Source organism: Marinococcus sp. LNHM5E3-2.1 (assembly GCF_056034365.1).
Window position 1 is genome coordinate 1 of the sequence record NZ_JBQLIB010000009.1, and the last position, 55140, is coordinate 55140.

At 49.8% G+C, this 55140-nt stretch carries 65 protein-coding genes and 3 riboswitches (1 of these 68 only partly in view); of the genes, 45 read left to right on the forward strand and 20 right to left on the reverse strand.

Features of this window, described 5'->3' with window-relative positions:
• Positions 1-160: 160 nt before the first annotated feature.
• The 6 genes from htpX to modB all read left to right on the forward strand — a co-directional run bounded on the left by htpX (position 161) and on the right by modB (position 5372).
• Positions 161-1060, forward strand: coding sequence for a protease HtpX (gene htpX / locus ACTRXH_RS10900; protein WP_091612608.1), 900 nt, complete (start codon positions 161-163; stop codon positions 1058-1060).
• Positions 1061-1245: 185 nt separating this feature from the next.
• A complete protein-coding gene (locus ACTRXH_RS10905) occupies positions 1246-1809 on the forward strand; it encodes a copper resistance CopC family protein (RefSeq protein ID WP_474261506.1) in 564 nt (187 codons plus the stop codon).
• 60 nt (positions 1810-1869) lie between these two features.
• Positions 1870-2856 carry an EamA family transporter RarD gene (gene rarD / locus ACTRXH_RS10910; protein WP_474261505.1) on the forward strand — a complete coding sequence of 329 codons (987 nt, stop codon included), beginning with the start codon at positions 1870-1872 and terminating at the stop codon, positions 2854-2856.
• A gap of 17 nt (positions 2857-2873) precedes the next feature.
• Entirely contained in the window at positions 2874-3893 is a 1020-nt protein-coding gene (locus ACTRXH_RS10915) for a ThiF family adenylyltransferase (protein ID WP_474261504.1), read from the forward strand.
• Between the two features lie 37 nt (positions 3894-3930).
• On the forward strand, positions 3931-4704 hold the full coding sequence (gene modA, locus ACTRXH_RS10920; protein ID WP_474261503.1) for a molybdate ABC transporter substrate-binding protein: 774 nt from the start codon (positions 3931-3933) through the stop codon (positions 4702-4704).
• Positions 4705-4718: 14 nt separating this feature from the next.
• Entirely contained in the window at positions 4719-5372 is a 654-nt protein-coding gene (gene modB, locus ACTRXH_RS10925) for a molybdate ABC transporter permease subunit (protein WP_474261502.1), read from the forward strand.
• 3 nt (positions 5373-5375) lie between these two features.
• On the opposite strand, the gene moaC is transcribed toward modB, so the two are convergent.
• Positions 5376-5864, reverse strand: a complete 489-nt coding sequence (gene moaC / locus ACTRXH_RS10930; protein WP_474261501.1) for a cyclic pyranopterin monophosphate synthase MoaC — start codon at positions 5862-5864, stop codon at positions 5376-5378.
• A gap of 80 nt (positions 5865-5944) precedes the next feature.
• Between moaC and ACTRXH_RS10935 the strand changes: the two genes are divergently transcribed.
• The 12 genes from ACTRXH_RS10935 to qoxD all read left to right on the forward strand — a co-directional run bounded on the left by ACTRXH_RS10935 (position 5945) and on the right by qoxD (position 15611).
• On the forward strand, positions 5945-7213 hold the full coding sequence (locus ACTRXH_RS10935) for a molybdopterin molybdotransferase MoeA (protein ID WP_474282140.1): 1269 nt from the start codon (positions 5945-5947) through the stop codon (positions 7211-7213).
• Positions 7210-7695: a molybdopterin-guanine dinucleotide biosynthesis protein B gene (mobB, locus tag ACTRXH_RS10940; RefSeq protein WP_474261499.1), complete on the forward strand. Its 486-nt coding sequence runs from the start codon at positions 7210-7212 to the stop codon at positions 7693-7695. The genes ACTRXH_RS10935 and mobB overlap by 4 nt, the downstream gene beginning before the upstream one ends.
• Positions 7692-8156: a molybdenum cofactor biosynthesis protein MoaE gene (locus tag ACTRXH_RS10945; protein WP_474261498.1), complete on the forward strand. Its 465-nt coding sequence runs from the start codon at positions 7692-7694 to the stop codon at positions 8154-8156. Before mobB ends, ACTRXH_RS10945 begins: the two co-directional genes overlap by 4 nt.
• Positions 8153-8386, forward strand: coding sequence for a MoaD/ThiS family protein (locus ACTRXH_RS10950; RefSeq protein ID WP_474261497.1), 234 nt, complete (start codon positions 8153-8155; stop codon positions 8384-8386). The genes ACTRXH_RS10945 and ACTRXH_RS10950 overlap by 4 nt, the downstream gene beginning before the upstream one ends.
• Before the next feature lie 4 nt (positions 8387-8390).
• Positions 8391-8978 (forward strand): molybdenum cofactor guanylyltransferase, encoded by a 588-nt coding sequence (locus ACTRXH_RS10955; RefSeq protein ID WP_474261496.1) that lies wholly within the window; start codon positions 8391-8393, stop codon positions 8976-8978.
• Between the two features lie 16 nt (positions 8979-8994).
• Positions 8995-10005 (forward strand): GTP 3',8-cyclase MoaA, encoded by a 1011-nt coding sequence (gene moaA, locus ACTRXH_RS10960; RefSeq protein WP_474261495.1) that lies wholly within the window; start codon positions 8995-8997, stop codon positions 10003-10005.
• A 67-nt stretch (positions 10006-10072) separates the two neighbouring features.
• Positions 10073-10591: a MogA/MoaB family molybdenum cofactor biosynthesis protein gene (locus tag ACTRXH_RS10965; protein WP_474261494.1), complete on the forward strand. Its 519-nt coding sequence runs from the start codon at positions 10073-10075 to the stop codon at positions 10589-10591.
• Between the two features lie 29 nt (positions 10592-10620).
• A complete protein-coding gene (locus ACTRXH_RS10970; protein ID WP_474261493.1) occupies positions 10621-11337 on the forward strand; it encodes an SAM-dependent methyltransferase in 717 nt (238 codons plus the stop codon).
• A 372-nt stretch (positions 11338-11709) separates the two neighbouring features.
• The gene (gene qoxA, locus ACTRXH_RS10975; RefSeq protein ID WP_474261492.1) at positions 11710-12648 is read left to right on the forward strand and encodes a cytochrome aa3 quinol oxidase subunit II; all 939 of its coding nucleotides are present in this window, start codon (positions 11710-11712) and stop codon (positions 12646-12648) included.
• A 42-nt stretch (positions 12649-12690) separates the two neighbouring features.
• Positions 12691-14640 carry a cytochrome aa3 quinol oxidase subunit I gene (qoxB, locus tag ACTRXH_RS10980; protein ID WP_474261491.1) on the forward strand — a complete coding sequence of 650 codons (1950 nt, stop codon included), beginning with the start codon at positions 12691-12693 and terminating at the stop codon, positions 14638-14640.
• Complete coding sequence (gene qoxC / locus ACTRXH_RS10985; protein WP_474261490.1) at positions 14637-15245, forward strand: cytochrome aa3 quinol oxidase subunit III; 609 nt, start codon at positions 14637-14639, stop codon at positions 15243-15245. Before qoxB ends, qoxC begins: the two co-directional genes overlap by 4 nt.
• Positions 15246-15611 (forward strand): cytochrome aa3 quinol oxidase subunit IV, encoded by a 366-nt coding sequence (gene qoxD / locus ACTRXH_RS10990; protein WP_474261489.1) that lies wholly within the window; start codon positions 15246-15248, stop codon positions 15609-15611.
• 67 nt (positions 15612-15678) lie between these two features.
• On the opposite strand, the gene ACTRXH_RS10995 is transcribed toward qoxD, so the two are convergent.
• The gene (locus ACTRXH_RS10995; RefSeq protein WP_474261488.1) at positions 15679-16479 is read right to left on the reverse strand and encodes an SDR family NAD(P)-dependent oxidoreductase; all 801 of its coding nucleotides are present in this window, start codon (positions 16477-16479) and stop codon (positions 15679-15681) included.
• A 143-nt stretch (positions 16480-16622) separates the two neighbouring features.
• Here ACTRXH_RS10995 and ACTRXH_RS11000 point away from each other — a divergent pair, with 143 nt between their 5' ends.
• Entirely contained in the window at positions 16623-17234 is a 612-nt protein-coding gene (locus tag ACTRXH_RS11000) for a flavodoxin family protein (protein WP_474261487.1), read from the forward strand.
• A 57-nt stretch (positions 17235-17291) separates the two neighbouring features.
• On the opposite strand, the gene rpsN is transcribed toward ACTRXH_RS11000, so the two are convergent.
• Entirely contained in the window at positions 17292-17561 is a 270-nt protein-coding gene (gene rpsN, locus ACTRXH_RS11005) for a 30S ribosomal protein S14 (RefSeq protein WP_022792513.1), read from the reverse strand.
• Positions 17562-17738: 177 nt separating this feature from the next.
• Between rpsN and ACTRXH_RS11010 the strand changes: the two genes are divergently transcribed.
• Positions 17739-18014, forward strand: a complete 276-nt coding sequence (locus ACTRXH_RS11010) for a GNAT family N-acetyltransferase (RefSeq protein WP_022792514.1) — start codon at positions 17739-17741, stop codon at positions 18012-18014.
• A gap of 50 nt (positions 18015-18064) precedes the next feature.
• Here ACTRXH_RS11010 and ACTRXH_RS11015 read toward each other — a convergent pair whose 3' ends face one another.
• The 3 genes from ACTRXH_RS11015 to ACTRXH_RS11025 are packed head-to-tail and all read right to left on the reverse strand — an operon-like array spanning position 18065 to position 20096.
• Positions 18065-18673 carry an alpha/beta hydrolase gene (locus ACTRXH_RS11015; protein ID WP_474261486.1) on the reverse strand — a complete coding sequence of 203 codons (609 nt, stop codon included), beginning with the start codon at positions 18671-18673 and terminating at the stop codon, positions 18065-18067.
• Between the two features lie 26 nt (positions 18674-18699).
• On the reverse strand, positions 18700-19665 hold the full coding sequence (locus ACTRXH_RS11020) for a ring-cleaving dioxygenase (RefSeq protein WP_474261485.1): 966 nt from the start codon (positions 19663-19665) through the stop codon (positions 18700-18702).
• Positions 19656-20096 carry a MarR family winged helix-turn-helix transcriptional regulator gene (locus ACTRXH_RS11025; RefSeq protein ID WP_474261484.1) on the reverse strand — a complete coding sequence of 147 codons (441 nt, stop codon included), beginning with the start codon at positions 20094-20096 and terminating at the stop codon, positions 19656-19658. Before ACTRXH_RS11025 ends, ACTRXH_RS11020 begins: the two co-directional genes overlap by 10 nt.
• 136 nt (positions 20097-20232) lie before the next feature.
• Here ACTRXH_RS11025 and ACTRXH_RS11030 point away from each other — a divergent pair, with 136 nt between their 5' ends.
• Together ACTRXH_RS11030 and ACTRXH_RS11035 are read left to right on the forward strand one after the other, a co-directional pair.
• Positions 20233-21102, forward strand: a complete 870-nt coding sequence (locus ACTRXH_RS11030; protein ID WP_474261483.1) for an SMP-30/gluconolactonase/LRE family protein — start codon at positions 20233-20235, stop codon at positions 21100-21102.
• 17 nt (positions 21103-21119) lie between these two features.
• Positions 21120-22184: a sulfite oxidase gene (locus ACTRXH_RS11035; RefSeq protein ID WP_474261482.1), complete on the forward strand. Its 1065-nt coding sequence runs from the start codon at positions 21120-21122 to the stop codon at positions 22182-22184.
• A gap of 43 nt (positions 22185-22227) precedes the next feature.
• Here ACTRXH_RS11035 and ACTRXH_RS11040 read toward each other — a convergent pair whose 3' ends face one another.
• Complete coding sequence (locus tag ACTRXH_RS11040) at positions 22228-23094, reverse strand: SDR family oxidoreductase (protein WP_474261481.1); 867 nt, start codon at positions 23092-23094, stop codon at positions 22228-22230.
• Positions 23095-23226: 132 nt separating this feature from the next.
• A complete protein-coding gene (locus tag ACTRXH_RS11045) occupies positions 23227-24390 on the reverse strand; it encodes an acyl-CoA dehydrogenase family protein (protein ID WP_474261480.1) in 1164 nt (387 codons plus the stop codon).
• A 397-nt stretch (positions 24391-24787) separates the two neighbouring features.
• Here ACTRXH_RS11045 and ACTRXH_RS11050 point away from each other — a divergent pair, with 397 nt between their 5' ends.
• From ACTRXH_RS11050 to ACTRXH_RS11060, 3 genes are all read left to right on the forward strand, one after another.
• Positions 24788-26320 (forward strand): BCCT family transporter, encoded by a 1533-nt coding sequence (locus ACTRXH_RS11050; RefSeq protein ID WP_474261479.1) that lies wholly within the window; start codon positions 24788-24790, stop codon positions 26318-26320.
• A gap of 167 nt (positions 26321-26487) precedes the next feature.
• A complete protein-coding gene (locus ACTRXH_RS11055; RefSeq protein WP_474261478.1) occupies positions 26488-27111 on the forward strand; it encodes a cell wall hydrolase in 624 nt (207 codons plus the stop codon).
• A 113-nt stretch (positions 27112-27224) separates the two neighbouring features.
• Positions 27225-27695: a GNAT family N-acetyltransferase gene (locus tag ACTRXH_RS11060; protein ID WP_474261477.1), complete on the forward strand. Its 471-nt coding sequence runs from the start codon at positions 27225-27227 to the stop codon at positions 27693-27695.
• 22 nt (positions 27696-27717) lie between these two features.
• Here the strand turns inward: ACTRXH_RS11060 and ACTRXH_RS11065 are convergent, their stop codons facing one another.
• The 8 genes from ACTRXH_RS11065 to ACTRXH_RS11100 all read right to left on the reverse strand — a co-directional run bounded on the left by ACTRXH_RS11065 (position 27718) and on the right by ACTRXH_RS11100 (position 33609).
• Positions 27718-28938 carry an MFS transporter gene (locus ACTRXH_RS11065; RefSeq protein ID WP_474282142.1) on the reverse strand — a complete coding sequence of 407 codons (1221 nt, stop codon included), beginning with the start codon at positions 28936-28938 and terminating at the stop codon, positions 27718-27720.
• Positions 28939-29060: 122 nt separating this feature from the next.
• The gene (locus tag ACTRXH_RS11070) at positions 29061-29624 is read right to left on the reverse strand and encodes a class I SAM-dependent methyltransferase (protein ID WP_474261475.1); all 564 of its coding nucleotides are present in this window, start codon (positions 29622-29624) and stop codon (positions 29061-29063) included.
• 78 nt (positions 29625-29702) lie between these two features.
• Positions 29703-31112 carry an MBL fold metallo-hydrolase gene (locus tag ACTRXH_RS11075; RefSeq protein WP_474261474.1) on the reverse strand — a complete coding sequence of 470 codons (1410 nt, stop codon included), beginning with the start codon at positions 31110-31112 and terminating at the stop codon, positions 29703-29705.
• Between the two features lie 31 nt (positions 31113-31143).
• Positions 31144-31458: a rhodanese-like domain-containing protein gene (locus ACTRXH_RS11080; RefSeq protein WP_474261473.1), complete on the reverse strand. Its 315-nt coding sequence runs from the start codon at positions 31456-31458 to the stop codon at positions 31144-31146.
• Positions 31459-31550: 92 nt separating this feature from the next.
• The gene (locus tag ACTRXH_RS11085) at positions 31551-31934 is read right to left on the reverse strand and encodes a DUF302 domain-containing protein (RefSeq protein WP_474261472.1); all 384 of its coding nucleotides are present in this window, start codon (positions 31932-31934) and stop codon (positions 31551-31553) included.
• Between the two features lie 64 nt (positions 31935-31998).
• Complete coding sequence (locus ACTRXH_RS11090) at positions 31999-32811, reverse strand: sulfite exporter TauE/SafE family protein (protein ID WP_474261471.1); 813 nt, start codon at positions 32809-32811, stop codon at positions 31999-32001.
• A gap of 27 nt (positions 32812-32838) precedes the next feature.
• On the reverse strand, positions 32839-33066 hold the full coding sequence (locus ACTRXH_RS11095; RefSeq protein WP_474261470.1) for a sulfurtransferase TusA family protein: 228 nt from the start codon (positions 33064-33066) through the stop codon (positions 32839-32841).
• A 63-nt stretch (positions 33067-33129) separates the two neighbouring features.
• Positions 33130-33609: a DsrE/DsrF/DrsH-like family protein gene (locus ACTRXH_RS11100; RefSeq protein ID WP_474261469.1), complete on the reverse strand. Its 480-nt coding sequence runs from the start codon at positions 33607-33609 to the stop codon at positions 33130-33132.
• Positions 33610-33799: 190 nt separating this feature from the next.
• On the opposite strand from ACTRXH_RS11100, the gene ACTRXH_RS11105 reads away from it, so the two are divergent.
• Positions 33800-34249 carry a hypothetical protein gene (locus ACTRXH_RS11105; RefSeq protein WP_474282144.1) on the forward strand — a complete coding sequence of 150 codons (450 nt, stop codon included), beginning with the start codon at positions 33800-33802 and terminating at the stop codon, positions 34247-34249.
• A 14-nt stretch (positions 34250-34263) separates the two neighbouring features.
• Here ACTRXH_RS11105 and ACTRXH_RS11110 read toward each other — a convergent pair whose 3' ends face one another.
• Positions 34264-34464: a hypothetical protein gene (locus tag ACTRXH_RS11110; protein WP_022792525.1), complete on the reverse strand. Its 201-nt coding sequence runs from the start codon at positions 34462-34464 to the stop codon at positions 34264-34266.
• A 105-nt stretch (positions 34465-34569) separates the two neighbouring features.
• Entirely contained in the window at positions 34570-36021 is a 1452-nt protein-coding gene (locus ACTRXH_RS11115) for an aldehyde dehydrogenase family protein (protein WP_474261467.1), read from the reverse strand.
• A gap of 198 nt (positions 36022-36219) precedes the next feature.
• On the opposite strand from ACTRXH_RS11115, the gene ACTRXH_RS11120 reads away from it, so the two are divergent.
• Together ACTRXH_RS11120 and ACTRXH_RS11125 are read left to right on the forward strand one after the other, a co-directional pair.
• Positions 36220-37173, forward strand: a complete 954-nt coding sequence (locus tag ACTRXH_RS11120) for a DMT family transporter (RefSeq protein ID WP_474261466.1) — start codon at positions 36220-36222, stop codon at positions 37171-37173.
• Positions 37174-37217: 44 nt separating this feature from the next.
• Positions 37218-37856: an SDR family oxidoreductase gene (locus tag ACTRXH_RS11125; RefSeq protein WP_474261465.1), complete on the forward strand. Its 639-nt coding sequence runs from the start codon at positions 37218-37220 to the stop codon at positions 37854-37856.
• A 44-nt stretch (positions 37857-37900) separates the two neighbouring features.
• Here ACTRXH_RS11125 and ACTRXH_RS11130 read toward each other — a convergent pair whose 3' ends face one another.
• The gene (locus ACTRXH_RS11130; RefSeq protein ID WP_474261464.1) at positions 37901-38329 is read right to left on the reverse strand and encodes a pyridoxamine 5'-phosphate oxidase family protein; all 429 of its coding nucleotides are present in this window, start codon (positions 38327-38329) and stop codon (positions 37901-37903) included.
• A gap of 234 nt (positions 38330-38563) precedes the next feature.
• On the opposite strand from ACTRXH_RS11130, the gene ACTRXH_RS11135 reads away from it, so the two are divergent.
• The 3 genes from ACTRXH_RS11135 (at position 38564) to ACTRXH_RS11145 (ending at position 40795) form a co-directional block, all read left to right on the forward strand.
• Positions 38564-39484, forward strand: a complete 921-nt coding sequence (locus ACTRXH_RS11135; protein ID WP_474261463.1) for a manganese catalase family protein — start codon at positions 38564-38566, stop codon at positions 39482-39484.
• A gap of 90 nt (positions 39485-39574) precedes the next feature.
• Complete coding sequence (locus ACTRXH_RS11140) at positions 39575-40495, forward strand: nucleoside hydrolase (protein WP_474261462.1); 921 nt, start codon at positions 39575-39577, stop codon at positions 40493-40495.
• A 57-nt stretch (positions 40496-40552) separates the two neighbouring features.
• Entirely contained in the window at positions 40553-40795 is a 243-nt protein-coding gene (locus tag ACTRXH_RS11145; RefSeq protein ID WP_079474957.1) for a DUF2584 family protein, read from the forward strand.
• A gap of 47 nt (positions 40796-40842) precedes the next feature.
• Here the strand turns inward: ACTRXH_RS11145 and ACTRXH_RS11150 are convergent, their stop codons facing one another.
• Complete coding sequence (locus ACTRXH_RS11150; RefSeq protein WP_474261461.1) at positions 40843-41649, reverse strand: 2OG-Fe dioxygenase family protein; 807 nt, start codon at positions 41647-41649, stop codon at positions 40843-40845.
• A gap of 202 nt (positions 41650-41851) precedes the next feature.
• On the opposite strand from ACTRXH_RS11150, the gene ACTRXH_RS11155 reads away from it, so the two are divergent.
• The 14 genes from ACTRXH_RS11155 to ACTRXH_RS11220 all read left to right on the forward strand — a co-directional run.
• Complete coding sequence (locus ACTRXH_RS11155; protein ID WP_474261460.1) at positions 41852-44008, forward strand: type IA DNA topoisomerase; 2157 nt, start codon at positions 41852-41854, stop codon at positions 44006-44008.
• Positions 44009-44039: 31 nt separating this feature from the next.
• A riboswitch (guanidine-I (ykkC/yxkD leader) is annotated at positions 44040-44138 on the forward strand.
• A gap of 97 nt (positions 44139-44235) precedes the next feature.
• Positions 44236-44577 carry a DMT family transporter gene (locus ACTRXH_RS11160; protein WP_474282146.1) on the forward strand — a complete coding sequence of 114 codons (342 nt, stop codon included), beginning with the start codon at positions 44236-44238 and terminating at the stop codon, positions 44575-44577.
• Complete coding sequence (locus ACTRXH_RS11165) at positions 44577-44894, forward strand: DMT family transporter (RefSeq protein WP_322527083.1); 318 nt, start codon at positions 44577-44579, stop codon at positions 44892-44894. The genes ACTRXH_RS11160 and ACTRXH_RS11165 overlap by 1 nt, the downstream gene beginning before the upstream one ends.
• Positions 44895-45010: 116 nt before the next feature.
• Positions 45011-45349 carry a DUF1516 family protein gene (locus ACTRXH_RS11170; RefSeq protein WP_022792537.1) on the forward strand — a complete coding sequence of 113 codons (339 nt, stop codon included), beginning with the start codon at positions 45011-45013 and terminating at the stop codon, positions 45347-45349.
• A 180-nt stretch (positions 45350-45529) separates the two neighbouring features.
• Complete coding sequence (locus tag ACTRXH_RS11175) at positions 45530-47002, forward strand: potassium/proton antiporter (RefSeq protein ID WP_474282148.1); 1473 nt, start codon at positions 45530-45532, stop codon at positions 47000-47002.
• A gap of 57 nt (positions 47003-47059) precedes the next feature.
• Positions 47060-47959, forward strand: coding sequence for an AEC family transporter (locus ACTRXH_RS11180; protein WP_474261457.1), 900 nt, complete (start codon positions 47060-47062; stop codon positions 47957-47959).
• Between the two features lie 52 nt (positions 47960-48011).
• Positions 48012-48111, forward strand: a riboswitch (TPP riboswitch).
• Between the two features lie 56 nt (positions 48112-48167).
• Positions 48168-48270, forward strand: a riboswitch (TPP riboswitch).
• 41 nt (positions 48271-48311) lie between these two features.
• On the forward strand, positions 48312-48923 hold the full coding sequence (locus tag ACTRXH_RS11185) for a thiamine phosphate synthase (RefSeq protein WP_474261456.1): 612 nt from the start codon (positions 48312-48314) through the stop codon (positions 48921-48923).
• Complete coding sequence (gene thiO, locus ACTRXH_RS11190; RefSeq protein ID WP_474261455.1) at positions 48913-50034, forward strand: glycine oxidase ThiO; 1122 nt, start codon at positions 48913-48915, stop codon at positions 50032-50034. Before ACTRXH_RS11185 ends, thiO begins: the two co-directional genes overlap by 11 nt.
• Positions 50018-50218: a sulfur carrier protein ThiS gene (gene thiS / locus ACTRXH_RS11195; RefSeq protein ID WP_322527061.1), complete on the forward strand. Its 201-nt coding sequence runs from the start codon at positions 50018-50020 to the stop codon at positions 50216-50218. Before thiO ends, thiS begins: the two co-directional genes overlap by 17 nt.
• 4 nt (positions 50219-50222) lie before the next feature.
• Positions 50223-50987 carry a thiazole synthase gene (locus ACTRXH_RS11200; RefSeq protein WP_474261454.1) on the forward strand — a complete coding sequence of 255 codons (765 nt, stop codon included), beginning with the start codon at positions 50223-50225 and terminating at the stop codon, positions 50985-50987.
• Positions 50984-52003, forward strand: a complete 1020-nt coding sequence (locus ACTRXH_RS11205) for a ThiF family adenylyltransferase (protein WP_474261453.1) — start codon at positions 50984-50986, stop codon at positions 52001-52003. The genes ACTRXH_RS11200 and ACTRXH_RS11205 overlap by 4 nt, the downstream gene beginning before the upstream one ends.
• 60 nt (positions 52004-52063) lie before the next feature.
• Entirely contained in the window at positions 52064-52405 is a 342-nt protein-coding gene (locus ACTRXH_RS11210; RefSeq protein ID WP_474261452.1) for a general stress protein, read from the forward strand.
• Between the two features lie 755 nt (positions 52406-53160).
• Positions 53161-54309: an NAD-dependent epimerase/dehydratase family protein gene (locus ACTRXH_RS11215; protein WP_474282150.1), complete on the forward strand. Its 1149-nt coding sequence runs from the start codon at positions 53161-53163 to the stop codon at positions 54307-54309.
• 19 nt (positions 54310-54328) lie between these two features.
• On the forward strand, positions 54329-55140 hold the 5' portion of the coding sequence (locus tag ACTRXH_RS11220) for a glycosyltransferase family 4 protein (protein ID WP_474261450.1). 349 nt of this gene lie beyond the right edge of the window; only the first 812 of its 1161 coding nucleotides appear in the window; its start codon is at positions 54329-54331; its stop codon lies off the right edge, out of view.

The following is a 55140-nucleotide window of genomic DNA, read 5'->3' on the forward strand; positions in this document are numbered from 1 at the left end:
CAGGCTATTTCTTTTTATCATAGCACAAAAAAACTGCCGACAAACTCTAAAATTAGAGCCATTGTCGACAGTCTGAAATAAGGATGAAACCTTCCGGGGTACACCTGCGTATAAATACTCGTGTAAAAGAAAATGAAGAGTAAAAAAAGGAGAGAAAGCCATGGGTAAAAGAATCATGCTGTTTCTGTTAACGAACATGATGGTGTTGTTAACAATTGTCATCGTGTTTTCAATACTAAGTTTGTTTGGTGTTAACCTGGGTGCTTATGACTATGGTGCCGGTACGCTGAATCTGGTGCCGCTGTTGATTATCAGTGCCGTTATCGGCTTTGCCGGAGCATTTATTTCACTGGCTATGTCGAGATTCATAGCGAAAAAAGCGATGAACGTCAAAGTAATTGACCCGGATAATCCGGGAAGCCAGGCTGAAAAAATGGTCGTTGAAAAAGTACACCGTCTCTGCCGGCGCGCAGGGCTTACCCATATGCCGGAGGTTGGGATTTACCAGTCCGCTGAAGTGAACGCTTTTGCGACAGGGCCTACCAAAAAGAGATCGCTTGTTTCCGTTTCAACTGGTCTGCTTCAATCGATGGATGATGATGCTGTTGAAGGCGTTATTGCCCATGAGGTTGCCCACGTGGCAAATGGCGATATGATCACTATGACCCTGCTGCAGGGAATCGTGAACACGTTCGTGGTGTTCCTGGCACGGGTCGTCGCCTTTGCGGTATCGAGGTTCGTAAACGAAAATATGCGCCCGATTATTCACTTTCTGGCGATTATTGTATTTCAGATCCTCTTTTCGATTCTCGGAAGTATTGTTGTGGCTGCCTACTCCCGCTACCGTGAGTATCACGCCGACCGCGGCGGGGCAGATCTTGCCGGTAAAGACAAGATGGCCCATGCTCTCCGCTCACTGCAAAATTATGTGGACCGGGTGGATACGGAACAGTCATCCATGCAGACGCTGAAAATCAACAATAAGCCGTCGGCAGCTGCGATGCTCTTTTCGTCGCACCCGCCGCTTGAAGACCGGATCCGCCGTTTAGAACAAAGCTGAATATAAGCACCTTCCCCGGATGCGCCTGCCGCGTCCGGGTTTTTTGTACCAGGTGGAAGGATAGAGAGATGGATATTTCCCGGGAAATATAAAATTGACACAAAAACGTAAATGATATGGTTCGAATTTGGCTTTATATCATGATATAAAGAGTAGAGTGATCTATTATTGAAAGGAGAAGTCCTATGAAATATCGAATTTTTGGTCTTCTCGCGGTTTTATTTTTCATTGCCTCCCCTTACCAGGCGGTTGCAGCGCCCGTACTGGAATCCTCGAGTCCGGAAAATGGAGATTCTTTGTTGGAAGTACCCGAGCGGGTGGAACTCAACTTTGATACAGAGATTGACCGTGTAGAAGATATGTATCTGCTTGTAGAAACCGGCGATGAAATTGATATAGAAGAACCAGTGATCAGCGAAGACGGAATGACAGTCTCCGCAGAGATCGAGAGCATTCTGGAAAATGGAAACTATATATTAAATTACACCGTAACTGATGCGGAAGGGGAGTCTGAACAGCAGGGCATTAATTTCAGTATTAACAGCAACACTTCCCTCGAAGAAAGACAGGATAACCTGGAAGAACGGACAGGCGAAAGTGCTCTTACAGAAGCAGAACAGGAAGAAGAGCGGGAAGCAGAAGAAGCAGGCGCGAATATTCCCGGCATGGTGTTTATGGGAGCGCTTGGCCTGACAGTCGTTTCCGCGTTTACGATCATTTTATGGAAAAACAGAGAGCGTAAAAAGTAACAGTGGACAGCTTCGAGACCCTTCGAAGCTGTTTTTTTGTTTGTGTGTGGAAAAATTCCAATGGCTTCAGCCGTTCTTGTTTGGCAGTGGGGGACCATTGTCCGCTATAATAGACGGGGAGAGAGGACGGAGATGCAGATGAGAGAGCAGCAGACAGGCATTGCAGCAGGAGTGGCAGCTTATGTACTTTGGGGATTTCTTCCGCTTTACTGGAAGCTTTTTAACGAGGTCCCGGCGATCGATGTGCTCGCCCACCGGGTGATCTGGTCGTTTTTATTCATGGCTGTACTTATTGTGCTGATCGGGCGCTACAAAGGAGTATGGAATGAAATAACGCATGCTTTTCATTCCGTGAAAACGACGGCGGCGATCACCGGTGCCGCTTTATTGATTACGATCAACTGGTTTACTTTTATTTTTGCAGTGAACGGAGACCATGTGATCCAGGCGAGCCTTGGCTACTATATTAACCCGCTTGTGAACGTAGCTCTGGCGACGGTATTTTTAAAAGAACGGCTGGCACGTATGGAAATAGCTGCGGTAGTGCTCGCGTTTATCGGCGTATTCGTGCTGACGATTTCCTACGGGCAGTTTCCGTGGGCTTCGATTATCCTGGCATTATCCTTTGGGTGCTATGGTATTATTAAAAAAACTGTAGCACTCGGCGCATGGGCAGGTTTGACGCTGGAATCGTTTCTGGCAGCTCCATTTGCCCTGATTTTTTTAATGTTCTTTTCGGGCGAAACGGCTTCCACCTATGATTCAGGCACGTGGACACTGCTCTTCGGGGCGGGGGCAGCTACGGCTGTTCCATTGCTGCTGTTCGCCTCGGGGGCGCGGAAGATCAGCTATTCCCTGCTTGGCTTTCTGCAGTATATTGCGCCGACGATTATGCTGGTGCTGGGTGTTTTTTTATTTAGGGAGCCTTTTTCCTTCCAGCAGTTCACAGCCTTTTTAATTGTCTGGGCGGGGCTTACGCTGTTTACCGTTTCGCGGACACGTATTCATATGCAGAGAAAGAAAACAGAAGCAGCTATAAATAGTTGAAGAAAAGGAGAGAAAGCATGGATGAGCGATATTCGAGACAGCAGCTGTTTTCGCCGATTGGTGAAGCGGGCCAGAAAAAATTAAACGAAAGCTCTGTGACGATTGTCGGTGCAGGAGCGCTCGGGGCTTCGGCAGCGGAGATGCTTGTGCGTGCCGGCGTTGGTACAGTGACGATCGCAGACCGTGATTACGTGGAGTACAGCAATCTGCAGCGCCAGCAGCTGTATACGGAAAAGGATGCCGCAGAGCAGATGCCTAAAGCAGCCGCGGCAGAAAAAAGGCTGCGTGAGATTAACTCCGGGGTTCATGTGCAAGGTGAAGTGGTGGATGTCGATTTTACGTGGATCGAAGCAAAGGCTGCAGAGACAGATCTTATCGTTGACGGGACGGACAATTTTGATACCCGTCTGCTGATTAACGATGCGGCGAGAAAATACCGTAAGCCCTGGATTTACGGAGCCTGTGTGGGAAGTATCGGCATGGTGCACCCGTTTCTTCCGGGAGAGCGCCCCTGCTTTCGCTGCGTATGGAAAAAGATCCCTTCGCAGGGGCAGACGTGCGACACAGTAGGAGTAATCGCTCCGGCTGTGCAGTCAGTAGCGGCAAAGCAGACGGCCGCAGCCTTAAAAATACTGGTCGGTGACGGAGAAAGTCTCCCGGTGACTCTGGACTATTTTGATCTTTGGAACCAGCAGCAGTTTTCCATCGGCCTGCAGAGCAGTAAGGATCCTGGATGCCTCTCATGTGGTGAAGAAGCGGAATATCCGGCGTTAACATATGAACATTCAAATAAAACGAGCGTACTGTGCGGCAGGGATACAGTGCAGATCCGCCCGGGGGAAAGCAAACAGCTGAACTTCGAACGGCTGGAGCGCGATTGGGAAAGCAGGAACTGGAGCGTGCGCAAAAATCCTTATCTGTTGTCGGTGCAGACTGAAACGCGGCGTATCGTTTTATTTCAGGACGGGCGGGCGCTCATCCACGGCACGAGCGACGTCCAGGAAGCCAAGCGGTGGTATGCACAGCTGCTCGGATAACCTGAAACCAATCCATCGAAGGGAGATGAAGGACAACATGAACTGGAAACCCTTCGTAGCGGCAGGGGCCGGGGCTGTTCTCCTGCAGGCCTGCAGCGGCGGTCCGCAGGCAGAACAGAACGAAGAGCAGCCCGAGCTGACGGTTTCAGCGGCAGCCAGTCTGCAGGATGCTCTTACTGAGGTGCAGAAAAGCTTCGCCAACGAGCATCCGGATATTTCCCTGGCGTTTAACTACGGCGGCTCCGGCACACTGAAGCAGCAGATTGAGCGGGGCGGTCCGGCGGATGTCTTTTTGTCAGCCTCCGCTTCACACTATAACGATCTTGAAGAGGAAAATATAATGGTGGATACAGGGGATCCTGCCTTTGCAGAAAATAAGCTGGTGGCGGTGGTGCCTGAAGACAGTGCGGAAGAAAAGCTTCAGAGCGTGCTCAATGGAAGCGGCCGGATAGCGGTGGCAACGCCGGAGGCAGCACCCGCCGGAAGATATACCCGGGAAGCACTTACTTCCATGAAGGAATGGGAGCGCGTGCAGGAGCGGGTGGTTTTTGCTAAAGATGTGCGGCACGCGTTAACTCTTGTCGAAAGAGGCAATGCAGCGGTCGGCTTTGTATATGCTTCAGACGCGCGCGAAGCTGACGTACGGGTGCTTGAAGAAATTGATCCTTCCCTGTACTCCCCCATTCACTATTACGGCGGGGCTGTGGCAGGAAGCGGGAACGAAGAAGAAAGCCGGGAATTTATGGAATACCTGCAAAGCAGTGAAGCCCAGGATATTTTGCGTTCGTACGGCTTTTCAGACCCGGAATAAAAGGAGCGTGCCTGATGTTTTGGTTTCCGATACAGTTATCTCTGCTGACAGCAAGCATCGCAGCTGTCCTTGTTTTCATTGTCGGGGCGATGCTCGGGAGAGTTTTTGCCGTCAGAAATTTCCGGGGGAAGCTGGCAGCAGAAACGTTCCTGATGCTTCCGCTCGTGCTGCCTCCTTCGGTGACCGGCTTTTTACTTATCGTCGTCTTTGGAACGAGCAGCTGGATTGGCAGCGTGTATGAACAAGTATTTCAAAATTCGATTATTTTCACGCCGGTCGCCGCTGTTGTTGCCGCTGCGGTCGTGGCGTTTCCTTTAATGTTTCAGTCGGCAAAAACCGGCTACGGTTCAATTGACCCCAATATTGAATCCGCTGCAAGAGTTGACGGGGCAGGAGAGTGGCGCGTGTTTACAAATATCGCTGTTCCTCTCGCCGGAAGAGCGCTTATGACAGGATTTGTTCTCAGTTTTACGAGAGCTCTGGGAGAATTCGGGGCTACGCTGATGTTTGCCGGGAATATTCCCGGCGTTACACAAACAATGCCGACGGCCATCTACGTGGCCATTGAGTCGAATCAAATGAACCTTGCGTATACGTACGTCGGCATCAGTATATTTATTTCCTTCCTGCTGCTCGGTTTAACTTACCTTTTAAACCGGGAACGTTAAATATTAATCGCCTGTTTCCCGGTGATAGTCACCGCTTTTGCCCCCGGTTTTTTCAAGCAGGTATGTCGGTCCGATGACCATTCCTTTATCGAGCGCTTTGCACATATCATACACGGTTAAAGCAGCGGCGGATGCTGCGGTCAACGCTTCCATTTCCACACCGGTGCTTCCCTTCGTTTTAACAAAAGCTTCAATAAATAGTTCATACGTTTCTTCTGTTTCCCAGTAAAAGCTGATGTCTACGTTACTTAACGGGAGCGGATGGCACATTGGTATGAGGGTGGATGTCTGTTTGGCGCCGGTGATTCCTGCGATTTGGGCGACGGCGAGCACATCCCCTTTTTTAATATCCCCCTGCGTTATGGCATGGTAGACCTCTTCTGGAACACGGATGCTTGAACCTGCCAGGGCACTTCTGCTCGTCACCGGTTTATCGGATACGTCCACCATTCTGGCCCGGCCCTGTTCGTTAAAATGCGTGAATTCTGACATGGTACATGTCCCTCCTGGATACAGTATTGACCGATTATAGCACGGATACATACATTCAAATATGATAAAGGAGCATCGATATGGTTGAAAAACGTACGCCTGTCCCTGTAAAAGAAGCAATTGAACGAGTAATGGAGAATGTCGAAGAAGGTGGCGTGGAGGAGGTCTCCATCCAGGAATCCTACGGCCGTCGGCTGGCGGAGGCGATCACAGCCGCTCATCCGGTGCCGCCGTTTGACCGTTCTCCCTATGACGGGTTTGCGATCCGTTCGGCGGACTCCCGCGGGGCCTCCCGGGAGCAGCCGGTCACCTTTCAGGTAGTGGAGGAAATCGGCGCTGGTTTTGTGTCACAAAAAGAACTCGGGCCGTTTCAGGCAGTACGCATCATGACCGGGGCAAAAATTCCGGAGCAGTGCGATGCCGTCGTAATGCTCGAGCTTGTCCAGGAGGATCATGATGGAACGTACCCGCTTATGACGATTAAGCGCGAATTTGAAGAGCATCAAAACATCTCCTTTGAAGGGGAAGATACGGAGGCTGGTGCCGAGCTCGTTCCGGCGGGCACATGGATTGATCCCGGCGTCACGGCCCTCCTTGCGACATTTGGCTACGCCACGGTGAAGGTGGCTAAAAAGCCGGTCGTCGGTGTGTTTGCGACAGGGACGGAGTTGCTTGACGTCTCTGATGATCTGGAGCCGGGCAAAATACGAAACAGCAACGCCTATATGATGATTGCCCAGCTGCAGCGTGCCGGGGCGGAGCCTGTATACTACGGCAAGCTGAAGGATGAACTGGATCCCTGCTACGAGGCGGTGCGCCAGGCGGCAGAGGAGACAGACATGGTCATTACGACTGGAGGGGTGTCGGTTGGGGACTACGATCTGCTCCCGGACGTTTACGAACGGCTTGGCGCAGACGTGTTCTTTAACAAAGTAGCGATGCGTCCCGGCAGCGTAACAACCGTCGCCAGCTGGGAAGGCACGCTGCTGTTTGGCCTTTCAGGAAATCCGTCCGCCTGCTATATGGGCTTTGAGCTTTTTGTGCGGCCGGTAATTCAGGCCGTCATGCATTCTGCGCATCCGCACCATACAATGGTGAAGGCAGAGCTCGCGGCGGATTTCTCCAAGCCGAACCCGTTCACCCGTTTTGTCCGTGGCAGCTGCCGTGCAGAAGGCGACCGTTTATTTGCAGAGCCGGGAGGCTTTAATAAGTCGAGTGCGGTCACCTCCCTGGCTGGTGCCAATGCGTGTATCGTTCTGCCCGGGGGAAGCCGCGGATACCAGCAGGGGGACGTGGTCGACGTCATGCTGCTTGAAGATAATGAAGGCCAGAAAGAGCCGCTCTCATGACCACCCCGGTACTGCAGGTAACGGGATTTAAAGAAAGCGGGAAAACGACCCTGCTTAAACGCTGGACGGCGCTTGCCAGGGTAAACGGCTGGAGGGTTGGCATATTAAAGCATCACGGCCACCAGAGCGTGCCGCTTCAGCCGGAGGGGGCCGACAGCCTGGAGCTGAAGGAGGCCGGCGCTGTGGTTTCCGGTGTGGAAGGCGCCGGAGTCTTTCAGTTTCTCGCAGATATGGTGGAGCCGGACCTTTCCACCCTGCTGAATATTTATCAACAGCTCCCGCTTGATGTTATTCTTATAGAAGGATACAAAAAAGCACCGCATCCAAAAGTCCTTCTGCTCCGGAGCACAGAAGATAAAATATCCCTTGAAAGTCTTGAAAATATTCAAACAGCGTTTGGTCCTGGAGAAGAAGTAAATCATTTTCAGGAGACGGAAAAAACAGATGAATGGTTTGAACAATATATGAGGAGTATACTATGAAGAAACGATTTTTTGTTACATCAGAACCGCTGTCTGTGGAAGAGCTTGCTGCTGAAGTGACGCGTCCGGAAGCAGGAGCTGTGGTGCAGTTTATCGGCACGGTCCGGGAATTCACCAAAGGTCGGCGGACAGTCTACCTGGAATATGAAGCGTATCATTCGATGGCGGAAAAACAGCTCGAGGCGATCGGCCGGGAAGTGAAGGAACGCTGGCCGGATGCTGAGGCAGCCGTGGGACACCGCACCGGTGAACTGCAGATCTCGGACGCGGCAGTTGTGATTGCCGTTTCGACGCCTCACCGGAAAGACGCTTACGAAGCGAATGAGTATATTATTGAGCGCATTAAACAAATTGTGCCAATATGGAAAAAAGAACACTGGGAAGACGGCGAACAGTGGGTGGGAGACCAGCTTGAACAAACGCGGTATCCAGACGGAGCCCCGGGAGGTGGAAATGAGTGATTAATGTGTTATGCTTTGCCCACATGAAAGATATTTTTGGCGGCGAGAAGCTCACCATTAACAGTGGCGGTATAGCTACTGTTGAAGATGTACTTGATCATTTAAGAGCAGCGTATGATGCTGATATCAGCGGCATTATGACCGCTGTAAATGAAGAATTTGCCGAAGGAAGCACGCCGGTCGGCCAGGGGGACACGGTAGCCCTGATCCCGCCGGTCAGCGGAGGGTAACACTGTGGCAGATGGAATTATTTTAACCGGAGGCATGTCGGAGCGGTTTGGTTCCCCGAAGGCCTTTGCTGTCTGGAAAGAAAGGTATTTTTATGAACGGGCCGTCGAGGCTCTTCAGACTGAAGTGAAAACCATCTGGCTGATTTCTCATCCGTCGTTTGCCGGAAGAATTAAAGCCGGAGAGCGGGTGAGGGTCAGGGAAGATCTTCCGCCTCATAAAGAGAAGGGACCGCTGGCCGGACTTTTCACCGGCCTTTCCTATACAGAGGAAGATTGGGTATTTATGCTTCCGGTGGACATGCCGCTTATCACTGCGGAAGAGGTGCGTTTTCTGGCCTCTTATATTACGCCGGAAACAGAGGCGGTTATCCCGGAGGTTGGGGGAAGGCTGGCCCCCGCTTGTGGATGGTTCCACGCGGATCTGCTTTCAATAGCAGGAGCCCAGCTCGAAGCCGGGGATTACCGGATGAAAAATGTATTCAGCGGCAGGGAAAGAGTCGTAGACGTCAATCAGACGTACTGGCGCCCTGAGGCATTTGAAAATATTAATACTGTCCGGCAGCTTGAAGAGTTAAACAGAAAGGTAAAATAGAGAGAGGGGGAATACGATGACCAATGTAACTGACCAGTTAAACCGTCCCCTTCGTGACCTGCGTATTTCCGTGATCGACCAATGCAACTTCCGGTGCACCTACTGCATGCCGGCAGAAATTTTCGGCCCGGATTTTGAATTTATGGGTCAGGATGAACGGCTTTCCTTCGATGAAATCGTCCGGGTGTCGCGCCTGTTTGCGGGTCTTGGTGTCGAGAAGCTCCGTTTAACCGGAGGAGAGCCGCTGCTTCGTAAAAACATGCCCGAACTGATCCGCCGTTTGACGGAAATCGAAGGCATTAAAGATATCGCTTTAACTACAAACGGTGTAATGCTGCCCGCCCAGGCTGAAAAATTGAAGGCCGCCGGGCTGCAGCGGGTGAACATCAGTCTCGATGCCCTCGATGATGAAGTGTTTGCGAGTATTAACGGCAGAAAAACCGGCTCGAAGCCTGTGTTGAAAGGCATTGAAGCAGCGAAAAAAGCAGGCCTTACTGTAAAGGTGAATACTGTAGTCAAAAAAGGGATGAATGAAGAACAGATTCTTCCAATGGCTATGTATTTTAAACAGCGCGGCGTCAACCTGCGCTTTATCGAGTTTATGGATGTGGGCAGCACCAATGGCTGGAACTTTGGGTCGGTGGTGACGAAAAAAGATATTATCGACACGATTCACCAGACGTTTCCGATTGAACCCGTGGATCCGGGGTATTACGGTGAAGTGGCTGACCGTTACCGTTATAAGGATGGCAGCGGTGAAGTCGGCGTTATTTCGTCTGTTACGGAATCGTTCTGCTCTACGTGCACAAGGGCGCGGATTTCGGCAGACGGAAAGCTGTTTACGTGTCTGTTTGCCACCGAAGGGTACGATTTACGGAATCAGCTTCGTTCTGAGGATTCAGATGATACGATCTTTAATAATATTGCCGGCATATGGGGCAGACGGACCGACCGTTACTCGGAAGAGCGGACCGAAGAAACGGCACGCAACCGTAAGCGGATTGAAATGTCCTATATTGGGGGATAATAGGAAGAAAAGAGGAAGCCTGAAAAAGGCTTCTTTTTTTAAGAAAAAAATAAAGGAGGGGACTTCTATGGCAACAGAAGAACATAAAGAGCAGGCAGAGAAAAAGATTCAATGCGCTGTTATTACCGTAAGTGATACGCGGACTGAAGAAACGGATAAAAGCGGCAGACGTATTCATGAGCTGCTCGAATCCCACGGCCACGAGGTTTGTTTTTATTCAATAGTGACAGACGAACAGGCATCCATCACCAATTGTTTGAACGAAGCGCTTGTCCACCCGGAGGCGGAAGCGGTGCTGATTAACGGCGGGACCGGGATTGCGGACCGGGATATTACCATCGAAACGGTAGAGCCCAGATTTGATAAAGCAATTGTTGGGTTTGGGGAGCTGTTCCGCTACCTGAGTTACGTGGAAGACATCGGGTCTTCGGCGATTTTATCGAGAGCTGCCGCCGGCATTATCGATCACAAGCCGGTATTTACGATGCCCGGGTCTTCCGGTGCTGTAAAGCTTGCGATGGAAAAACTGATTATTCCTGAACTGCCTCACGTGGTTTGGGAGGCTGTAAAACAGCGCGATTTGTAAAAAAATAGAAAAACAAGAGAGGTGCTTGTGTGAAAGAACCAAGTTTAGAGGAAATCAGGGCATCGGAAAAAGAATATCACCGTCAGTACTACAAGCAGCATGACTTATTTGAAGAAGGCACCTGGATGAAAAAACCAGCTTCCCGTATTATTAACGCCCTGGGCCGAATTCGAAAAGGAAAAGACGTCCGGCTGCTCGACCTCGGGTGCGGCATTGGCCGTAACAGCATACCGGCCGCGAGACAGTTTCAGGAGCAGGGGTGTGAGGTTACGTGCGTGGACTTTTTAGACGAAGCCATCACCCAGCTAACGGAGTACGCCAAAGAATACGGCGTCGAACAGGAAGTTAAACCGGTGAAGCAGGAAATAGAAGAATATGCTCCAGAAGAGGCGTATTTTGACGGCATTATAGCAGTTTCAAGCATCGAACACGTACCTGATGAAAAAACCTTCTGGAATTTAATCGATAAACTTCAGAAGGGCACAGCTGAGGGCGGAGTGCATGCATTTTTAATGAACACCGGGATTCATGAAACAGACGCGGAGACGAACGAGGAGCTTCCGGCAAAAATGGAAGTGAATTTCGATACCGAAGATATTATTCAAAAGCTTTCTGATCGGTACGAAGGCTGGACGGTGTATAAGCTTGAGAGCCAAGCGCAGTCGTTTTCGACGTACCGGGAAGAACGGAAAGTGCTTATTAATTCAAATATGCTGCTGCTTGAAGCGGTAAAGGAACGGGCCTGATGGCTCGTTCTTTCTAATATACAGAAAAGGCACCCGGTGCCCAGGCTTATATGGAATAAAAATAAGGTGTAAACGTATGCGCAGGCGGTAATTTTGTCCTAAAACCGCCTTTCGCAGGTTGAAAATTGGCAGTCGTTAGGATACGATGATAAAGGTTCTAAGCAACAGGCGCATAGAAGTGAACGTTTTATGACATATTTGTGTTTAAAAATCGTCAATTTTGAAATTTTGCCGGAGAAAAAATGACGAGAGGCATAAAAATTTGCTACGATAATGGTGCGCTCTGCATATGAACGGAATGAACCGTGGCTGATGGAGAGAGGGGTTATTCATCACAGAAGTCGGTAATAAAAAGGAAGGAGCGTGAAGCGCTTGAAAAACTTAGTTTCCTGGTTTAAACGACTGTTTATGGTACCAGGGTTGTTTGCTTTGCTGCTCGTCGCCAGCGGCTGCAGCGGTATTACAGTTTTGGATCCTAAAGGTCCGGTGGCCAGAACCCAGCAGGAACTCATCATTTTTTCTATTACACTGATGTCCGTCATTGTCATTGTTGTTTTTGTGCTATTTTTCTACATGATTATCCGGTTTAGGGAACGCCCGAACTGGACAGACAAGGACTATGACCCTCACCAGCACGGAAACACCACGCTCGAGATTGTCTGGACGGTTATTCCATTTATTATTGTAGCAGCTCTTTCGGTACCTACAGTGACCTCATTGTATGCTCTGGAAGAACCTCCTGAAGAAAGCAATGACCAGGAACCGTTGGTAATACATGCCGATACATCAAACTGGAAATGGTATTTCAGTTATCCTGAGCAGGACATTGAGACGGTTAACTACTTACACATACCGGAAAATCGTCCAATCGAATTTAAACTGTCCGGTGCTGACTCTATGACAGCACTCTGGATACCTGCGCTTGGCGGTCAGAAATACAACATGGCCGGCATGCAGAATACGCTGTATCTGCAGGCAGATGAACAAGGCGAATTTGCAGGCCGTAATGCAAACTACAACGGATCCGGCTTTGCAGAGCATACGTTTACCGTTACTTCTGAAAGCGAAGAAGAGTTCGATCAGTGGGTGAGTGATATTCAAGATAACGCTCCTGAACTAACGGAGGAACGGTTTAACGAATATTTACAGCCGGGTCTTGCAGATGAGGCTGAATACTCGAGCACGCACCTGGAGTACGTTGACTTTGGCCAAAACGACGGCAGAAGTTATATTACGGATCTCTACAGCGGAGACCTTGGTGAAGACGTATCCCTTTACGGCGGTGAAGACGGCCCGTGGGAAGAAGAATAAAATAAGCTTAGTATGATAAATATAGAAAGCAGGTGACATCCTTTGTGGGATTTTATATGGAATGATTTTCTTGTCACCGGAGAGCCGTTAATTTACGGGGCGATGGCCTCCATTGTCCTCGTTACGGTGGGTATTGTGTTTGTTCTGACGTATTTCAAGCTATGGAAATGGCTGTGGGACGAATACTTAACGACGGTGGACCATAAGAAAATCGGTATTATGTATATCATTGCTGCGTTGGCCATGCTGTTCCGCGGCGGTGTCGATGCCTTAATGATGAGGACGCAGCTCGCGCTCCCGGGAATGAACTTTTTAAATTCTGTGCACTATAATGAAATCTTTACAACGCACGGAACAGTTATGATTCTTTTTATGGCGATGCCGTTTATTATCGGTTTGATGAACGTTGCGGTTCCCCTCCAAATAGGGGCCCGGGACGTAGCCTTTCCATTTTTAAACGCATTCAGCTTTTGGACCTTTTTCTTCGGCGCCATGCTGTTTAACGTATCTTTCGTTATCGGCGGTTCTCCAAGCGCCGGGTGGACCAGCTATGTTCCGATGGCAGGGCCGGAGCTTAGTCCGGAAATTAACCAAAACTACTATTTATTAGCACTGCAGCTGTCCGGTATCGGTACGCTTGCCACGGGGATTAACTTCCTTGTCACGATCCTGCGGATGCGTGCGCCGGGCATGACGCTGATGAAAATGCCTATCTTCACATGGTCGGCACTTATTACATCCATTATCATTATTTTCGCCTTTCCAATTTTAACAATTGCGCTGGCTCTGATGACGATGGACCGCATTTTTGGCACCCACTTCTTTACCTTAGCCGGTGAAGGTATGCCGATGATGTGGGCGAACCTTTTCTGGCTCTGGGGACACCCGGAAGTATATATCGTTATTCTTCCTGCATTCGGTGTTTTCTCTGAAGTTATTTCAACTTTTGCCAGAAAGCAGTTGTTTGGTTACAAAGCGATGGTTTACGCCATGGTTGTTATTGCCGGATTGAGTTTCGTCGTTTGGGTCCACCACTTCTTTACGATGGGGGCCGGGGCAGGAGTTAACTCACTATTCTCCATTACGACCATGCTGATTGCCGTTCCTACCGGGATTAAGATATTTAACTGGCTTGGGACGATGTATAAAGGACGGATCAGGTTTAATGTTCCGATGCTGTGGGCGCTTGCCTTTATACCGAACTTTACCATCGGCGGGGTTACCGGGGTTATGCTCGGTATGGCTTCCGCTGACTACCAGTACCACAATACGTACTTCCTGATTGCCCACTTCCACTATGTGCTGATCGCTGGTACATTGTTTGGAATGTTCGCAGGTCTTACGTACTGGTACCCGAAAATGTTTGGTCATAAGATGAACGAAAAGATCGGGAAAGTCAGCTTCTGGCTGACCGTCATCGGCTTTAATATTACGTTTTTGCCGCAGTTTTTCCTCGGTCTTATGGGAATGCCGCGCCGGACGTATACGATTGAACCGGAATGGATGCCGCTTAACCTGCTGTCTACTACCGGTGCCTTTATTCTCGCAGCAGGGTTTGTTATCTTTACGTTCAACATTTATTACAGCTTTCGTTACGAACCACGGGAAAAAACAGGGGACGCCTGGGACGGGCGTTCGCTCGAATGGGCCACAACAACGCCTGTACCGCACTACAACTTTGCAACAGTTCCATACGTGAACAGCCACGAAGCGTACTGGGATATGAAAGAAACAGGTGCTACAACGTACGATGAATCCAAGCTCGAGCCGATTCACATGCCGAGCTACAAGGGAATGCCAATCATCATGTCAGCTATTATGTTTGTAGCAAGCTTCGGTCTTGTCTGGCACTGGTTCTGGCTTGCAATTCCGGGACTCATCGGAATTATTATCTGCATGGTTATTCGCTCCTTCGACTATGATGAAGGGTATCACGTCCCTATTGATGAAATTAAACGTACTGAGGAGCAGGCAAGGGGGCGTAAAGAATGAGTGAACACGCGGAATTAAAAACCGGGCCTCTTGAGTACCGAAAAGAAGAAGGAACGCTTACCATTCTTGGCTTCTGGATCTTTCTTGCAGCCGAGGTGGTACTCTTCTCCACGCTCTTCGCCACCTACGCCGTTTTGTTCGGCCGCTATGGCGACGCTACTCCGGCACCGGAATTGTTTGAAATGCCAATGGCTCTTGCCATGACGTTTCTGCTTTTAACAAGTAGTTTTACGTGTGGGATAGCGATTCATATGATGAGAAAAGAATCCTTAAAGGGTCTTCTTATATGGCTTAGCATCACGTTGGCTTTAGGTCTTGGCTTCCTTGGCTTTGAAATTTATGAGTTCGTACACTACGTTCACGAAGGTGCAACGATTCAATCAAGTGCATTCTGGTCAGCGTTCTTTACGCTCACCGGTACGCACGGACTTCACGTAACGCTTGGTGTCTTTTGGTGTACAGCGATTATTATTCAGCTGGTTCGTATTGGCTTAACGCCGACGACGGCAAGAAAAACATTTGTCATCGGCCTGTACTGGCACTTTTTGGACGTTGTATGGATTTTCATCTTTACAGCCGTCTACCTGATAGGGATGGTGGTTTAAATGAGTGAACACACAGAACACAGTGAGTCAGGCATCCCCGTCAAACACATTATTGGCTTTATCGCCTCTATTGTTTTGACGCTCGTTGCTGCTTACACAACTGTGATGTCCGGACTTCCAGTGCCATGGATTATTGCAATCATTATGATACTCGCAGTTATCCAGGCCGTGCTTCAGCTTGTCATGTTCATGCACATTGCGGAGAAAAACCCAGTACCGCAGTATGGAAACATCCTATTTGGGTTTTTCATCGCAGCGGTAGTTATCGCAGGCTCCATCTGGGTAATGTCCTTTGGCATGCACGATATGGATATGAACGGCGGCTCCGGCGGCGGTTCTGGAGGAGAAGAACATTCAGAGCATTAAATAGAAAAAGCCTGTCCCGAAAGTGTGGGACAGGCTTTTTTGTGTTTGAAGAATGATACGAAAAGATTTAGTGTACGACGCTTCCGCCGGAAATTTTTACGGCTTCTCCAACAATGTTGGAGGCAGCGTCTGTTAACAGGTAGGCGATAGTATTGGCGACCTCATCCGGCTGGGTCATCCGCCCGGACGGAAGACTGTCAGCGGACGCCTGCATTTGTTCTTCGAGGCTTTTGCCGGTTTCTTCAGCCTTTGTCTGCATGAGCTGCTCCACCATTTCTGTCTGCACATAGCCAGGGCAAACCGCGTTAACCCGGATACCATGTTCAATAGCTTCAAGCGCAAGGGACTGGGTGAAGCCGGTGATCGCAAACTTTGAAGCAGAATACGCGCTGTTACCCGGAGTCCCGCGTAAACCGGAAAGAGAAGAAACGTTCACAATCGCACCCTTCTTCTGCTCCTGCATGCGTTTGTACACAAGCTGGGTTAAAAGAACGGTGGAGGTATAGTTTACGTCCATCATTTCTTGCAGATCCGATTCCTCGAGCTCATCAACAAATTTACGTTTTAGTACGCCTGCTGAATTTACCAGGAGGCTCAACGACCCATGTGCACCTTCAGCTGCTTTTACCAGATCACTGCGAGCCGAAGCATCAGTGATATCTGCAGGATAGACAAATACACGGGCCTGCGGCTGTGCATCGAGGATCAGCTGTTTGGTCTCTTCCAGTTTTTCTTTGTTTCGGCCGGTAACTGTAACATCAGCTCCCATGCGGGCAAGCGTAATGGCTGTTTCTCTTCCAATGCCCCGTGTACTTCCGGTCACAAGGGCGTGTTCATTTTGCAGTGCGTTTTCGGCAAATGGCATCATTATGTATTCCTCCATGTATAAAGTATTCTGCCTGTATTTACCCGCAGGGGGGAGGAAGCAAACGAAAGCCGGGGTAATGGAAGATTATATAAGGAAACTTCGGGGTACATAAGGAAGCATCAACTATAAAAAGAGGTGAAACGATGAAAGCAGTGTTTTTAAACGGATCGTTAAAGGATTCTTCTCATACGTCGAACACAGACGCACTGGCAGATGAAGTCATGCAGATTTGGGAAGAGGAAGGGGTGCAGGTGGAGAAAATCCGTCTGGCGGACTACAATATCCCTTACGGAGTCGCAGATGATCTAGGAGAAGGAGACGACTGGCCGTCTATTCAGGCGAAGATTGAGGAAGCGGAACTGGTGCTGCTTGGGACACCGGTATGGCTCGGGGAAAAAAGCAGTATGATTACAAAAGCGATAGAACGGCTGAATGGATCAGCCAGCCATACAAACGAAAAAGGGCAGGGAATCTATTACGACAAGGTTGCCGGAGTAGTAGCCACAGGGAACGAAGACGGTGCCAAACACGCCATTCAGTCTATTGTCTTCGGCTTGTCCCATTTAGGCTTTACGCTTCCGCCGCGTCCAAACTGCTACTGGGTCGGTGAAGCCGGACCGGGGCCTTCGTTTATTGAAGCAGAGGGCATTAAAAGCGAATTCGTTCAAAAGCACATTCCTAAACTGGCGTACAATATGCTGCATGTGGGCACAATTTTAAAAGAAAATCCTATTCCAACCAAAGGCAACACGTAACGAATAAAAAGACACAAAAAAAGCAGCCAATCGGCTGCTTTTTTTAGTAAGAACGGCTTACCAGCTTGCTTTTTTAACGCCTGGTACCTGACCTTTGTGGGCCAGATCGCGGAAAGCGATACGGGACATGCCGAATTTACGCATATAGCCGTGTGGACGACCGGAAATCGAACATCTATTGTGAAGGCGTGTTGGAGAAGCGTCACGAGGAAGCTTCTGCAGTGCCTCATAATCGCCTTTTTCTTTTAACTCACGGCGGAGTTCAGCGTATTTCGCTACCGTTTCTTCGCGCTTACGCTCTTTTGCGAGTTTAGATTGTTTAGCCAAGGTTCTCACTCCTTTTCATAATATTCGTGGCATTCATATTTTTAAGCACATACTTCATCATAACAGCTGCCTCGATATGTGTAAAGGCTTCTTGTTATTGTTTCCGATGTTTATGATCCGCCGGAAACGGTAATGAATTATTTAGTAACAACGTTTAAACGAAGGGAGTTTCTTTTCATGGAAATAAAACATTATGATAACAGATTTACTGCCGAGCAGGATGGCAAGGTTATTGGTGACATTTCATTTTTTGAAGAAGGTGAACAAAGCATTGTCATCGATAGTACCAAAGTAATCGATGAAGAGCAAGGAAAAGGCGTAGGAAAAGAATTGGTCCGCAATGTGGTGGAAAAAGCAAAAGCGGAAAACAAAACGATCGTTCCCCGCTGCCCTTATGCGGAAGAAAAAATCAAAGAAAACGACGATTTCAAGCAGGTGCTTGAAACGCAGTAACAGCAGCACTGCTTCCCTGAACGGGAGGCAGTTTTTTTATGCTGCCTTGTTTATTCCTGTATGACGCGTTGATACCACGTGGCACCGGCCTCTATTTCTTCTGTGGTAATCTGGTGGCCTTCATGCCCCCAGTAGAGTTCTACTGAAGCCCCTGCTTCTTCAAATAGGTGATAAAGGGTTTCAGCCTCCTCCGGGAGACAGATGGGATCATTTGTAGCGGCGCCGATAAAAATGCTGCTGCCGGAAAGGGAGGGAAGAGGCACATCCCGTCGTGGCACCATCGGGTGGTGGAGAAAAGCCCGGGTGACTGAGCGCGCATAATGAAAAAGCAGGCTCGCTCCCATGGTAGCTCCGTTGGAATAACCGAACACGATAATTGTATGAAGATTAAAATGATAGCGGCCGGCGCTTTCCTCGAGGAATTGATGAAGCTGCTGGGTACGGAAAATCAGGTCTTTTTCGTCAATCGAGCCGTCGGCAAGCCTGGCGAAATAGCGGTGTATGCCGTCTTCGACCACGTTGCCGCGGACACTTAAGATGTTGGCTTCCGGATCAATCAGCCGCCCTGCTTCGAGGAAATCCTTTTCGGTGCCCCCGGTGCCGTGCAGGATTAAAATAGTCGGGGCAGTGCTGCTGCCTGGTTGAAATATGTGCTTCATCAAACCTCTCCTCCGTCCCTGATTACTTAATCAATCGGCTTTAAACGTGCTTCGATTTCTGAACGCCTGGGTTCAAGAAAAGGCGGCAGGGCAAGGCTCTCTCCCAGGTGTTCAAACGATTCATCCCCTTCAAATCCCGGACCGTCGGTAGCCAGTTCAAAAAGAATGCCGTTTGGTTCGCGGAAGTACAGCGATTGGAAATAATAGCGTTCCACGAATCCGGAGTTCGGAAGCCGGGCGTTTTTAATACGTTCAATCCACTGCTGCAGTTCGTCTGCATTCTCCACCCGGAAAGCTACATGGTGCACAGCACCCCGCCCCTGACGCTCGGCAGACAGGTCGCTGCGGGTTTCTATATGAATTTCGGCACCGGACCCTCCTTTTCCTGTTTCAAAGACACGAATGTCCGGCAGATCGGTATCATCTGGGTGAGGATAGGATTGAATTTCGGAAAAACCCATTATATCCTTCAGCACCGCGGCCGTCGGTTCAGCTGTTTTAACGGTTAAACGGACCGGACCGAGACCGGTGGCTCCGTTTGCGCGGGAGGCATTTGAATGCTCCCACGGAATGCCGGGTTCCACGCCCTGATCGTGCTCATCAGACACGAACTGCATCCGGTGGCCCTCGGGGTCTTCGAATGGCAGGACGAGCCGTCCCGCCTGCTTCTGAATATCACCGTGCTGTACAGAGTGCTCTTCAAACCGCTGTTTCCAGTATTCGAGTGCGCGGTCCCCGGGCACACGGAGAGAGACATTCGTAATACTGTTGGTGCCGCGCTTGTTGGAGGCGGCCATTGGGATTTCAAAAAAAGTAACTTCAGTGCCGGGATTACCCCGTTCGTCCCCGTAGAATAAATGGTAGACAGACGTGTCGTCCTGATTGACCGTTTTTTTGACGAGCCGCAAGCCGAGAACGTTCGTATAGAAATCGACATTACGGCGGGCGTTTGCTGTTAATGAAGAGACGTGGTGAATACCTTTCAGCTGCATGATGATTTCTCCTCCCTTGTTGTTTTCTGCAGTTTGCGGAGCAGCCGCAGCAGTTCCCGTTTTTCTGCATCTGTCAGACCGTCAAACTGGGCGGCCTGAAAATCTTCCTGCCCCGGAGCAACTGCTTCAAGGGCGGCAAGTCCTTGCGGGGTCAGGGAAATATGTTTTTCTTTCCAGGTCTGTCTGCGCGTGACAAGTCCTTCTTTCTCGAGCTTTTTCAAAAGATAGGTGACACTTCCTTTCGTAACAAACAGCTTACCCGCGAGCTCCTTTTGGGTAATCGGCTGATGGGCGTGCACCTGCGCAAGGATATCGAACTGCGGCGGGCTGAGCCCCGCCTGCTTTAAATGAGCGGCTGAGCGGCTGAGGTTCTGCTCATATACACGTGCGAGCCGAAACCACAGCAGCAGGCCCAGTCTGGTTTTATTCATAAGCATTGACTCCTTTATAACTGCTGTCAGTTTAACTTTAAACTGATGAAAAGTAAAGAAAGTTGCTTTTAGCGGCATTAAACATAGAAAGGACGGGGAAGAAGAACATTAGAATAATGAAGAGGAGGAAAACAGGATGAGAGAAGCAGCACTTGTAATAGATCAGAAAGCAGAGCTTGGGGAAGGCCCGAGCTGGGACGCCGGGCGCGGCGTTTTATACTGGGTTGATATTGATGGGTTTAAATTGATGGAATATCATCCTGCTTCAGGACGGCACTATGAACGTAAGCTCGATCAGCACGTATGTGCTGCGGTGCCGAGAGAAAAAGGGGGAATGATGCTTGCCCTTAGGGATGGCTTCTATTCCTACGATCTCGTTTCCGGGGAGAAGGAAGCAATTATAGATCCGGAAGCAGACAAGCCGGGCAACCGGTTTAATGACGGTAAATGTGACCCATCCGGACGCTTCTGGGCTGGAACGATGGCGGTCGGACGCGGCACAGGGGAAGCTGCTTTATACCGCCTGAATAAAGATATGAGCCTCGATACGATTTTTGACAGCGTCACTATTTCAAACGGACTGGCATGGACGGAAGATGGAAGCATGATGTATTACATCGACACACCGACCAAAAAAGTCATGGCATATGACTTGAATGCTGCTACGGGGGAAATCACGGGCAAACGGACAGCGATTACGTTTCAGGAAGGCTCCCCGGACGGGATGTGCATAGATCAGGAAGGCATGCTTTGGATTGCACTGCATCGCCTCGGAAAAGTTGAACGCTGGAATCCACAGACGAGTGAACGTCTGGAAACAGTGACCGTGCCGGCCCAGAGAACGACCTCCTGTGTATTTGGCGGCGAAGATTTAAAGGATCTGTACATTACAACAGCGAGAGGGGAGCTTTCTGAAGAGGAGCTTCGCGAAGAACCACATGCAGGTGGACTGTTTCATATCCGTACCGAGGTGCCGGGCATGCCAACCTACTCGTTTGGCGGCTGAAAAAGAAGGGAGAGAATATGTGTTCAAAAAAAGCTCCGGAAGAGTTGTATCTAAAAACGTTAAGCCTTGAGCCGGAAAATCAGGAGACACCGATTCCATTTGTCGGAAACGAACACGTGCATTCTTCGTTGTTCTACCGGCGCAATCACTTTTCGTACCCGCAGGAGCCGGCGACGGGTTTTACAATTGACGGGCTCGTGGACAGCCCGGGGTTTATTTCGCTCGAGGATATTCAGGCGCTCCCATCACGGACAGTAGAAACAGTGCTTGAATGTGCAGGGAACAAAAGAAGTTTATTTGAGCCCAAAACCTTCGGTGAGCCATGGGGAAAAGGAGCCATCAGTCAGGGGAAATGGAGGGGAGTGCCGCTGAAAACCCTGCTTGGGAAAGCCGGTTGGGATAAGGAAGCAGCCGTGGAAGTTATCACTGCTGCAGGAGACGCGGGAGAACGTCCTGACAAAAAGGATGTCTACACCTACACCCGGAGCCTGCCGGTGGAAAAAGCGATGGACCCGGATACTATCATCGCCTACGAATACAATGGCCAGCCACTCTCTTTTAAACACGGAGCTCCGCTTCGATTAATCGTGCCGGGATGGTACGCGATGGCTTCCATGAAATGGATTGAGCGCGTCACGGTGAGTAAAGAAACGTTTGAAGGGCCCTTTCAGGCGATTGATTATGTTTATTATCCTCACAAAAACAGCCGGAAGGACGCTTTTCCGGTGACAACCATGAATGTAAATAGCATTATCCAGTCTCCTGCCGATATGGAAATTAAAAAAGAAGGAACGCACGAAATAGAAGGCATTGCCTGGTCGGGCGAGGCTGCCATCGAGCTGGTCGAAGTAAGTACGGACGGCGGCCAGACATGGGTGGAGGCACAGCTTGAGCCTCAAAGCAGCGCGCCGTACACATGGACGAAATGGTTCTGTGAGTGGAAGGATGCTGCGGCCGGAGAATATACATTAATGGCGAGAGCCTGTGATGCCAGCGGCCGCCAGCAGCCAATGCAGGCCTTTTGGAATCAGAAGGGATACGGCTATAATGCGGTTGAAACAATTCAGGTCAAGCTAAAGTAAAAAAGGCTTCGAATCCTCAGTGGATTCGAAGCCTTTTTATGCATTAAGAAGACGTGTAGGCGCCTCCGTTAATATGAATCGTCTGGCCGGTCATGTAGGAGGCTTCGTCAGAAGCAAGCATCACATATGGCCATGCGTGTTCTGATGGCTGGCCGGGACGGTTCATCAGTGTGTCCTGTCCGAAATCCTCCACCCCGTCTTCATTAAATGAAGAAGGAATAAGTGGTGTCCATACAGGTCCCGGAGCAACACTGTTCACCCGGATGCCTTTCGAAGCGAGGCTCTGGGCGATGCTTCGCATAAAGGCAGTGATCGCTCCTTTTGTCGCGGAGTAATCCATAAGAATTGGATTGCCGCGGAAGGCGTTGATTGAAGAGGTGGAAATGATCGAGTCGCCTTCTGATAAATAATCCATTGCTGCTTTTGTTAAATAAAACTGGGAGAAAAAGTTGGTGCGGAACACATCCTCAAATTCATCAGACGGGATATCCTCGACGTTTTCGTGGACGTGCTGGATCGCTGCGTTATTGACGAGAATGTTTAATCCGCCAAACTCCTCCGCCGTTTGTTTCACGAGATCGATACAATGGGACTCCTCTTTAATATCTCCGGGAAGCAGCAGGCACCTGCCTCCTTCTGCTTCAACCATGCGTTTCGTTTCTTCAGCATCGTCGTGTTCGTCAAGGTAGGAAATGGCGACATTGGCTCCCTCTTTGGCATAAAGAAGGGCTACAGAGCGTCCGATACCGCTGTCGCCGCCGGTGATAAGCGCGGCTTTTCCTTTGAGTTTCCCGGTGCCCTGGTAATCAGTGGGATGAGCCGGGAGCGGCTCCATCTTCGATTCAATACCCGGCTGTTTGTCCTGGCGCTGTCTCGGGGTGCTTCCGTTCTGCATATCTCTAGGATCCATGTGCAACATCCTTTCTCATATTGAAATCATGCGTACATTTTTATTTATACCATCAGGATGCATATTACAAACGTATAATAGAAATGGGGTGCAGGAAACGGCATAAAAAAAGAAACCGCTGCGTGCGGTTTCTTAGGACGAAGGAGGCTGATAACCCAGAAGCCGGCCGGCGAGCTGGTCAATGACCATATCGTCCATAGGAGGATTGTGAAGTCCAGCGCGGATATCACGGTAGTGACGCTGCAGCGGGCTGGAAGCGGAAAGACTTCTGGCCCCGGCAACCCGCATGGCAAGGTCAACTACTTCGACGGCTTCGTTTACAATGCTCGTTTTGGCTGCGCCTAATTCGCCTTTCATCTGCTGTCTCGTTTCGGTGCTGGATTCATCCCATTTTAGCGCAACAGAATGGAGGAAATGCCTGCTTTGCAGAAGTTTGAGCTCCATCCGGCCGAGTTTTTCCCGCACGTTCGGCAGCTCCGAGATCGTTCCATTAATGCTGTTCGGAGAGTAGGAAGCAGCAAAACGGGCAGCTTCATCAGCTGCGGCCTGTGCAATTCCCAGGTAACAGGCAGGAATGTGCAGAAGCCATCCGGCAGCCGGTTTATTGCCGGGAACGATATATTGGGCCAGATGGTTTTCTGGCACCCGGACGTTTTCAAGCACAACATCATGACTGCCGGTCGCGCGCATGGCAATTGAATCCCACGTGTCGACAATAGATATTCCTGCAGCTTCCTTTGGCACAACAAAGTAGGCTGTAGCATCTTCTTCCGCAATATGGGCCGTTACGATATAGTAATCAAGCACGGGCGACATGGTGGCGAAGGTTTTCCGTCCGTTCAGCACCCATTCGCTGTGTTGAAGCTCAGCGATAGTGCCCGGCGTGCCGCCGCGGGTTGGACTGCCGGTCGCAGCTTCGGTCGCGATATTGTTCAGGACGGCTCCGTTTGCAACGACGTTGTTCATGACATGGCTGTACAAATGCTCCTCCCACGGCCGTGTTTCGTTTAAATTTTTAACGATCCCGACGTGCCAGCCAATAGCAAGCGAGGTGGATCCGTCGTAGCGGGCGATAAGCTCCTGGGCTTCCACGAGTTCAAGCAGGCCGGCATCAATGCCGCCAAAAGCAGCCGGGGCCGTTAAGGCCGGATAGCCAATACTTTTTAGTGCATCGATATTTTCGACTGGAAAGGTGCCGTTCTGGTCATGCTCCTCTGTCCGTTCTGCGAATCCCCGTACCGTTTCTTCGAGCTGCTGCAGCCGCTCGGCTTTTGTGGAAAAGATGGTCATAATCATACTGCTGCCTCCAAAATGATGGAATTTTATTTGAATAAGGTTGTCGGATTTTTATACGCATATATATGAAATCATATTCCCTCTGTGGAAGCAAAAAAACAGCTTGCATTAGGAAAATAAAGGATAATGAAGCGTGTTTGCGGTGGTGTAAGGCTTAAAGAAAGAAAAATAGCGTAAGAAAACCTACCGTCCTTTCATTATTTTTCCGGAAAAAACAGTTAATTCGCGATATAGACGGTGATATGATTATATAATGAGGTTATCTCACGTAATCACAAAATACCGCGAATTACGGTAAATTCTATGAAATTAGTGTATTTGTTATTTTTCGTTTGATTCTGCATAATGCAAAAGTTCCATAAATTTCAGCATACATAAACAGGAAGGGGTCCCCATCGTGGACAATCAAAAACCAAGAGTAGGCTTTGTTTTTTACGGAGCCCTGGTAATACTACTTATTATGGCGGTTGTCGGAGTTGCAGTCCCGGAATCGTTTTTTAATGCCACTTCCGCAGTGCAGACATTCGTATCAAACCGTTTTGGGTGGTATTATCTTTTAATTGTATCGGCGTTTGTGCTTTTGTGTATTTACTTTATTTTCAGCAGGTATGGAAATATCCGTCTCGGAAGACCTGAGGACCGGCCGGAATACAGCTATCCCACCTGGTTTGCCATGCTGTTCAGCGCCGGCATGGGCGTAGGGCTTGTATTCTGGAGCGGGGCGGAAACAGTATCGCACTATGCCACGAACGCCCCGGAAGCAGAGGTCGGAACGGACCAGGCGCTTGTTGATTCCATGCGTTACATGTTCCTGCACTGGGGGATACACCCGTGGGCGATTTACGGTATTACGGCTATCTGTTTTGCGTATTTTACGTTCCGGCGCGGCGCCCCGGGCATGGTAAGCGCCATGCTCAGCCCGATTATGAACGAAAAAGGCATCGGCGGAAAAGTAGTGGACATTATTGCATTGGTTGCAACGGTATCAGGTATTGCAACTACCCTTGGTATCGGAGCAGCGCAGGTGTCCGGCGGTATGGCGTATTTGTTTGATACCCCGAACAATTATACGGTGCAGCTGATTGTTATTATTGTTATTACCGTGCTGTTCCTGGTGTCAGCGTATACCGGTTTAAATAAAGGAATCAAGTTCCTGAGTAATGCGAACATATACTTAACGGTCATTCTGTTTATTTTAATGATTTTTGTCGGCCCGACGTTATTTTCCATGAATTTGTTCACAAATACGATCGGCACGTATCTGCAGTCGCTTCCGAGCATGAGCTTCCGGATCGCTCCGACGTCCGACAGCGCGAGGGAATGGATTAATGCGTGGACCATCTTCTACTGGGCCTGGTGGATCTCGTGGTCGCCATTTGTGGGTATATTTATTGCCCGTGTATCGAGAGGGCGGACATTGAAGGAATTTACCATTGGCGTTATTCTGGTTCCGTCGATTGTCAGCTTTATCTGGTTCTCCCTGTTTGGCGGTGCTACATTAAACGTCCAGAGCACTGGTCTCGCAGACATTTCCTCCCTGGCTGCCGAGGAAGCCATCTTTGGCGTATTTGATAATTACGCGCTTAGCACGGTGTTGTCTGTTATTACACTCCTTTTGATTATTTCTTTCTTTATTACGTCTGCCGATTCTGCAACGTTTGTGCTTGGTATGCAGACATCGAACGGGGCATTAAATCCGTCCGCAGTCGTAAAGTTTATCTGGGGAATTATGCTCTCGGCTACAGCGGCCGTTCTGCTTTATTCCGGAGGAATAGATGCTTTGCAGAACGTCATGATCATATCAGCGCTCCCATTTTCTATTGTGATGATACTGATGGTCTACTCGCTGTTTAAAGCGCTGAGAGAAGAAACAGATATTGAAACGAAGGATAAAAGTAAAAATACGGACAAACCGGACAAAGCTTCTTAAAATAAAGTTCAGGACTCCCATTTTCATGGGGAGTCTTTTTTTATTGGTAAAAATTGGAACAGTTTAATACCAGCACTTAGTACCTTGTTATATACTTTTCCTGAAACGAAGGAAATTTGTTTAGAAAATTGAATTTTTTGGATACAATTGTGTTTGGAGGTGAAAAAGTGAAAAAGAAATTATTATTCAGTACTATTTTTGCAATCATGGCTACAATCTTTATTTTCGCTTCACCGGCTGTCACTAAGGCATCTATGCTGGAAACGGAAGCACAGGGACCGGAAGTAACGGCGCTTCAGCAGGATTTAATACAGATGGGATACTTACATACGAATGCGACCGGTTATTACGGCTCAGCAACAACACAGGCAGTGCAGCAGTTTCAAAGTGATTTTGGTTTAACCGTGGACGGTGCGGCGGGTCCGCAGACAACCAGCCGCATAAATGAAGTTACGTCAGTTGCGAAGGCGGTATACGGGGAAGCCCGCGGAGAATCATTCGAAGGGCAGATAGGTGTGGCAGCGGTTATTTTAAACCGTCTTGAATCTGCAGAATTCCCGAATAACGTAAACGGCGTCATTCAGCAGCAGAATGCTTTTACTGCAGTAGCTGACGGACAGTACAGCATGACACCGGACCAGACAGCATATGAAGCGGTCAGGCAGGCATGGAATGGCTATGACCCGTCCTATGGTTCGATGTATTACTACAATCCAGAGGATGTCACCTCTGATTGGATTTGGACACGCTCCCCGAATTTATCTATCGGCCAGCACGTTTTTGCAAGCTGATGAGAAGAACCTGCGACAGCGCAGGTTCTTTTTTTGGTGCCTGAACAACAAAGACAAATATGGTACGATAAATGATCATATGCATTGACTCGGAAGGCGCCAGGAGGAAAAGAATGAAAGAAATTAAAGAAGCAGGACCGTCAGAAGCAGCTCTGATTAACGCGATTATGTACGAAGCGTTTTGGGAGTACAGGAACGAAACGCCGCCGTCAGGAGCCATTGAGGAAACGACAGAAGCGATTCAGTCTGGACTGGAGCAGGGAGAGCGGGCGGCCGTCTGGTGGAAGGACGGGGAAGCGGCAGCGATGATCCGTTTTCGGTCTGAGGAAGAATATATCTATTTTCACCGTTTATCGGTCCGGCCATCCTATCGCGGCCACGGCGCTGCTGCCGCACTTGTCCGCTGGGTGGAGGAAACCGCAGCAGAGGAACATTTTAAAGGCGTGTATTGTAAAGTGCGGGCATCAACGCCAGGAAACATTCGTATGTATGAACGGATGGGCTACGGGGCAGTCAGGGAATATACTGCAGCCAGAGAAGGACACCCTCCGTTCGGGGTCGTAGTTATGGAAAAAATGCTGTAAATATCAATTGCGGCCGGGGCATTCATATTTTGTTTAATGATTCCTGCATGCGTATAAGTGTGACGAGGCCGGCGGCAAATGGAAGAATTGCCACCAGGCCAATCGCCCATGAAGCGTTCAGCGTGTCCACGAACAGGCCGGCGAGCAAGGCCCCGAAGGCATACCCGCTGTCCCGCCAGAAACGGTACACCCCGTTCGCTTTGGCCCGCCAGGGAGCGGGAGCTGTGTCGCTGACTGCGGCGATGAGGACCGGATACACCATCGCCGTCCCGAGACCGAGCAGCACGGAGCTTCCGAGCCACCATCCGTAGGAAGAACCGGCAAGCAGGGCCCAAAGGGAAAAGGCCTGAAGCCAGAGACCGCCAACAATCAAGCGCTTGCGGCCGATCACATCGCTCCAGGGACCGGTAACCAATTGGGTGATCCCCCAGGCGAGGGGGTATGCTGCCACAATAATGCCAATCTGACTGACAGGTAACCCGCCAGACGCAAAGAAAAGAGGAAACAAGCCCCAGGCCATGCCATCCTTAAGATTGGTCGTCAGTCCGACAAAGCTGAAGCTCGACAGGGCCGGCTGCTTCCAGGTGGTTTGGGAAAAGGCCTGCCAAAAGGACAGAGAGACTTCTCCGGAAGCCGTCTGACGTGCCACCTGTCTGCTCGTATCAGGAACGAATAGCGAAAGCAGTAATCCTATACCGACGATACCGAAGCCGAGAAGAAAGGGTTCGGGACGCAGCGAGGTTGTGGAAGCAACATAGCCGGAAACGGCGGCCATCACGGAAAGGCCCATATAACCGGCAAATTCATTCAGGCCAACCGCTGTCCCGCGCTGGGTCGGTTTCGCCAGGTCCACCTTCATATTCACGGTCATCGACCAGGTCAGTCCCTGGTTGATGCCTAAGAAGATATTGGCGACGATAATCATCCACCAGGAAGAGGCAAAAATAATCAGAAGGGGCACAAAAAAACCGGCAGCCCATCCAGCCAGTAATATCTGCTTGCGTCCAAAGCGGTCGGCAAGCGTACCGGCCAGAAGGTTGACCAGGGCTTTAGAAAACCCAAAGCTGACAATAAAGGACAGGGCAGCACTGGCCGAGGCGAGGCCAAACAGTTCCTCGCCTATTAACGGAAGAACGGTACGCTCTAGTCCCACCATGGAGCCGACAAAGACGTTGATCAGCACCAATAGAAAAAAAGGAAGCCGATTTTCAACAATTCCGATGGCAGAAGTCGTAGTCTTCATCGTTTCCCCTCCTTTCTTAATAATTAATGGGGTATCTGCGGGATCTTTCCTGTAAAGACTTTAATGTTTTAGCCGTAAACTTGGAATGAGAGCGTTCTCCAACAAAGTTTTTGCGGAAAGCTTCACCTTTCAACAGCCTCTACCATGTAATGGCTGTCGTTGATAACATGCGTTGTGGTAGTAAAACCATAGGACGCAACCGTTTGAGCAAAAGAGGCGGATGGCAGCCGGATTTCCAGTGGCGGACCGGAGTCGGTGGGGGCGGCTTCCCATTCGTAAAAGAAAATGGTGCCTCCGGGCTGCAGCACGCGCCGGAGTTCTGCGAAGACCTGGTCCATGTCGTCGATTTCGTGCATCACAAAGGCCACAACGATTTTTTGGACCTGGTCCTCTGATAAGGAAAGTTTTTCCAGGCTGGATAAAAGAAGCGTGATATTGGAGGCGCGGGCTTCTTCGGCATAGGCCTTCAATTCGGTTAACATCTGGTCCTCGATATCGACCGCGTATACGTGGCGGGCCTGTTCGGCCATCGGAAGGGTGAAGTAGCCATTCCCGGCACCGATATCCGCGATCACATCCGTCTTCTGAATATTTATAAGCGGCAGCAGCTTCGACATCGGAAGGGCCTGCTGTCGTTCTTCGCTCCATAGCTTTTTGGACTTGGCGGGGTCAAAGCGGTGACTCATATCCGTTCCTCCTTGAACATTGGAAGGGGGCCCTGCATTATACAGAGCCCCCAATATTTTAATTGCCGGTTTTTACGCTCAGCTGGTCGTTTCGAGCTGATCTTTTTTCCATTTCATGAAACCGCCCTCTACGTTGATCACGTCAAAGCCGTGATTCTGGAGAATGCTGGCGGCGATCGCGGAGCGTTTGCCCGAGGCACAATGCACCGCGACCGGCTGCTCCGTGGAAAGTTCGTTCGTACGGTCTGGCAGCTGCTGGAGCGACACATGGACCGCGTCCGGCACGTGCGACTGATCCCATTCGTCCTGGTAACGGACGTCGAGAATCTGCACATCCTGGTGGCGGCGGCGCTCTTCGACCTGCTTCGGCGTTTCGTTCACGTACGTGCGCAGGTTCGAGGCGCTGGCGACGATCGAAGTGGCAAAGAACCCCTTCAGGCGGTCCATGCCCATGCCGGTGAGAATCCGGCGCAGCTCGTGGTAGTCGGCTGGATCAGCGAGCAGGTAAATGTCCGCCTCATAATCGGCCAGCCGGCCCATCCATTCGGCGAAGGAGCCGGGATACGGCAGGTTGATGGTGCCCGGAATGCTTCCCATCGCGAAGGTGGCGGCGCTGCGGGTATCGACGACCATCGTATGATCTTGCTCGGCCAGGGCGGCCACGTCATCGCCGGTGCCCTGCATTTCCACCGCCGCCGGGATCTCAGCGAGCGGGGTCATAGCCTGCTTGTTTACTTCTTTCATTTTGGCAAAATACGTTGGCGGCTCGCTCTGGCCGTCGAGGAGAAAGTCCACGAAGGCCTGCTCGTCGGTCGGCTGAAACGCGGGATTGGTCATCCGCTCGTAGCCGACGGTGCTCGTTGGGACGGCGCCGAGTGCTTTGCCGCAGGCGCTGCCGGCACCGTGGCCCGGCCAGATCTGCATATAATCCCCGTATTCCTTGAACTGCTGAAGGGACTCGAACATCTGGCGGGCCCCTTTATCCGCGGAATCCTTCACACCGACGGATTTTTCAAGCAGATCCGGACGGCCAACATCGCCGACGAAGACAAAATCGCCGGTAAATACGCCCATCGGACGATCGGTGGCGGCTCCGTCGGTGAGCTCATAGGAAACGTGCTCCGGGGTATGGCCCGGCGTGTGCAGAGCTCTCAGTTTGATGTTGCCGACATAAATCTCGTCCCCATGGGTCACGCCGTGCAGTGGCAGGTCCTGGTCCCATTCATAGCCGCCGTTGTCAGCGCCTTCGGTGGAATAATAGATGGTGGCGCCGGTCCGGCGGGCAAGCTCGGTCACGCCGGAAACAAAGTCCGCATGAATATGGGTCTCAAATGCTCCGGTAATACGGAAGCCCTGTTCGCGGGCGATCTGCAGATAGTCTTCAATGTTACGGGACGGGTCGATCACGGCTGCCTCGCCGGTCGCCTGGCAGCCGATCATATAGGATGCCTGGGCCAGTGACGTGTCATAAAAATATTTCAAATACATGAATCATCGCTCCTTCAAGGTAGAATAGATGTTACTCGGTTTTTCCGGTCCATTCGTTCATGCCGCCCGCCATGCTGCGGACGTTAAAGCCATGGTCCTGGAGGGCTTCGGCTGCCCGGGCACTGCGTTTCCCGGAGCGGCAGACGGTGACATAGGACTGTGTGGGGGCGAGTTCGTTCATCCGCGAAGAGATATCTCCCACAGGGATGTGAACCGATTCAGGAATGCGTCCTTCGTCGAGTTCTTCGTCCTCCCGGACGTCAATCACCTGGACGCCGCTGCCTTGTTCGAGTTCCTGCTGAACGTCTTTTGGCTGTACTTCTTTGATGCGTTTTTCTTCTGTCATAGGGGATCACCTCATATTTTGATTATTGCTTTGTGGATCGAATAATTATCTGTTTATAATACCTATAAGGGTATATAGGCTTCTAAAAAATTTTACACGGTCTGATCGATGCCCTGCTTCAAGCGCTGTTCGATATCCTCGGCTGTCGCTGTTAATGCTGGTTCTTCGGCCAGTTCCATCAATACAGAGGGGCGGGGCATGCTGATATACGTGGATCCTTCTTCTTCGTACACAGTGATTTTACATGGCAGAAAATTGCCGATCAGCTTATTTTGGTTTAAGACCTGCTCCGCTTCTTTCGGATTGCACACTTCAAGTACCCGGTGCTGGTCCGGAAAATCGATGCCTTTGTCCTGTAATTTGCCCTGCAGATCCAAATGCCAAAGCACGCCAAAACCAATTTCTTTCAGGTTGGCTTCAAGATCCTCAACGGCTGTACGGACAGACTTCGAGGTGGTGACGGTATAATGAAACATAGAAATGCCTCCTTGTTCGTTCTCTATACTGACGAATACCCGGTACTGTATAGTGGCAAACGTTTTATCCATTAATAATCTGGATCCATATTTGAACAGCGGTCGCTAAAATGATCACGGCCAATATACTTTGCAGAAGCTTCGTGTTGACCTTCTGACCGGCTTGGGCCCCGAGCGGTGCTGCGATCAGGCTGGCAGCAATCATGATCAGGGCCGGGCCGTACAGCACCTGGCCGGTCGCCACCTTGCCAACGGTCGCTCCGATGGACGAGATCAGGGTGACGGCAAGCGACGTCGCGATCGTCATCCGGGTCGGGATTTTTAATACGACGAGCATGATGGGCACGAGGATAAATGCGCCGGCGGCCCCGACGATGCCGGACCCGATCCCGACCACGAATGACAATCCAGCGGCGAGAGGCTTATGGAACGTAATCCGTGTAAGGTCCTGGTCGTCCAGGCCTTTTTTCGGTACAAACATCATCACCACGGCGATGGTCGCAAGCAGGGCATACACCATGTTGACGCCAGCTTCGCTGAAGAAATTCGAGGCATAGGCGCCGATAAAGCTGCCGATCAGAATACTTCCGCCCATATACAAAATCAGCTGGCCGTTCAGATAGCCGCCTTTGCGGTACGCCCAGACGCCGCCGATGGTGGCAAAAAAGACCTGAACGGCACTGATGCCGGACACTTCATGGGCGGAAAAGGCCGCCACCCCGAGCAGCGGGGGAATGTATAACAGCATGGGGTATTTGATGATCGAGCCGCCGATCCCAACCATGCCGGAAACAAAGGAACCGACAAACCCCAGGAGGAAAATCACGACGATAAACAGCAGTGACAATGGAAAAACCTCCCTTGAGGGGAAGCACATCCATGGCTTCCCCGGGTGACGATATTGTTAGCCTTTTTGAATCCAGAATTTATAGACGCCATTGTCTTCGCTGTGGTCGAGCAGTTCGTGGCCGCCGGCTTTCGTCCAGGCCGTTAAGTCGCTCTGCGCTCCTTTGTCGGTCGCGTGCAGCTCAAGCACCTCACCGCTCTCCATGTCTTTAATAGCTTTTTTGGTTTTCAGAATCGGCTGTGGGCAGGCAAGTCCTTTAGCATCAATTGTTGTTTTTGGTTCCATTTATTATTTCTCCTTTAAATTAAATTTTTGATTCGTACCAGGAAGTCATCCAGAAAATGAAGTTTAAATGAATAAATTCACATGACCTTCAGACGCTTCGCCCAGATAGGCCGCAACGCCGGCGTATTCAATGTCATCGCGCAGCTCTTTTTCATCAAGCCCGAGCAGATCCATGGTCATGGTACAGCCGATCAGCCGTACGTCCTGTTCCCGGGCCATATCGATCAGCTCCGGCAGCGGCATGGCATTGTGTTTTTTCATGACTTTCTTAATCAGTTTTGGCCCAATGCCAAGAAAGTTCATGTTGGAAAGACCCATGCGATCGGCTCCCCGGGGCATCATTTTGCCGAACATCGCTTCGAGTTTTCCTTTAACGATGCTTTGCTTTTCCGGTTTGCGGAGGGCATTCAATCCCCAGAACGTGTGAAAAATGGTGACCTCGTGATCGTACGCAGCGGCGCCGTTGGCGATAATGTAGGCTGCCATGGCTTTGTCGTAGTCGCCGCTGAATAATACAATGGTGGTCTTTTTGGTTTCCTGCATCTAATCTCTCCTTAAGTTAAATACATTTACGGGTTGGGGTATAAAAATAATGAAAAATTTTTCGTAAACTCTCATTGATATTTACCCGTTCTTTGATTTATTACCCCTATGGGTATATAAATACTTTAAAATAGATTGGAGAACGTGTCAACTTATTTTGGTGAAAATATTTTTAGAGATGGATAAACGCATGGGAATGTTAAAATTTAGACAGCAGCTTTTAATAGTTAAGGAAAGGGAGATTTTTATGCGAGATACCTATATAGGTGAATGCCGGCGCCGCTACTTAAAAAAGACAGCCGCAGTAATGGCGGTGGGGATTTTTGCTGTTTTATGGAAGAGCCAAAGAGGACACCGGCGTTCACCGGACGCCTGGGGTGCGACGATTTCCGCTCATTTTATTGACAACAACAGCACCCGGGAAGAACAAAAGAAGCAAATGAAAAAGCATTCCGGCTCGCAGCAGCGGAAGGGGATCAAAAGCAGGACATCTTTAAGGCTTATCAACGTTTTGCCGGAAGTCCAGGGTGGTTTCAGACAAAAAAATAAAAAACTTCTGCCCTTCCCTCCGAGGGTGAAGAAACATAAAAATAGGAACTGCCCCGGAAAAGGACAGTCCCTGTTTTTGCTGTTATTTTAAAGCAAACTTTTCGTTTAGACCGCTGAGCGCTCGACTTCTCCTTTGCGGAGAATAACGCGTGGATACGGAAATTCTTCCTCCTGGCCGGCGAACGGGTAATGAACGTATTCAACACAAATTGTACGTTCATATTCTGCGATCATCCGACACTCTTTTCCATCAAAATACAAAAGTTCGTCTTTATCAAATATTTTTACGTCTTTTTCTTGTTCCACTTCCAAACCTCCTTACCCCTCTCTTTACAGAGTAATCAATTTTAGGGCAGGCCGCAAGGTAATAAAAGGAAACAGAACAAATTCATCTTCAGGTTTCCGGAGAATTTACAATGGATAAGGGCGGTCCTGCGCCTGTACGCTGATCCACTGCTCGGTTGTAAATTCATCTAAAACCCATTCGCCGTTAAAGCGTCCGATACCGGATTGCTTCTCGCCGCCAAACGGCAGGTGCGCTTCATCGTTTACAGACTGGTCGTTTACGTGAACCATGCCGGAATTAATACGCCGCGCTGCCTGCATGCCCCGGTAACGGTCCTGGGTGAAGACCGAGCCGCTCAAGCCGTAAGGAGAATCGTTTGCGATACGGATGGCTTCGTCCTCACTCGATGCCCGGATTAACGTTGCAACAGGGCCGAAGACTTCATCCTTTGCTGCCGGCATGTCATTAGTTACTTCGGAAAGAACCACCGGCGGTATAACCTGGCCGTTGATTTCAAACTCTGTCTGAAGTTTAGCTCCGGCATCAATTGTACCCTGAACCAGGTTCTCAATATTGTTGACCTGTTCTTCATTAATGATCGGGCCGACGATGACATTTTCATCCGAAGGGTCACCAGCTTTTAACGTTTTTGCCACACGGGTGAACTCTTCGACAAATTCGTCGTAAATGTCATCATGAACAATGACGCGGTTCAATGCGAGACAAATCTGTCCCTGGTGAAGGAAGGACCCGAATACTGCTGCTTTGGCAGCTTTTTTCACCTCGGCGTCCTGAAGAACGACCATGGCATTGTTGCCGCCAAGCTCAAGAGCGGTTTCCTTTAAGTTTTTCGCCGCAAGCTCAGCAATATGCGTGCCGACTTCCGTGGAGCCGGTGAACGATAACAGAGCCGGTACTTCATGAGTGACGAAGGCATCGCCAATTTCAGAGCCGCGTCCGGCAGTGACGTGAATGACGCCTGCTGGAAATCCGGCTTCTTCAAACAATGCTGCAATCAGCAGTCCGGATGTAACCGGTGTGTCGGAGGCTGGCTTAACAACGACGGTATTACCTGTTGCCACTGCTGGTGCAATTGTTCTCATTGCAAGATGGAACGGGAAGTTCCATGGGCCGATAACACCAATAACTCCTTTGCCCGACCGGAAGGTGTAGTTTTCTTTGCCGGGAGTGTTTGAAGGAGCAGTCGTTCCGTGAACCCGGTTAGGGAAGGACGCAGATTCAAAAACAATGTTGGAAGCTGTGTTGAACTCAGTTTCTGCCTTCAGTCTGCTGCTTCCGGATTCCTTGATAAGCCATTCTACAATGGTTTCCTTCTGTTTCTGCATAACATCGTACAGCCGGTGGATATACTGTTGTTTTTCGGCTGGGCTGTGGGCGTCCCAGGTTTTCTGATAATCATTGGCCGACTGATAAGCGCGGTCAAGGTCATTGGCGTCTGCGGAAGCTATTGTTCCCAGTGATTCGCCGTTATAAGGATTAGTATTTTCAATTGTTTTGCTGGATGAGCCGCTCACCCAGGAGCCGTTTATATACTGCTTTGTAAAATTGGTATGCATAGCAACCATCCTTTCATAATTACCGGATAATACCCGGTAGCAATGTATAATATACCTCGCGCTGTATTTTTTCAAACATTTAAGATCAGGGAAGGTCAATACTATTTAAGAATAATTAAAAATATATAGAAAGCGGCCAGGGAAATTTGAGATGATAGCGGAGCTGAAGGAAAAAGATTTATACAAGGGGGAGCAGCTATGAAACCATCCACTGCTTATTTATTTGCTGTTGCCGGTGCTTCGTTCTGGGGGTTTACGGGGTTGTTCGTGCAGAACATGTACAGGTACAATATCGAACCCGACCAGGTAGTGGCTGTGCGCATGGCGGGTTCAGCTCTGATTCTTTTTTTGGCTGTAGCCCTGATTCGTCCGTATCTTCTAAAGGTCCGGTGGTATGATCTGCCGCACTTTATCGGGCTCGGCGTCGGCAGTATAGCCCTCTTTAACTGGTGTTATTTCACTGTGATGAATGAAGCCTCGCTTTCGATTGCAGTGGTGCTTCTTTACACAAGTCCGGTGTTTGTAGCCCTCATTTCAAGGTTTGTATTTAAAGAAAAAATAACAATGCACAAGCTGGCGGCTATTTTGCTTACCATCGCCGGCTGTGCGCTGGTGGCCGGCCTGCTTCCGGGCGGAGCAGGCGGAATGTCGCTGCCGATTCTTATGATCGGTTTGCTTTCTGGTTTATGCTGTGGTCTGTACAGTATTCTCGGTAAATTTGTAACGCCGAAGTATCATTCCATTACGATCACTGCCTACACGATGCTTGCCGGAGGGTTGGTGATGGTTCCTTTCAGCGGCCTTTTGGCAAACGAAGAAGCCATACAGGAGCCGATGATGTGGATGTACGGTCTTGGAGGCATTCTTCTTTCCACGATTGCTGCGTATATACTGTTTACGATCGGGCTGAAATATATCGAGTCGGGTAAAGCGGCGATTTTATCAACTGTGGAGCCGATGGTGGCCATTGTGATTGGTGTATTCGCTTTTGGGGACAGGCTGAGCAGCTGGCAGGGACTTGGTATCTTTCTTATTTTTTCCGCGGTGATTCTTTCTATCTATTCAAGACCGGGGAAATTTCGAAAAAAACGTGGAGAGAGCCCGGGAGAAACACGAAACGAGTGGGGTAAGAAGCCGGGGGAAGACGTTTAAACTGAGGGCTGCAGGGAACAAATGTAAAAAAAGGAGGCATTAAAATGGATGTATTAGTCATAGGAGCGAACGGACATACGGGCCGTTTGCTGGTGGAGCAGCTTGCAGCCCACCCGGAGCATACACCGCATGCTATGGTGCGTGAAGTCTCCCAGGCAGATGAGCTGAAAAAACTGGGTGCGGCATCCACGATTCTTGCAGACCTTGAAGAAAATACGGCGGCCGCTTTGAAGGGCATGGATGCTGTTATGTTCGCCGCTGGCTCCGGCTCTTCAACCGGGCCTGAAAAAACAGTGAGCGTAGATCAGCAGGGGGCAAAAAAAACCATTGATTCGGCAAGAGTGCAGGACGTGAAGCACTACGTTATGCTGAGCGGAATTGGTGTCGACAATCCGCAGGGACCTATTAAGCATTATGCAGAAGCAAAGCTGAACGCAGATAAGCATCTGCGGAGCAGCGGACTGCCATATACGATTGTTCGTCCGGGAAAGCTTACGTTTGATAAGGGGACAGGGAAAATTGAGCTTGCAGAAAAGCTTTCCAACCCCGAACAAAGAGATATTTCCAGGGAGGACGTTGCCCGCACGATGATCGCAGCCCTCGACATTGAGAACGCCCGGGGACAAACGGTCGAACTGCTTGCAGGAGATATGGATATTCAAGAAGCCTGGAAGGCTTTATAAAAATAACCCCCGCCGGACTGGTGCCGGCGGGGGCTATTATTGACTTAAGAAGAAAAATCGATTTCCTCAGGAGTGTCTCCTTTGGAGTTCATCAGGCGGATAGAGTCCGGCTGGATTTCGAGGACAATATATTCCGGGTTGTCCGGGGAACCGAGCCAGGATTGCACACTGTCAGTCCAAACCTTTTCCTTCGTCTCCTGGTCATGACGGATTACTGCTTTGCCGGAAATTTCAACAAAAGCGTCTCCGTATCCTTCACCGTCGTAGCCGAGCAGAATATGGACGTTGGAATTCTTTTCGATTTCCTCTGCCTTGTGGGTCTTGCTGCTCGTCGGTGTGAGAAGGGTGAAATTATCATTGTAAAACGTCATATAGCGGGAGTGGGGCTTGTTGCCTTCAATCGTGGCAAGTACGCCTACTTTGTTGCTGTCAATGATATCGAGTGCGTGTCTCTTTGCTTCGTTCTTATCCATGGGTAATCCTTCCTTTCGTAGTGAAACTAATTATCATTATTCCTGCCGCCCCTTACTTTTAAACATGGGTTCAAAGCCGGAAGGGCAGTGAATTCTGCATACAATAGTAATTGTGTAAAAAGAATGAATATTGTTAATATAAAGAAATCGAGTGTTTGCTTTATGGCAGGAAAGGTAATAGGTTAATGTATTTTGCTAGCGAAATACGAATTTAAACCTATAGGAGGAATCATTGTGTTTAAGAGAATTGATAAACTGCAGATCGACCTCCCAACGCCCAGTAATCCAGACGCTAACTCAGCCAACGTCGTACAGGAGCTTTTAGGTGGAAAATTCGGTGAAATGTCAACGCTCAATAACTATTTATTCCAGTCGTTTAATTTTCGCAGCAAAAAACAGCTACGCCCGTTTTATGATTTAGTTGCAAGCATTACAGCTGAGGAACTCGGACACGTAGAGCTGGTTGCCAATACAATAAATTTATGTCTGCAGGGTTCCACAAGCCAAAGCGGCCAGGACCCGGCCAATCCGGACAGCACACCGCTCAGTGAAGCTATGGATGCAAGAAATCCACAAAGCTTTATTTTTGCCGGTCAAAACGCTGTACCGAAGGATTCGATGGGAGCGCCGTGGACAGGGGACAATGTTTTTACAAGCGGTAACCTCGTCAACGATCTGCTTCACAATTTTTACCTGGAATGCGGAGCAAGAACGCACAAGATGCGGGTATATCAAATGACCGACAATGAAACAGCCCGTGAATTGTGCGGCTACCTGCTTGTGCGCGGCGGAGTGCACGTAGTGGCCTATGCTAAAGCGCTGGAGAAATTAACAGGCGTGGATGTAACGAAAATGCTACCGGTGCCGGACCTTGATAACAGTAAATATGACCACGCCCAGAAATATGAAGCGAAGGGCGCGCACCGTAAGCTCTATCGTTTCAGCGATAACGATTACACAATGCTTGACCGGATCTGGAATGGACCGACACCGGTCGGACCACCGGGTGAACTCGAAGTAGTCAGCGACATGCCGACACCGGAGGGAGGGGAAATTCCGAACCTCGACCATATTCCGGAAGAATTTGCGCCGGGATTTGACGAGCAGCAGTTCCGGGAAATGTCTAAAAAATTGAACTACGAAGCAGGACTTTAAGCGCCAGAGTCCGAAGCAGGAAAGCACCGCCGGTCGGCGGTGCTTTTGGTTTGAATAAACATACAGTTATGCAGAGAAAGGAAGCAGCAGATGAAAACACCAGTAATTATGGATATGGACCCTGGGCACGACGATGTAATTGCATTATTTCTTGCAGCCGGCCATCCGGACATGGATATCCGGGCTGTGACGACTGTTTCAGGAAACGCTGATATAGGAAAAACAACAAGAAACGCTTTAGTGGCCGCTGATACTGCAGGACTGAGTGGAGTGCCAGTGGCAGAAGGGGCGGGAAGGCCCATGGTCCGCATGCCGGAGCACGCTCCTTCTATTCACGGGGAATCCGGCCTCGACGGACCGGAGCTTCCAGCGCCGACACATATGGTGGAGGAACGACACGCGGTGGATGTAATGGAAGATATACTGCTTCATTCGGAGGAAGAAATTACTGTTATTGCGACCGGCCCGCTTACCAATATTGCACTACTGTGCCGGAAAAATCCGAAGGCAGCTGGTCGTATCCGCCATCTGTCGATTATGGGCGGCGGCACATTTGGCAATTGGACACCTGCAGCAGAATTTAATATTTATGCGGATGCCGAAGCGGCAGAGATCGTTTTTACAAGCGGTATTCCAATCACGATGTGCGGCCTCGATGTTACTCATCAGGCGTTATCCTCCGAGGCCGTGGTGGAAAGGATTAAAGAGATACCAACAATGGCGGCCCAGTTTACCTATGAACTTCTTGATCACTTCCAGCGTGCCTACGAGGAGCATTTTCAGCTGACGCTTCCACCGGTTCATGACCCTTGCGCGGTGGCAGTATGCCTGCAGCCGTCCCTGTTTACATTTGAATCGGCCGAGGTAAAGGTTGAAACAGTGGGAAAGCATACGTACGGGGAAACAGTCATTGATACTTCCGCTGCAGAAGGGCCGGTGCAGGTCGCAACAGCAGTCGATAATGATAAATTTTGGGATTTAATCGTACAATCGCTTAAAAATCTGCCATAATGGAAATAGATAAGTAAGCGTTATTATTATAGAGACAAGGGAGCAGGAGGGACGAATATGGGTTTTTCTGTAGAAATGAACTGGGAAATTATTACGAATAAGCAGGCCGAGCGCCTCGATGAAAGAAACTTTCGGCTGATTAAAGATAATTATCAAATGTTTCCGCTCGATCACCCGCTTCCAATTCATACCTTTGCCGAAAAAGTACCTTTTGGCAAGGCGGTTATTCACCGGGTGGAATGGGAATCCCACCGCACCACAATTGAATACGAGCTTGTGTCATTAACCTCTGTGAACTAAGCAGATAAATAGTAAACCCCCGGGGCAGCAGGCGCCGGGGATTCGGTTTATACATAATCCATATTGTTTGTGTCGCCGTGCATGCTGCGGATTTCATCCGGATTGGCAACGACGGTCGGCTGATAGTCAATTAAAATGGCAGAACGCTCTCCAGGTCCGTCCTCCGGTCCCTTACGGACAGAGCCGACGTAATGAGTGACCAGCGGATCATACACCCCGTAGGATTCAAGCGGACGGGTCATGTAAAAGGAGTCAGTAATTTTTTCCTTTTCAACGTCCTCCGGCATCCGTCCGCGGACCTCCGGCACAGAAATGACGTTCCGGGCACCTTCGATATTGCGCCGGCGGATCAGGTGGGCAAACGTGAACGGCTCGCCGTCCTGGTGCAGTGTGTTTGGTGAGGAAAAAGCTTCGTCCTCCTCCGATTCAACATGAAGTTTCACAAAGTGGACGCCCGCATGAAAAGGCATCAGTGCATCTTCGCGCGTCCAGAATGTCTGGCGGAAATTAAAGGCGATCAGTGCTTCAAGCAGCCGGTTGTGCCTGACGTGTTCGGGAATTGCAGGGAAGCGGCGGCTCGCATCGGGATATTCCGGATTGAACGATCCCTGAAAATAATCGTAGTAGCTTTTGCCGTTTTTAACTGTTTCCGGCAGCCATTCGATCCGGTGGGTGCCCGGAAAAATAACGGCACGGCCGTACTGCCGGTAACGATTCAGATCCGGAGCGTAGTCATCTGCCGGAAGATCGTCAAAGGCTGCGGTAAGAGCAGCAAGGTCTTCGTCGCCGTAGCTGTCATGCAGTATATCGGCTAAATCATAATATTCGTATCCCTGCTGTTTTAAAGGCTTCATTTGTCTATTTCTCCTCCCGAATGGTGGTTTCTTCGAGTGGAAGCGTCCTTCCATTGTTTTCACAAATGCTAGTGTATCACGCCCGGCCGAAGTTGAGTATATGAAAGGCAGGCTTCATCTTTCGTTTTTGTGACAGATTCATTATAATTAAAGAACAAATGTTCTTGAATTCAAAGAAATCAGCGAAGAGAGGAATTTCTTTATGCCAGTGATCTTAGCGGAGAAGCCGTCCCAGGCAAAAGCCTATGCGGCCGCGTTTCAAATACAGGAAAAAAAAGACGGATATATGAGGCTGAAGCCGTGCAGTCTATTTCCGGACGGGGCAGTGCTTACCTGGGGGTTTGGCCATCTGCTCGAGCTCCGCGCTCCGGCCGATTACGAATCTTCCTGGAAAAAATGGTCGCTCGACACTCTCCCGATGCTTCCCGCCCATTTTCGCTTTAAGCCTAACCCGCGGGCGTTCAAGCAGCTGAAGGTCGTCAAGCAGATGCTTCAGGAGGCCGACAGCATTATTATTGCGACCGACTGCGACCGGGAGGGCGAAAACATTGCGCGAAGCGTCATCGACTATACGAAAACCTCCCATAAACCGACCCGGCGCCTTTGGATCAACAGTCTGGAAAAGGATGAAGTGTATAAAGGGTTTGAGCAGCTCCGGGAGGGAGCAGACTATCTCCCTCTTTATGAGGAGGCGCGGGCCCGCCAATTTTCCGACTGGATTGTCGGCATGAACGCGAGCCGTCTGTATACGCTGCTGTTAAAGCAGAAGGGCATCAATGAAGTGTTCAGTGTCGGCAGAGTCCAGACGCCAACACTCAAGCTTATTTACGACCGGCAGAAGGAAATTGAGGCATTTGAGCCCGAGCCTTACTGGGAGCTTGAAGGAACCTTCCGTGCGGAAGCGGGGGAGTATAAAGGAAAGTATAAAAAGCGCTTCGGCTCGAAGGAAGAGGTGCTCCGTATCTGGAAGGAGCATGGATTGAAAAAGGATACCGAAGGCACGATCAGCAGTATAAAAAAAGAAGAGAAGCAGGAAAAGCCCCCGCTTCTTCATTCGCTGTCGAGCCTGCAGACGACGATGAACAAAAAGTATAAAATGAGTCCGTCGGCCGTGCTTAAAACGGTACAGAGCCTGTACGATGAACCATTAAAAGCTGTTTCCTATCCGAGAACGGATACCCGCCATATCACGTCAGGGGAATTTAACTACTTGAAGGGAAACCTGTCCCGGATGCAGGAGTGCATGAACGTCTCCTTTGAACCGGCGTCCACTACGCCTTCGAAGCGGTTTGTAGACGGCAGCAAAGTCCAGGAGCACCATGCGATCATTCCGACCAAAAAAGTGCTGAGCCAGACGCAGTTTGAAAAGCTGAACCGGTCCCAGCAGCAGGTGTATAAAGAAGTTATGAACAGCGTGCTCGCTATGTTTCACCGCAACTATATGTATGAAGAAACGACTGTTGAAACCGATGTCCAGGGACTTATTTTTGAAAGCAAGGGCCGGGTGGACAAGCAGCTGGGCTGGAAGGAGCTCTTTCCGGGACCAAAAAAGAAGAAAGACCAGGAGGACAACACCCTCCCTCCATTAACCAGGGGAGAGCAGGTGGAGGCGTACGTCCAGGCAGCCGAAAAGGAAACCCAGCCGCCCAAGCCTTATACCGAAGGACAGCTGATCAACATGATGAAGTCCTGCGGCAAATGGATCGAGGATGATGAAACATCTAAAAAAGTACTGCAGGAAACGGAGGGTCTCGGGACCGAGGCGACGCGCAGTACCATTATTCAAACACTGCAAAAGCAGGAATATATCCGGATTCAAAAGAACATTGTGGAAGTGACCGCTAAAGGGCGGGCGCTGTGCGAAGTAGTAGAAGGGACACTTTTGTCCAAGCCGCTGCTGACCGCGAAGTGGGAAGCTTTTTTAAAGCAGATCGGAAGCGGGGAAGCGGATAAGGAAGCTTTTTTAAAGCAGACAGAGGCTTTTACGAAAAAACTGGTCGAAGAAGCGCCTGCCGGCATAACGAATATGCAGACAAATCCGGAGCAGGTAGCCACGTCTAAAAAACAGCCGCAGCGCGCAGAGCCAATCGCTCTCTGTCCCGTATGCCAAAAGGGACAGCTGATGGAGCGGAAGTCCTTCTACGGCTGCAGTGAGTATGCCAACGGCTGTAAATTCACCGTTCCTAAAACGTTATTGAAGAAAAAAATTACTCAGGCTCAGGTTAAAAAGCTGTGTGAAAAAGGTGAAACGCAGGTGATCAAAGGGTTTAAAGGAAAAAAGCCGTTTGACGCCAAATTAAAACGAAAAGAAAATGGTGTGGAATTTGTGTTTCCATCTAAAGACAATGCCTCCTCGTAGACAATATCCCGAAATTTGATATACTGAGGGGCAGAATGTTTTCTAGGGTTCCGCGGCAGAGCCGGTCTGGTCCGAGAGAAAACCCGCAAACAAATAGTTTGCGCCACGGAGGGATAAAAACCCGGGAGATCTTCGCTGCGAAGACTTCCCGGGTTTTTTCGCGGCTGAAAGCTGAAATGAATATTTCCGGGAAATAATTAAGCAAGCGCCGGCAAGGAGGGGCTGTAATGGGATGGATTAACGTTGCTTTGGCAGCAGCATTTGAAATTCTCTGGGTCATCGGTTTGAAGCATGCATCGGCCGGATGGGAATGGGCAGGAACACTAGTAGCTATCGTACTGAGCTTTCTCTTTTTAATTCGGGCAGGCGAGCATCTTCCGGTAGGAACTTCGTATGTGGCCTTTGTCGGCATTGGGACGATCGGAACGACGGTCCTTGATATGATCTTTTTCGGTCAGCCGTTCGCATGGATCAAGCTGGTCTTTATTTTCATGCTGATTGCCGGAATTGCCGGTCTGCATACAGCTTCCGGCCGGGCAGGAGTAAACGAAGGGAGCGGTGGACAGTGATGACATGGCTGTATTTGATCGGTGCAGGTATTTTTGAGATGATTGGTGTTTCTATGATTAACGAATGGATTCAAAAACGGGTCATCTGGCCGCTGTTCATGATTGCTGCCGGGTTTGGAGCAAGCTTTTTTCTCCTTTCCCTGGCGATGCAGACTCTCCCGATGGGCACTGCGTACGCTGTCTGGACGGGTATAGGCGCAGCAGGGAGCGCACTGTTCGGGATGCTTTGGTATAAAGAGCCTGCAAACACGGGCAGGCTTATAAGTATTGCGGTGATCCTTGCTTCGGTTGTAGGTCTAAAGCTGATAGCGCCATAAAACGTTCAAAAACAAAAATTGCTACGGCTTGAGCGCAGGCTTTATTTTGATTATAGTTACAATCAGGTGAAACATTTGGAGTAGAAACTTAATAAAGACTGAAAGGAGGAAAACATATGGATCTTCAAAGTATCTTATACGAAGCACATTCCGGTTCATGGGCGTTTTTGATCATTTTCTTTTTGATCAGCTACCTTTTCCCAAAACAAAAAGTAACAATGATGATTGAGCGGCTGTTCGTGGTTATCATGATTCTTTCTGGCGCAGGTATGGTGGCGCTGTATGGCTTCCCGCTCCTTTCCATTATTAAAGGTGTGTTGGCCCTCATATTTATCGGGGTAATGGAAATGATGTTTGTGCGTCGGCGGGCAGGGAGAAAACACGCTATGTTCTGGATTATATGGATCATTTTATTCGCAATTATCCTGTCCATCGGCTACGATGTGATTGGGTAATACAGAGAGCATGCTGCAAAACAGCATGCTTTTTTATATGCGGGCATTTTTGGGTATAGAAGGGATAGACCAGATGGCCTGAATATCATTATTTTTTAAACGAAAATTACATGTATCATGCAAGTAATACATAAAGAAGCCAGGGGTACAACTGCGGCAGGTGAAAGGAGGAAGCGGGCATTGTTTGAAGGGAACGCGAATGTGGATTCATTTATATTATTAGGGGCACTTCTGCTTATTTTAGGTGTCATCGTAACGAAATTTTCGACACGGCTCGGCGTGCCCTCACTTATTTTGTTTATTATTCTAGGTATGCTGATGGGAAATGATGGTTTTGGCATTATTGAGTTCGAAAATGTCCAGCTTGCCCAAACCGTCGGAATTATAGCCCTAATCATTATTTTGTTTGAAGGGGGTACCCAGACAAGGTGGCGCGATATCAGACCGGTGGTGGGGCCTTCCGTAACGCTCGCCACGTTTGGCGTTCTGTTTACGGCTGCCCTGATGGGGCTGGTGGCAAAGCAGCTGCTTGATCTGACCTGGCTCGAGGCGATGCTTCTCGGAGCTACAGTCGGTTCGACAGACGCCGCTGCCGTCTTTGCCGCTTTGAAGGGACGGAGCATTGATAAAAAAATGGGGTCCACCCTCGAAGCGGAATCGGGGAGTAACGACCCAATGGCGGTGTTTTTAACGCTCTTCTTTATTGAATTAATATTGGCAGATTCGCCAAACGTCTGGCTGCTATCCGGTGCATTTTTCTGGCAGATGGGCGCCGGTCTTGCGATGGGCGGGTTGTTCGGATGGGCAGCCTCATGGACCATTAACCGTATTAACCTGGATTCTAGTGGACTCTATCCTCTGTTTGCGATCGCTTTCGCGCTGTTAACCTACAGTGTGACCTCAAGCATGAGCGCAAGCGGGTTTTTGGCAGTATATGTAGCAGCGCTTTTAATAGGTAACTCCGATTTGATTTACCGCCAGCCGATTTACCGGTTCAACGAGGGCATGGCGTGGATGTCCCAAATAAGCATGTTTATCATCCTGGGATTGCTTGCTTTCCCGAGAGACATTTTGACCTGGTCAAACATCACCATGGGGCTCGCTTTGTCGGCAGTTTTAATGTTTGTGGCACGGCCCCTTGCCACGTTTTTGTCAACTTCCTTTTTCGGCTATAAACCAAAGCAGAATATATTTTTATCCTGGGCAGGTCTGCGCGGGGCGGTGCCGATTATTTTGGCTACATACCCGATTGTTGCTGGTGTGGAGTCGGGCAGCCAGATTTTTAATGTCGTCTTCTTTATTGTGCTGACGTCTGCACTGATCCAGGGGGCGACCATCGCTCCATTAGCGAAATGGCTTCACCTATCCGGTCCGCTCCGCGAAGCGCCAACTCATTCCCTGGAGCTCGTATCACTCGGAAAAGCGAACGCAGAAATTATGGAATTTCAAACGAATGAAGCGACGCCGATTGTCGGGCAGACGCTCCAAAGCATTGAATTTCCCGCATCTGCGCTGATCAGCGCGATTGTCCGGGACGATGAACTGGTCACTCCGGTTGGTGAGACAATAATCCAGGCCGGTGATTATTTGTATATTCTTGTATCACGTAAAGAAAAACGTATTTTAAAGCAGATGCTGCGGCACGATTACTGAGAAAAAGCGGCCAGCGTTAAGAGGCATTAAATTTGAGGAAAGAAGGAAGGGCTCCGCATGGGTGTGCTGATCAATGTATTGATCCCAATCATTTTAATATTTACGATTGGCTATTTGCTGCAGAAAAGACAGGCAGTGGATATTCGGCCGGTGTCGGCTGTCGCTCTTTATGTATTGACGCCTGCGCTTGTTTTCCGGACATTCTATGAAAGAGAGCTGAACAGCGATATGCTGTCGATGGCTCTGTTTTCCCTGGTATTTTTAGCGGTTATGACCGGGCTGATCAAATTAGTGTCCTACGTGCGTAAATGGCCGAAAGCTAACGAAACCGGCATGATGCTCTCTACCGTGTTTATGAATGCGGGCAATTACGGTGCTCCGTTAATTGCTTTTGCGTTTGGTGATACAGCCTTTGCCTACTCTATCGTTTTTATGGTCATTCAGACGATGCTGATGAATACTGTAGGCGTCTATATCGCAAACAGTGCCAATATGGATGCGGCTGACGCGTTCCGGACGGTACTGCGGATGCCGGTATTTTATGCACTGCTCGCCGGTATTGTCTTCCAGCTGACCGGGATACCGGTCGGAGCGACCTATTATGAAGCCCTCGATATGCTCGCGAGCGCTGCAATACCGGTGGTTATGATTATCCTGGGGATGCAGCTTGCACGCATATCCGTCAAAAGCATGGATTGGAAGCTTGTTAGTGCAGGTACGTTTTTACGGCTTGTATTCGCGCCGGCTCTCGCTTACGTAATTGCCCTGCTGCTGCAGACCAGCGACACGTTAACGACCGTGCTGGTTGTTTCAACAGCGATGCCGAGTGCAGCAACCATGGCAATGATTTCTGTACAATTTGATTCCAACCCCCAGCTTGTTTCGAGTATTACACTGGTGACGACTATTTTAAGCGTTCCTTCCCTGTGGGTGGTGCTGTCGATTTTCCAGGCATAAAATTCCGCATCGAATTGACGGAAGAAGAGTACCGCGTTATGATATAAATAATACCAACCACTAGGGGTGCCTGTTGGCTGAGACAGCGTAAAGCTGATCCCTTTGAACCTGATCTGGATTATACCAGCGGAGGGAAGTGGGGAAGAGATGCCAATACGACTATCTCCCCCGCTTTCTAAATGAAAGCGGGGTTTTTTGTGGAAAATATTATATTTGCTGGGGGTGCCTGCTGAGGCTGAGACCGGAGAAACATCCGGAACCCTTTGAACCTGATCTGGAGAGCCAGCGGAGGGAAGCAGCCATGTTGAACCTTTTAACGGGCAGCCTCCTTCCTTCTGGAAGGAGGTTTTTTATGAATGACAAACCGAAGCCGAGCATACACGCGGTATCGCCGCCGGATATAACGGTGGCAGCGTGGTGGGGGAAAACGAGGGAGCTCACAGGAATCGTCGATTATGTGCATATACGGGCACCTGAATGGACAAAGCGTGAAAAGGAAAGGGCCGTCGAGCTGGCATTAAAAGAAGGAACTGCCCCCGCGCAGCTGATCATAAATGATGAACCGGAGCTTGCTGCTGCATACGGGCTGGCCGGTACCCACCTGCCGGAGCGTCGTACAATCTATCCGGCATCTGTAAGCTGGGGGCAGTCGATACACTCTGTAGAGGCAGCGAAAAGAAGTGAACAGGAGGGAGCATCATGGCTGTATTTTGGTCATGTATTTGCCTCAGGCAGTAAACCTGGGAGCCCCCCGCGCGGAGTTCGGGCGTTGAAAGCTGTGGCGGAAAGCGTCCGCCTCCCCGTGATTGCCATCGGAGGAATTGATGCTGACAAGGCAGTAGAAGGTATAAACTGCGGAGCGTCCGGGGTGGCAGCCATTGCATATTTTTATGATGCGGCAGAACCCGGAAAAGCAGCCGAAGAGCTCAGAATCCGGTTAAGGAGTGATGACAATGAAGGCTGATACAGAAGTTCTTATTGTGGGCGCAGGGGTACAGGGATGCTCGCTTGCATATCAGTTAAGCAAACGGGGGCGTCGTGTGATGGTCATCGAAAAAGAAACCATCGCTTCCGGAGCATCAAAAGCGGCTGCCGGTATGCTCGGAGCCCAGTCCGAATGGGAAGGGTCTGGCCTTTTTCAGGAATTCGCCCTGGAAAGCCGGGAGCTGTTTAAAGAACTGGTCCCTGAAGTGGAAGCGCTTAGCGGAATGGACGTTTCCTACGTGAACAACGGAATGCTGAAGCCTGTATGGGAGACAGCGGAAGAAGAAAGTTATCAACGCACCACGCGCGACTACGGCGCGGAGTGGCTTTCGCCATATGAAGCACTGCGCAGGGAACCGGCGCTTTCCGAAAATATCCGGGGCGCCTGGTCCATTCCAAAAGACGGCCAGCTTCGTGCCTATGAATGGACAATGGCTCTTGCCAAAGCAGCAAAGGCCTGCGGGACAATTGTACGGGAAAATACTTCAGTTGATCGTCTTTTGGAAGCTGATGGCCGCGTTTACGGTGCGAAAACAAGTGAAGGAGTTGTTGAAGCGGAAGAAGTTGTTTTTACCGGGGGAAGCGCCGGGGCGGAGCTGTTGGATGAGAAGGAGTTTACCCTCTATCCGGTGAAAGGGGAGTGTTTGTCCGTACGCATGCCCCGGGAGAATTTGAGACACACCCTCCACACTCCGCAGGTGTATATTGTTCCGAAAAAGGACGGGGAAATCTTTATAGGCGCTTCAGAAAAACCCGGCGACTCGAGTACAGGGGTCACTGTAGCTTCGATACAGGAGCTGATGAAAGCAGCTGTGCATTTAGTGCCGGGGCTGAAGCATGCGAATATTGACAGGCTTTGGAGCGGTGTCCGGCCGCAGACAGGGGACGGGCTGCCATATATGGGACAGACCGAACGGGGTTTGTGGGTAATGACCGGCCATTACAGAAACGGTATTTTGCTTTCAGCACTGAGCGGAAGCTGGATGGCTGACCGGATCGAGGGGGAAAGCGTTCGCGAGGACTGGAAGCACCTGTTTGCCGTAGACCCTCAAATACGAAAGGGAGGAATTATTCATGCAGATCACGCTTAATGGTCAATTACAGAATATTGAGAACAGCACCACGGTAGCCGATTTACTTGAAGAGCTTCAGATCGCCCACAAAAAAACAGTGGTGGAGCGCAACGGCACTATTGTAATTGAAGAATTTCACCAGCAGGAAGGTTTAATGGACGGGGATAGAATCGAAATTATTCATTTTGTAGGAGGCGGATGAACAAATGCTTAGTATCGGCAATATGATGTTTGAATCGAATTTATTTCTCGGCACCGGGAAATATAAAGACGCCCGGACCCAGCTGCAGGCTGTAGAAGCATCGGAAACAGAGGTACTGACCTTCGCCGTTCGCAGAATGAACCTGTTTGACAGCAGCCAGCCTGATCCATTTGAACAGATGGATGTCTCAAAGTACCGGCTGCTGCCAAATACAGCCGGGGCCAAAACAGCTGAAGAAGCTGTACGCACCGCGAAGCTGGCAGAGGCGGCCAATATGTGTGACATGATTAAAGTAGAAGTGATCGGCTGCGATAAAACGCTTCTGCCGGATCCGGTGGAAACGCTCCGGGCCTCAGAACAGCTGCTGAACGAAGGGTTTACTGTCCTCGCCTATACGTCCGATGACGTTGTGCTCGCCAGGAAGCTTCAGGAGCTTGGGGTTCATGCAGTGATGCCGGGAGCCTCTCCTATAGGCACGGGGCTTGGAATCATTAACCCTTACAACCTGTCCCACATTATTGAACAGGCGGAAGTCCCGGTGATTGTAGATGCAGGCATTGGGAGTCCGAAGGATGCTGCTTATGCCATGGAGCTCGGCGCTGATGGTATCCTGCTGAACACGGCCGTTTCGGGCGCGGGCGATCCTGTAAAAATGGCAGAAGCGATGAAATTGGCAGTGAGGGCCGGAGCGCTTGGCGCAGAAGCAGGGCGCATAGATAAAAAATTCTACGCCCAGGCGAGCAGCCCTTTAGGAGGCCTCAGTATTTGAATACGGAAGAACGTTTTTCCCGGCAGCGGTTATTTCACGGAATCGGCCGAAGGGGACAGAAAAGGCTGCAGGAGGCTCACGTCATAGTAGTAGGTGCCGGAGCTCTCGGGAGTTTAACAGCCGAAACTCTCATACGCGCGGGGATCGGAAAATTAACGTTGATTGACCGTGACTATGTGGAGGAAAGCAATCTTCAGCGTCAGCAGCTTTATACGGAAGCGGACGCAGAGGCCTTTACGCCAAAAGCAGAAGCGGCGAAAAAACGACTGCTTGATATTCGGAGTGATGCTTCTATTGAAATCATTGTGGGGGAAGCAGATCCGGCCCTGCTCGAAAATTGTATGCCTGCAGACCTTATTATCGACGGACTCGATAATATGGAGACACGGCTGATGATTAATGATACAGCGTTGAAGCACCGGATTCCGTGGATTTACGGAGCCTGTGTGGGCGCCTACGGACTGAGCTATACCGTGAGGCCGGGGCAAGGGCCATGTCTGCGCTGCCTGATGAAGGGCATTCCGATGGAAGGAGAAACGTGTGATACGGTGGGAATTATAGCTCCGGCTGTTCAATTCGTAAGCGCCACTCAGGTGACCGAAGCTATGAAGCTGCTTACCCATTCCTTTGACCAGCTCCGCGGGACACTGTGGTCGTTTGATGTATGGTCGAATGAAAGCTCTTCCATTCATGTGAACTCGCTGCAGGATAAGCATTGTCCTTCCTGCGGGGAGTCACCAGCATATCCGGCGCTCGCATGGAGTGGGAGAAGCAAGGCTGAAACGCTGTGCGGCAGAGATGCGGTGCAGGTGAAGCCTCTTCCAGACATGCAGGTATCGCTCGAGCGGACGGCGGACGTTCATAAGCAGCACGTCTCCAAAGCGAATCAGCATTTGCTGGTGTTAAATATTGAAAATAAGCGGCTGGTGCTTTTTAAAGACGGAAGAGCCATCATTCACGGAGTTTCCGGGGAAGTAGAAGCAAGGTCGTTATACCAGAGATATATTGGAGGATAAATATTCCTTGTTTCATTTTACGGGCGGAGTGGTAATATTCCTTGCAAGGAGGGGGAACTATTGCCTACCGCTCGTATTTTTGTAACCGTAGAAGAAGCACAGAAGGCTGTAGATAAATTAAAGATGCAGGGCATCCAAAGGGAACAGATTTATGCTTTGGCTCTGGAGGCGGAAAAAGCGACTGCAAAAGAATTGAAAGTCAGTGATACAGTGGCAGACGTTAAAAGTCCGGTGGAGTTCGTGAAACAGTTTTTCCGCAACGGTGCGTCCGATATTTATGAACGATTAACAAAGCTTGGATACGATGATAAAGAAGCCCGGGATCTGAGCGAAAAGCTTGATGAACATAATATACTAATTGCCGTGGATGAAGATCCGGAAAAATTCTCTTTTGACAAGTGAATCTTTTCCGGATTTTGTTCAGCTCTGGGGCCCGCGCCGCTAAACAGGATTCCTCTGCTTTTCGTTGTCCAGCTGCGGAGCCTAACCGCTCGGGGTTACTTTCCATCCGGTTCCGGGCAGCAGGCTGCCCTGCACGTCTGAGAAGTACCTGTCGCGGTTGAACAAGGCTCCTCCGCTTTTCTATCTGTCCAGCTCCAGAAGCCAGCGGCGGCGTGTCCCTTCAGATCTTTGGTAAAGGGAAAAAGCCCCTTTATCCAAAGCTCTTCCAGGGCCCGCGCCGCTAAACAGGCTTCCTCCGCTTTTCTATGTCCAGCTGTGGGTGTTACCAGCTTAATCCATTCGTGATTTCAGATCGTTTGCGACTTCGTCTCAAGCCGACTGAAACCGACGAGCCGTTCAGAGGCCCGCACGAGGCGGGTCAGTTCGATGTTGCTACAGGATGTAGCGATTCTAATCGAACATCATTCAAATAACACCCTCCGCCCTTCTGTTTTTCTATAAATTTTATGTAATTTTTATGAATTATGGCTGTGATAGCTGCAATGATTAGTTAGTATGATAGAATAACGGTGGTATATAGACAAATAGTTGCGTTAATATAAGGAGAGTGGTATTGTTTCGATGGGAATTCTACTCGGACGTACATATACGACGGCAACTTGCACTCTACGAGGTAGAAATTACCTTATAGATACCCATAGAATTATGTTTGTTTGAATTATCAGATTGTATTAAATGATGTGGAGGTAACTGACGTGAAAATTATTGTTGCAGGTGGAGATGGATTTTGTGGTTGGCCGACTGCGCTTTACTTATCAAAGCAGGGTCATGACGTATCAATTATCGACAGTATGGTACGCAGAAAAATTGATGATGAGCTTCATTCCAATTCGATTACTCCGATTGCAAGCCTTGAAGACAGGGTGGCTAAGTGGAAAGAACTGACAGGAAAAGAAATACGTACATACGAAGGGGATCTTCAGCATTACGATTTCCTGCAGCAGGTGATGGAACAGGAAAAGCCGGAAGCATTCGTTCACTTTGCTGAACAGCGTTCTGCGCCTTATTCGATGATAGACCGCGAGCACGCAGTCTACACGCAGGTGAACAACGTAGTAGGGAATTTGAACGTGCTTTACGCTATTAAAGAAATGGCTCCGGAGTGCCACCTGATTAAGCTTGGTACGATGGGAGAATACGGCACGCCGAATATTCCAATTGAAGAAGGGTACCTGGAAGTGGAACATAAGGGACGCAAAGACCGCCTTCCTTTTCCAAAACAGCCGGGCTCCTTCTATCATTTATCAAAAGTACATGACAGCCATAACATTATGTTTGCCTGCAAAGTATGGGGCATCCGGGCTACTGACTTAAACCAGGGCATCGTTTACGGCCTGGATACGAATGAAACTAACATGGACCCGGTGCTTACCAACCGCCTGGACTACGACGGGGTTTTTGGAACAGCGCTGAACCGTTTTATCATCCAGTCCGCCATCGGACGTAACTTGACAGTTTACGGAAAAGGTGGCCAGACCCGCGGCTTCCTGAATCTTGAAGATACAGTGCGCTGTGTGGAAATTGCAGCAGAAAAGCCGGCTGAGCCTGGAGAGTTCCGTGTATTCAATCAGTTCACTGAAGACTTTTCTGTACTCGAACTCGCTGAACGGGTGAAAAAGGTAGCTGAAGAAGAAGGCTACCACGTAGATGTGGATCATCTGGAAAATCCGCGGGTGGAGCTTGAAGAGCATTTCCTTGAAGCGGTAAACACCAATCTTTTAGACTTGGGACTGGAGCCGCACTTTTTAACAGACGACGTTATCCGCCACATCCTAAAAGCGGTGATTGAACATAAAGAGCGGGTAATCGAAGAAAACGTACTGCCGAGTGTGAGCTGGAAATAAAAACGGGGAGTTGTCTTCTATGAAGATAATGATCATTACCGAGACTTTTCTGCCTTCTACAGATGGAATTGTTACACGATTAACAGCCTGCATACGCTGGCTGCATCGTGATGGTCATGAAGTACAGATTGTAGCCCCGGATCTGGGTGTGTATGAATTTGATGGAGCAGAAGTGAAAGGGGTGCCTGCGCGCGCCCTCCCTTTTTATCGTTCAAAGAAGTTCGCTCTCCCGAACCGGGTAGTCAAGAAGTATATACAGGATTTCGGGCCTGACGTCGTACACGTCGTAAACCCTGCGGTTGTAGGCTATTCGGGTGTTAACTATGCGAAAAAGCTGGATGTGCCGCTGGTTGCCTCCTATCATACAAATCTGACCCAGTACATGTCCTACTATAATCTGGGCATGCTGAAATGGCTGATGTGGTGGTATGTACGGCGCCTGCATAATAAAGCGGACATTAACCTCTGCACCTCGCAGACCGTGCAGAAAGAGCTTCAGGAAAAAAGGTTTGAACGCATGCATCTGTGGAAACGGGGAGTAGATACCGAGCAGTTCCATCCCAGACACCACAGCAGAAAGATGCGGGAGCGGCTTTCCGGTGGAAAAAGCGACAGAACGCTGCTGCTTTATGTAGGACGGCTCGCAGCTGAAAAGGAGATCGAAAAAATCCGCGACGTCCTCGAAGAATCGGACAAGTTTTGTCTGGCCATCGTAGGAGACGGTCCACACCGCGAGGAGCTTGAAAAGCATTTCGAAGGCACGGACACTGTATTTACAGGTTTTATGCATGGAGATGAGCTGGCTTCTACGTTTGCCTCCTCCGATGTTTT

What these genes read in the sequence shown, in the direction of transcription:
- htpX (WP_091612608.1), top strand. Translation starts at nt 161, where the DNA reads ATGGGTAAAAGAATCATGCTGTTTCTGTTAACGAACATGATGGTGTTG.
- ACTRXH_RS10905 (WP_474261506.1), top strand. Translation starts at nt 1,246, where the DNA reads ATGAAATATCGAATTTTTGGTCTTCTCGCGGTTTTATTTTTCATTGCC.
- rarD (WP_474261505.1), top strand. Translation starts at nt 1,870, where the DNA reads ATGGCTTCAGCCGTTCTTGTTTGGCAGTGGGGGACCATTGTCCGCTAT.
- ACTRXH_RS10915 (WP_474261504.1), top strand. Translation starts at nt 2,874, where the DNA reads ATGGATGAGCGATATTCGAGACAGCAGCTGTTTTCGCCGATTGGTGAA.
- modA (WP_474261503.1), top strand. Translation starts at nt 3,931, where the DNA reads ATGAACTGGAAACCCTTCGTAGCGGCAGGGGCCGGGGCTGTTCTCCTG.
- modB (WP_474261502.1), top strand. Translation starts at nt 4,719, where the DNA reads ATGTTTTGGTTTCCGATACAGTTATCTCTGCTGACAGCAAGCATCGCA.
- moaC (WP_474261501.1), bottom strand. Translation starts at nt 5,864, where the DNA reads ATGTCAGAATTCACGCATTTTAACGAACAGGGCCGGGCCAGAATGGTG.
- ACTRXH_RS10935 (WP_474282140.1), top strand. Translation starts at nt 5,945, where the DNA reads ATGGTTGAAAAACGTACGCCTGTCCCTGTAAAAGAAGCAATTGAACGA.
- mobB (WP_474261499.1), top strand. Translation starts at nt 7,210, where the DNA reads ATGACCACCCCGGTACTGCAGGTAACGGGATTTAAAGAAAGCGGGAAA.
- ACTRXH_RS10945 (WP_474261498.1), top strand. Translation starts at nt 7,692, where the DNA reads ATGAAGAAACGATTTTTTGTTACATCAGAACCGCTGTCTGTGGAAGAG.
- moaA (WP_474261495.1), top strand. Translation starts at nt 8,995, where the DNA reads ATGACCAATGTAACTGACCAGTTAAACCGTCCCCTTCGTGACCTGCGT.
- ACTRXH_RS10965 (WP_474261494.1), top strand. Translation starts at nt 10,073, where the DNA reads ATGGCAACAGAAGAACATAAAGAGCAGGCAGAGAAAAAGATTCAATGC.
- qoxC (WP_474261490.1), top strand. Translation starts at nt 14,637, where the DNA reads ATGAGTGAACACGCGGAATTAAAAACCGGGCCTCTTGAGTACCGAAAA.
- qoxD (WP_474261489.1), top strand. Translation starts at nt 15,246, where the DNA reads ATGAGTGAACACACAGAACACAGTGAGTCAGGCATCCCCGTCAAACAC.
- ACTRXH_RS10995 (WP_474261488.1), bottom strand. Translation starts at nt 16,479, where the DNA reads ATGATGCCATTTGCCGAAAACGCACTGCAAAATGAACACGCCCTTGTG.
- ACTRXH_RS11000 (WP_474261487.1), top strand. Translation starts at nt 16,623, where the DNA reads ATGAAAGCAGTGTTTTTAAACGGATCGTTAAAGGATTCTTCTCATACG.
- ACTRXH_RS11010 (WP_022792514.1), top strand. Translation starts at nt 17,739, where the DNA reads ATGGAAATAAAACATTATGATAACAGATTTACTGCCGAGCAGGATGGC.
- ACTRXH_RS11015 (WP_474261486.1), bottom strand. Translation starts at nt 18,673, where the DNA reads ATGAAGCACATATTTCAACCAGGCAGCAGCACTGCCCCGACTATTTTA.
- ACTRXH_RS11020 (WP_474261485.1), bottom strand. Translation starts at nt 19,665, where the DNA reads ATGCAGCTGAAAGGTATTCACCACGTCTCTTCATTAACAGCAAACGCC.
- ACTRXH_RS11025 (WP_474261484.1), bottom strand. Translation starts at nt 20,096, where the DNA reads ATGAATAAAACCAGACTGGGCCTGCTGCTGTGGTTTCGGCTCGCACGT.
- ACTRXH_RS11030 (WP_474261483.1), top strand. Translation starts at nt 20,233, where the DNA reads ATGAGAGAAGCAGCACTTGTAATAGATCAGAAAGCAGAGCTTGGGGAA.
- ACTRXH_RS11035 (WP_474261482.1), top strand. Translation starts at nt 21,120, where the DNA reads ATGTGTTCAAAAAAAGCTCCGGAAGAGTTGTATCTAAAAACGTTAAGC.
- ACTRXH_RS11040 (WP_474261481.1), bottom strand. Translation starts at nt 23,094, where the DNA reads ATGGATCCTAGAGATATGCAGAACGGAAGCACCCCGAGACAGCGCCAG.
- ACTRXH_RS11045 (WP_474261480.1), bottom strand. Translation starts at nt 24,390, where the DNA reads ATGATTATGACCATCTTTTCCACAAAAGCCGAGCGGCTGCAGCAGCTC.
- ACTRXH_RS11060 (WP_474261477.1), top strand. Translation starts at nt 27,225, where the DNA reads ATGAAAGAAATTAAAGAAGCAGGACCGTCAGAAGCAGCTCTGATTAAC.
- ACTRXH_RS11065 (WP_474282142.1), bottom strand. Translation starts at nt 28,938, where the DNA reads ATGAAGACTACGACTTCTGCCATCGGAATTGTTGAAAATCGGCTTCCT.
- ACTRXH_RS11070 (WP_474261475.1), bottom strand. Translation starts at nt 29,624, where the DNA reads ATGAGTCACCGCTTTGACCCCGCCAAGTCCAAAAAGCTATGGAGCGAA.
- ACTRXH_RS11075 (WP_474261474.1), bottom strand. Translation starts at nt 31,112, where the DNA reads ATGTATTTGAAATATTTTTATGACACGTCACTGGCCCAGGCATCCTAT.
- ACTRXH_RS11080 (WP_474261473.1), bottom strand. Translation starts at nt 31,458, where the DNA reads ATGACAGAAGAAAAACGCATCAAAGAAGTACAGCCAAAAGACGTTCAG.
- ACTRXH_RS11085 (WP_474261472.1), bottom strand. Translation starts at nt 31,934, where the DNA reads ATGTTTCATTATACCGTCACCACCTCGAAGTCTGTCCGTACAGCCGTT.
- ACTRXH_RS11090 (WP_474261471.1), bottom strand. Translation starts at nt 32,811, where the DNA reads ATGTGCTTCCCCTCAAGGGAGGTTTTTCCATTGTCACTGCTGTTTATC.
- ACTRXH_RS11095 (WP_474261470.1), bottom strand. Translation starts at nt 33,066, where the DNA reads ATGGAACCAAAAACAACAATTGATGCTAAAGGACTTGCCTGCCCACAG.
- ACTRXH_RS11100 (WP_474261469.1), bottom strand. Translation starts at nt 33,609, where the DNA reads ATGCAGGAAACCAAAAAGACCACCATTGTATTATTCAGCGGCGACTAC.
- ACTRXH_RS11105 (WP_474282144.1), top strand. Translation starts at nt 33,800, where the DNA reads ATGGGAATGTTAAAATTTAGACAGCAGCTTTTAATAGTTAAGGAAAGG.
- ACTRXH_RS11115 (WP_474261467.1), bottom strand. Translation starts at nt 36,021, where the DNA reads ATGCATACCAATTTTACAAAGCAGTATATAAACGGCTCCTGGGTGAGC.
- ACTRXH_RS11120 (WP_474261466.1), top strand. Translation starts at nt 36,220, where the DNA reads ATGAAACCATCCACTGCTTATTTATTTGCTGTTGCCGGTGCTTCGTTC.
- ACTRXH_RS11125 (WP_474261465.1), top strand. Translation starts at nt 37,218, where the DNA reads ATGGATGTATTAGTCATAGGAGCGAACGGACATACGGGCCGTTTGCTG.
- ACTRXH_RS11130 (WP_474261464.1), bottom strand. Translation starts at nt 38,329, where the DNA reads ATGGATAAGAACGAAGCAAAGAGACACGCACTCGATATCATTGACAGC.
- ACTRXH_RS11140 (WP_474261462.1), top strand. Translation starts at nt 39,575, where the DNA reads ATGAAAACACCAGTAATTATGGATATGGACCCTGGGCACGACGATGTA.
- ACTRXH_RS11145 (WP_079474957.1), top strand. Translation starts at nt 40,553, where the DNA reads ATGGGTTTTTCTGTAGAAATGAACTGGGAAATTATTACGAATAAGCAG.
- ACTRXH_RS11150 (WP_474261461.1), bottom strand. Translation starts at nt 41,649, where the DNA reads ATGAAGCCTTTAAAACAGCAGGGATACGAATATTATGATTTAGCCGAT.
- ACTRXH_RS11155 (WP_474261460.1), top strand. Translation starts at nt 41,852, where the DNA reads ATGCCAGTGATCTTAGCGGAGAAGCCGTCCCAGGCAAAAGCCTATGCG.
- ACTRXH_RS11160 (WP_474282146.1), top strand. Translation starts at nt 44,236, where the DNA reads ATGGGATGGATTAACGTTGCTTTGGCAGCAGCATTTGAAATTCTCTGG.
- ACTRXH_RS11165 (WP_322527083.1), top strand. Translation starts at nt 44,577, where the DNA reads ATGACATGGCTGTATTTGATCGGTGCAGGTATTTTTGAGATGATTGGT.
- ACTRXH_RS11170 (WP_022792537.1), top strand. Translation starts at nt 45,011, where the DNA reads ATGGATCTTCAAAGTATCTTATACGAAGCACATTCCGGTTCATGGGCG.
- ACTRXH_RS11180 (WP_474261457.1), top strand. Translation starts at nt 47,060, where the DNA reads ATGGGTGTGCTGATCAATGTATTGATCCCAATCATTTTAATATTTACG.
- ACTRXH_RS11185 (WP_474261456.1), top strand. Translation starts at nt 48,312, where the DNA reads ATGAATGACAAACCGAAGCCGAGCATACACGCGGTATCGCCGCCGGAT.
- thiO (WP_474261455.1), top strand. Translation starts at nt 48,913, where the DNA reads ATGAAGGCTGATACAGAAGTTCTTATTGTGGGCGCAGGGGTACAGGGA.
- thiS (WP_322527061.1), top strand. Translation starts at nt 50,018, where the DNA reads ATGCAGATCACGCTTAATGGTCAATTACAGAATATTGAGAACAGCACC.
- ACTRXH_RS11200 (WP_474261454.1), top strand. Translation starts at nt 50,223, where the DNA reads ATGCTTAGTATCGGCAATATGATGTTTGAATCGAATTTATTTCTCGGC.